Raw genomic sequence first — 57,671 nt, 5'->3', positions numbered from 1 at the left:
CTCTTACCGGCACTGTGGTGAGTGGCGAGCTGTCCGATCCGGAGTACTGGGTGCGGCATGTGCGTGAGGCGGTTCGTTTCGCGGATGCCGTCAAGGTGCTGGAGTCCGAGGGCGTCACCCGCTTCCTCGAGCTGGGCCCGGACGCCGTACTCACCGCGATGGCGCAGCAGTCCGCCGAGAACGCTGCCTTCGTGCCCGCGCTGCGCCGCGACCGGCCGGAGGCCGCCGCCGTGCTCACGGCCGCCGGACAGCTGCACGTGCGCGGCGTGGCCGTGGACTGGGCGGGCGTCTTCGCCGGGCGTGGCGCGGGCCGGGTCGACCTGCCGACGTACGTCTTCCAGCGCGGCCACTACTGGATCACCCCCGAGAACGGTGCCGGTGACGTCGCCTCCGCCGGTCTCGACGCCGCCGACCACCCGCTGCTCGGTGCTGCGGTGACGCTGGCCGACACGGACGGTGTGGTGCTGACCGGCCGGCTGTCGACCTCCGCGCAGCCGTGGCTGGCCGACCACGTGGTGGGCGGCACCGTCCTCTTCCCCGGCACCGGCTTCGTCGAACTCGCCGTACGCGCCGGAGACCAGGTCGGCTGCGACGTCCTGGAAGAGCTGACCCTGGAGGCGCCGCTTGCCCTGCCCGAGCGCGGTGCCGTACAGGTGCAGGTCGCCGTGGGGGCGGCCGACGGCTCCGGCACCCGTACGCTGACCGTGCACTCCCGTCCCTCCCAGGACGCCCCGTGGACCCGGCACGCCGCCGGTGTGCTGGCGCGCGGCGCGGACCAGGCACGCTTCGACCTGACCCAGTGGCCGCCGCCCGGCGCCGAATCCCTCGACGTGGCCGGACTGTACGCGGACCTCACCGGACTCGGCCTCCAGTACGGGCCGGTGTTCCAGGGGCTGAGGGCCGCCTGGCGCGACGGCGAGACGGTGTACGCGGAGGTCGCCCTCCCCGAGCAGGGGCACAAGGACGCGGGGCGGCTGGGCCTGCACCCCGGCATCCTCGACGCGGCCCTGCACGCCGTCAGCTTCACCGGCGTGACCGGTGGACAGGCCGCGCTTCCCTTTGCCTGGTCCGGGGTCACCCTGCACGCGGCGGGAGCCGCCGCCGTACGGGTACGGCTGACGCCGACCGGTTCGGGCGTCGCCCTCGCCCTGGCCGACGCCGGCGGGCGCCCGGTGGCCACGGTCGAGTCCCTGGTGCTGCGGCCCATGTCCGAGGAGCAGCTGGCCGCCGCCCGGACCGGTTTCCACGACTCCCTCTACCACGTCGAGTGGGCCCCCCTCCCGGCGGTCGCGTCCGAGACGCAGCCGCCCACCGCCGTCTTCACCAGCGCCTCCGGCACGGATGCCGGTGAGGTGCGGGCGGCGGTGCATCGGGTGCTCGCTGAGCTGCAGTCGGCTGAGGGTCGGTTGGTGTTCGTCACGCGGGGTGCGGTGGCGTTGCCGGGTGAGGACGTCTCGGATCTGGCGGGTGCGGCTGTCTGGGGTCTGGTGCGCTCGGCGCAGTCCGAGGATCCGGGCCGTTTCGTGCTGGTCGACACCGACGAGGACGGTCAGGACACCGCCGTGTCTGTGGCGCTCGCGTCGGGGGAGTCGCAGGTCGTCGTGCGTGGCACGGCCGCCTACGGTGCACGGCTGGCCCGTACGCCCGTGGCGGTGGACGAGGGGGCCCCGGTCTTCTCGGCTGAGGGCATGGTGCTGGTGACGGGTGCGACGGGCACTCTGGGTGGGTTGTTCGCCCGGCATCTGGTCACCGAGCACGGTGTACGTCGTCTGCTGTTGACCAGCCGTCGTGGTGAACAGGCGCCTGGAGCAGGTGAGTTGGCTGCGGAGCTGACCGCGCTGGGTGCCGAGGTGACGGTCGCGGCCTGCGACGTCGCCGACCGCGACGCGCTTGCCGCGCTCCTTGAGGACGTCGACCTGTCGGGCGTGGTGCACGTGGCCGGTGTCCTGGACGACGGCGTCATCGCCTCCCTCACTCCGGAGCGGGTGGACAAGGTGCTGCGCCCGAAGGTGGACGCGGCCCTCAACCTGCACGAGCTCACGGCCGGCAAGAACCTGACGGCTTTCGTGCTGTTCTCCTCCGCGGCCGGTGTCTTCGGCAATCCGGGGCAGGGCAACTACGCGGCGGCCAACGCCTTCCTCGACGGTCTCGCCGCCCACCGCAAGGCGAAGGGGCTGCCCGCGCAGTCCCTGGCCTGGGGCCTGTGGTCCGGGGGCATGGCCGACACCCTCGACGAGGCGGTGCGCGGCCGGATATCCCAGGGCGGCATCCACGCGCTCACCCCCGAGGAGGGGCTCGCGCTCTTCAACGCCGCCCGGCGCAGCACCGAACCCACCCTCGTCCCCGTCAAGTTCGACTTGGCCGCGCTGCGTTCCCAGGGCGAGGACGCGCCCGCCCTGCTGCGCGGGCTCGTCCCCGCCGGCACCCGGCGCCGCCGCAGCGCGGGCACGGCCAGGACCGAGACCAGCACACTGAAGTACAGGCTCGCCGCGCTGTCGGCGGAAGATCGCCGGCAGGCGGTGCTCGACCTGGTCCTCAACCGGGCGGCCGTCGTCCTCGGCTTCGCCGACGCCCGGGCGATCGAGCCCGAGCGCGCCTTCCGGGACCTCGGAGTCGACTCCCTCGCCGCCGTCGAACTCCGCAACGGCCTCAACGACGACACCGGCCTTCGGCTGCCCGCCACTCTTGTCTTCGACTACCCGAGCCCGGTCGACGTGGTTCGCCACATCCTGGAGGAACTGTCCGGGCAGGACGCGGACGCGCCCGCGACCGCACCCACCAAGGCCACCGTCCTCGACGGCGACCCGATCGTGATCGTGGGCATGAGTTGCCGTTATCCGGGTGGGGTGGAGACGCCGGAGGATCTGTGGCGGCTGGTGGCCGGCGGGGTGGATGCGGTGTCGGAGTTCCCGACGAACCGTGGCTGGAACATCGAGGAGCTGTACGACCCGAACTCGGAGCGGCCGAACACGAGTTATGTCAAGCACGGTGGTTTCCTGCACGACGCGGGCGATTTCGACCCGGCTTTCTTCGGTATCTCCCCGAACGAGGCGCTGGGTATGGACCCGCAGCAGCGGTTGCTGTTGGAGACGTCGTGGGAGGCGATCGAGCGGGCGGGTATTGACCCGGCCACGTTGAAGGGTTCGGCCACCGGCGTTTTCGCCGGGATGATGTACCACGACTATGCCGCGAACAGCGGCACCGGTTCCGTCGCGTCCGGCCGTGTCTCGTACGTCTTCGGTCTCGAAGGTCCCGCTGTCACGATCGATACGGCTTGTTCGTCGTCGCTGGTGGCGTTGCATCTGGCTGTGCAGGCGCTGCGGTCGGGTGAGTGTTCGCTGGCGTTGGCGGGTGGTGTCGCGGTGATGGCGACGCCGGAGGCGTTCGTGGAGTTCAGCCGGCAGCGGGGTCTGGCGCCTGACGGCCGGTGCAAGTCTTTCGCCGCGTCGACGGACGGTACGGCGTGGGGTGAGGGTGTGGGCATGCTGCTTGTCGAGCGCCTTTCCGACGCCCGTGCCAACGGCCACCCGGTCCTGGCGATTGTCAAGGGCTCTGCTGTGAATCAGGACGGTGCGAGTAATGGTCTGACGGCTCCCAACGGGCCTGCCCAGGTTCGGGTCATCCGTCAGGCTCTTGCCAATGCCCAGCTCGCGCCCGACCACGTGGATGCGGTTGAGGCGCATGGTACGGGTACGACGCTGGGTGATCCGATCGAGGCGCAGGCGCTGCTGGCGACGTACGGGAAGGACCGTCCGGAGGGCCGGCCGTTGTGGCTGGGTTCGATCAAGTCGAATATGGGTCATACCCAGGCGGCGGCGGGGGTTTCGGGCATCATCAAGATGGTCGAGGCGATCCGTCATGGTGTTCTGCCCCGGACTTTGCATGTGGATGAGCCGACGCCGCAGGTGGACTGGTCGGAGGGCGACATCCGCCTGCTGATGGAGTCCCAGCCCTGGCCGGAGACGGGTCGTCCCCGCCGGGCGGGTGTCTCCTCCTTCGGTATCAGCGGTACCAACGCCCACGTGATCATCGAAGGCTCCGGAGCCCGAGGCCGTGCAGCCTCAGGCCGGGTCCGACCTCCCCGCCGTACCCTGGCTGCTCTCCGCGAAGACGGGCGAGGCCCTCCGCGCCCAGGCGGAACGCCTGCGGACCTACGTCGACGGCGACCCTGCCCTGCTGCCGCAGGACGTCGCCTACTCCCTCGCCACCCGCCGTACGGCGATGGACTTCCGGGCTGCGGTGGTGGGTGCGGATCGGGAGGAGCTGCTGGCGGGTCTGGCGGCTGTGGCTGAGGGCCGGTCGGCTGCGGGTGTGGTGCAGGGGAGTGTGCGGGGCTCTGGTCGTACGGCGTTTCTGTTCTCGGGGCAGGGTGCGCAGCGGTTGGGGATGGGGCGTGAGCTGTATGAGGCGTTCCCGGTGTTCGCGGAGGCCTTCGATGCGGTTCTGGCTGAGCTGGATCTGCCGCTGCGGGGTGTGGTGTGGGGTGAGGACGCGGAGCGGTTGAGCCGTACTGAGTTCACTCAGCCTGCGCTGTTTGCGGTCGAGGTGGCGCTGTTTCGGCTGGTGGAGTCGTGGGGTATCAAGCCCGATTATCTGGCCGGGCATTCGATCGGTGAGTTCGCGGCCGCGCATGTGTCCGGGGTGCTCTCCCTGGCGGACGCGGCGAAGCTGGTGGTGGCGCGTGGCCGGTTGATGCAGGCATTGCCGGGGGGCGGTGCGATGGTGGCCGTGGAGGCGACCGAGGACGAGGTGCGTCCGTTGCTGGCCGAGGGTATCGGTATCGCGGCGGTCAACGGGCCCGGCTCGGTGGTTGTCTCGGGTCTCGAGTCGGAGGCTGTGCGGATCAAGGCGTATTTCGGGGCTGAGGGTCGTAAGGCGACCCGCCTGAAGGTCTCGCACGCTTTCCACTCGCCGTTGATGGAGCCGATGCTCGACGGATTCCGTGCGGTGGCGCGGGAGGTGTCGTATGGCGCCCCGTCTGTGCCGGTCGTCTCGACTCTTACCGGCACTGTGGTGAGTGGCGAGCTGTCCGATCCGGAGTACTGGGTGCGGCATGTGCGTGAGGCGGTTCGTTTCGCGGATGCCGTCAAGGTGCTGGAGTCCGAGGGCGTCACCCGCTTCCTCGAGCTGGGCCCGGACGCCGTACTCACCGCGATGGCGCAGCAGTCCGCCGAGAACGCTGCCTTCGTGCCCGCGCTGCGCCGCGACCGGCCGGAGGCCGCCGCCGTGCTCACGGCCGCCGGACAGCTGCACGTGCGCGGCGTGGCCGTGGACTGGGCGGGCGTCTTCGCCGGGCGTGGCGCGGGCCGGGTCGACCTGCCGACGTACGCCTTCCAGCGGCAGCGCTACTGGCTGGACGCGCTGGAGTACTGGGCCGACGCCTGGGCGGGCGCGGACACCGGCGGAGTCACGTCGGCCGGTCTGGACCGGGCGGCGCATCCGCTGCTCGGTGCCGTGCTGGCGTCGCCGGACGGTGACGGTGTGGTGCTGACGGGCCGGTTGTCGACGTCCTCCCAGCCGTGGCTGGCCGACCATGCCGTCGGCGGCACCGTCCTCTTCCCCGGCACCGGCCTGGTGGAGCTGGCGATCGCCGCCGGTGACGAGGTCGGCTGCGACCAGTTGGAGGAGCTGACGCTGGAGGCGCCGCTCGTACTGCCCGAGCGGGGCGGGGTCGCCGTACAGGTGGTGGTGGGCACCGCCGCCGACGACGGCACGCGTCCGGTGCATGTGTACGCCCGCTCCGACGACGAGGAGCAGGCCTGGACGCGCCACGCGACCGGTCTGCTGTCCGCCGGAGAGCAGGCGCCCTGCTTCGACCTGGCCCAGTGGCCGCCGCGTGGTGCCGAGGCGCTCGACCTGACCGGGATGTACGACACCCTCGCGGAGGCCGGCCTGGAGTACGGGCCGGTGTTCCAGGGTCTGACGGCGGCCTGGCGCTCCGGTGAGGACGTGTACGCCGAGGTCGCCCTGCCCGAGGAGACGAGTGTCGACGGGTTCGGGGTGCACCCGGCGCTGCTGGACGCGGCCCTGCACGCGACCGGGCTGCTGGCGGGCGGCACCGAGGCCACGCGTCTGCCCTTCGCGTGGACGGGTGTCTCCCTGCACGCCACCGGTGCCGCCAGGCTCCGGGTACGGCTCTCCCGCCGGGGCACCGAGGGCGTCGCCCTGGAGGTCGCCGACGAGCAGGGCCGTCCGGTCGCCACGGTCGGTTCGCTGGTCCTCCGGGAGGTGTCGGCCGACCAGCTGGCGGCGGCCCGGCCGGCGTTCCACGAGTTCTTGTTCCAGCTGGACTGGGTGCGGCTGCCCGAGGTGCGTTCGCCTGAGGCTGCGCCGGATGATGTGGTGGTGCTCCGCACTGAAGCGGGCACGGATGCGGACGCCGTGCGGACGGCGGTGCAGCGGGCGCTCGCCGAGCTGCGGTCGGCTGCCGGGCGGCTGGCGGTCGTAACGCGCCGTGCGGTGGCGCTCCCGGGTGAGGACGTCAACGACCTGGCGGGTGCGGCCGTTTGGGGACTGGTGCGCTCGGCCCAGTCGGTCGAGGACCCGGAGCGCTTCGTCCTCGTCGACGTCGACGAGGACGGCGACGCCGCAGTGTCCCTGGCGCTCGCGTCGGGGGAGTCGCAGGTCGTCGTCCGGGGCGGTGCCGTGTACGGCGCCCGGCTCGTGCGCACTCCGGTGGCGCAGGCCGACGAGGCGCAGCCCGCGTCGGTCTTCTCGGCTGAGGGCATGGTGCTGGTGACGGGTGCGACGGGCACTCTGGGTGGGTTGTTCGCCCGGCATCTGGTCACCGAGCACGGTGTACGTCGTCTGCTGTTGACCAGCCGTCGTGGTGAACAGGCGCCTGGAGCAGGTGAGTTGGCTGCGGAGCTGACCGCGCTGGGTGCCGAGGTGACGGTCGCGGCCTGCGACGTCGCCGACCGCGACGCGCTTGCCGCGCTCCTTGAGGACGTCGACCTGTCGGGCGTGGTGCACGTGGCCGGTGTTCTGGACGACGGCGTCATCGCCTCCCTCACTCCGGAGCGGGTGGACAAGGTGCTGCGCCCGAAGGTGGACGCGGCCCTCAACCTGCACGAGCTCACGGCCGGCAAGAACCTGACGGCTTTCGTGCTGTTCTCCTCCGCGGCCGGTGTCTTCGGCAATCCGGGGCAGGGCAGCTACGCGGCCGCCAACACCTTCCTGGACGCTCTGGCCACCCACCGGCAGGCGCAGGGGCTGCCCGCGCAGTCCCTGGCGTGGGGTCTGTGGGGCGGGGGCATGGCGGGTGAACTGAGCCAGGCCGACATCGACCGGATGAACAGCACCGGTGTGCACGCGCTCTCGCCGGAGCAGGGCCTGGGGCTGTTCGACACGGCGGGCGCGCTCCCCGCGCCCGCCGTGGTCCCCATCCGGCTGGACGTCAAGGCACTCGGTGCGGGCGACGGCGAACTGCCCGAACTCTTCCGCAGCCTGGTCCGCCGCCCGGCCCGCCGGGTCGTCAGCGGTACGACGGGCACCGCGACCGCCTCGGCCTTGGCCCAGCGGCTCGCCGGGATGTCCCCCGAGGCGCAGGAGGCCGAGATCCTCGGCCTCGTCCGGGACACGGCCGCGGCGACCCTCGGGCACGCGGGACCGGAGGCCATCGACCCGGACCGGGCCTTCAGCGAGCTGGGCTTCGACTCGCTCACCGCGGTCGAGTTCCGCAACGGCCTCGGCGAGGCAGTCGGCCGACGCCTGCCGGCCACCCTCGTCTTCGACTACCCCAGCCCGACCGTCCTCGCCCGGCACCTGGCCCAGGAGGTCACCGGCACCGGCGACGACATCACGGGCGCCGCCACCACCGTGGCCGTGACCGACGGCGACCCGATCGTGATCGTGGGCATGAGTTGCCGTTATCCGGGTGGGGTGGAGACGCCGGAGGATCTGTGGCGGCTGGTGGCCGGCGGGGTGGATGCGGTGTCGGAGTTCCCGACGAACCGTGGCTGGAACATCGAGGAGCTGTACGACCCGAACTCGGAGCGGCCGAACACGAGTTATGTCAAGCACGGTGGTTTCCTGCACGACGCGGGCGATTTCGACCCGGCTTTCTTCGGTATCTCCCCGAACGAGGCGCTGGGTATGGACCCGCAGCAGCGGTTGCTGTTGGAGACGTCGTGGGAGGCGATCGAGCGGGCGGGTATTGACCCGGCCACGTTGAAGGGTTCGGCCACCGGCGTTTTCGCCGGGATGATGTACCACGACTATGCCGCGAACAGCGGCACCGGTTCCGTCGCGTCCGGCCGTGTCTCGTACGTCTTCGGTCTCGAAGGTCCCGCTGTCACGATCGATACGGCTTGTTCGTCGTCGCTGGTGGCGTTGCATCTGGCTGTGCAGGCGCTGCGGTCGGGTGAGTGTTCGCTGGCGTTGGCGGGTGGTGTCGCGGTGATGGCGACGCCGGAGGCGTTCGTGGAGTTCAGCCGGCAGCGGGGTCTGGCGCCTGACGGCCGGTGCAAGTCTTTCGCCGCGTCGACGGACGGTACGGCGTGGGGTGAGGGTGTGGGCATGCTGCTTGTCGAGCGCCTTTCCGACGCCCGTGCCAACGGCCACCCGGTCCTGGCGATTGTCAAGGGCTCTGCTGTGAATCAGGACGGTGCGAGTAATGGTCTGACGGCTCCCAACGGGCCTGCCCAGGTTCGGGTCATCCGTCAGGCTCTTGCCAATGCCCAGCTCGCGCCCGACCACGTGGATGCGGTTGAGGCGCATGGTACGGGTACGACGCTGGGTGATCCGATCGAGGCGCAGGCGCTGCTGGCGACGTACGGGAAGGACCGTCCGGAGGGCCGGCCGTTGTGGCTGGGTTCGATCAAGTCGAATATGGGTCATACCCAGGCGGCGGCGGGGGTTTCGGGCATCATCAAGATGGTCGAGGCGATCCGTCATGGTGTTCTGCCCCGGACTTTGCATGTGGATGAGCCGACGCCGCAGGTGGACTGGTCGGAGGGCGACATCCGCCTGCTGATGGAGTCCCAGCCCTGGCCGGAGACGGGTCGTCCCCGCCGGGCGGGTGTCTCCTCCTTCGGTATCAGCGGTACCAACGCCCACGTGATCATCGAACAGGCTCCGGAGCCCGAGGCCGTGGAGGAGCCTGTGGGCAGGGCTCTGCCGGTCGTGCCGTGGGTGGTGTCCGCGAAGACGGGCGAGGCCTTGCGCGCTCAGGCCGAGCGTCTGCGCTTGCACCTGGAGTCCCACCCGGGTCTTGGCCCGCTCGACGTCGCTCGTTCCCTCGTCTGCGGCCGTACGGCGATGGACTTCCGGGCTGCGGTGGTGGGTGCGGATCGGGAGGAGCTGCTGGCGGGTCTGGCGGCTGTGGCTGAGGGCCGGTCGGCTGCGGGTGTGGTGCAGGGGAGTGTGCGGGGCTCTGGTCGTACGGCGTTTCTGTTCTCGGGGCAGGGTGCGCAGCGGTTGGGGATGGGGCGTGAGCTGTATGAGGCGTTCCCGGTGTTCGCGGAGGCCTTTGACGCGGTTCTGGCTGAGCTGGATCTGCCGCTGCGGGGTGTGGTGTGGGGTGAGGACGCGGAGCGGTTGAGCCGTACTGAGTTCACTCAGCCTGCGCTGTTTGCGGTCGAGGTGGCGCTGTTTCGGCTGGTGGAGTCGTGGGGTATCAAGCCCGATTATCTGGCCGGGCATTCGATCGGTGAGTTCGCGGCCGCGCATGTGTCCGGGGTGCTCTCCCTGGCGGACGCGGCGAAGCTGGTGGTGGCGCGTGGCCGGTTGATGCAGGCATTGCCGGGGGGCGGTGCGATGGTGGCCGTGGAGGCGACCGAGGACGAGGTGCGTCCGTTGCTGGCCGAGGGTATCGGTATCGCGGCGGTCAACGGGCCCGGCTCGGTGGTTGTCTCGGGTCTCGAGTCGGAGGCTGTGCGGATCAAGGCGTATTTCGGGGCTGAGGGTCGTAAGGCGACCCGCCTGAAGGTCTCGCACGCTTTCCACTCGCCGTTGATGGAGCCGATGCTCGACGGATTCCGTGCGGTGGCGCGGGAGGTGTCGTATGGCGCCCCGTCTGTGCCGATCGTCTCGACTCTTACCGGCACTGTGGTGAGTGGCGAGCTGTCCGATCCGGAGTACTGGGTGCGGCATGTGCGTGAGGCGGTTCGTTTCGCGGATGCCGTCAAGGTGCTGGAGTCCGAGGGCGTCACCCGCTTCCTCGAGCTGGGCCCGGACGCCGTACTCACCGCGATGGCGCAGCAGTCGGTGGAGTCGGAGTCGCCGGTGCTGGCGGCCGCGCTCCGCAAGGGCCGGGCCGAGGTGCCCACGCTCCTGGGCACCGTCGCCCGGCTGCACGTCTCCGGGACCACCCCCGACTGGGCGGCGGTCTACGCCGGCACCGGAGCCCGAGCCGTCGACGGACTGCCGACGTACGCCTTCCAGCGCAGCACGTACTGGCTGGACAGCATCGTCGAAACAGGTACCGCCCTGTCCGAGATGGGCATCGGCTCCTCCGGACACGTGCTGCTCGGCGCGGCAGTGACGCTGGCCGACAGTGACGGTGTGGTGCTGACGGGCCGGTTGTCGACGTCCTCCCAGCCGTGGCTGGCTGACCATGCCGTCGGCGGCACCGTCCTCTTCCCCGGCACCGGCCTGGTGGAGCTGGCGATCGCCGCCGGTGACGAGGTCGGCTGCGACCAGTTGGAGGAGCTGACGCTGGAGGCGCCGCTCGTACTGCCCGAGCGGGGCGGGATCCAGGTACAGGTGTCCGTCGGGGCACCCGGGGAGACCGGCGCCCGGCCGGTCGGCATCCACTCGCGTGCCGAAGGGGACGACGAGCCATGGGTGCGCCACGCCGCGGGCCTGCTCACCGCCGTGGGCCGACAGCCGTCGTTCGACTTGGCGCAGTGGCCGCCGGCTGGTGCGGAGTCGGTGGATGTGGAGGGTCTGTATGAGGGTTTGGCGGAGGCGGGTCTGGAGTACGGGCCGGTGTTTCAGGGGTTGACGGCTGCCTGGCGTTCGGGTGAGGAGATTTACGCCGAGATCGCGCTGCCCGAGGAGACGAGTGTCGACGGGTTCGGGGTGCACCCGGCGCTGCTGGATGCCTGTCTGCACGCGATCGGGCTCCGTGGGGGTGGTGATGACCGTTCCGCGCGGTTGCCGTTCGTGTGGACGGGTGTGTCCTTCTACGCTTCGGGTGCGACCCGGGTGCGGTTGAAGCTGGCCTTCTCGGGAGATGCGGTGGCGTTGAGCGTTGCCGACGCCACGGGCCGCCCGGTGGCGAGTGTGGAGGGGCTGGTTCTGCGGGAGATTTCCGCCGGTCAGTTGGCGGCCGCGGGGTCGGCGTTCTACGAGTCGCTGTTCCAGCTGGATTGGGTGCGGCTGCCGGAGGTGCGTTCGCCTGAGGCTGCGCCGGATGATGTGGTGGTGTTCCGCAGCGCCTCCGGCACGGATGCCGGTGAGGTGCGGGCGGCGGTGCATCGGGTGCTCGCTGAGCTGCAGTCGGCTGAGGGTCGGTTGGTGTTCGTCACGCGGGGTGCGGTGGCGTTGCCGGGTGAGGACGTCTCGGATCTGGCGGGTGCGGCTGTCTGGGGTCTGGTGCGCTCGGCGCAGTCCGAGGATCCGGGCCGTTTCGTGCTGGTCGACACCGACGAGGACGGTCAGGACACCGCCGTGTCTGTGGCGCTCGCGTCGGGGGAGTCGCAGGTCGTCGTGCGTGGCACGGCCGCCTACGGTGCACGGCTGGCCCGTACGCCCGTGGCGGTGGACGAGGGGGCCCCGGTCTTCTCGGCTGAGGGCATGGTGCTGGTGACGGGTGCGACGGGCACTCTGGGTGGGTTGTTCGCCCGGCATCTGGTCACCGAGCACGGTGTACGTCGTCTGCTGTTGACCAGCCGTCGTGGTGAACAGGCGCCTGGAGCAGGTGAGTTGGCTGCGGAGCTGACCGCGCTGGGTGCCGAGGTGACGGTCGCGGCTTGTGATGTGGCCGACCGTGAGGCGTTGGCTGGGCTCCTTGAGGGTGTTGATCTGTCCGCTGTGGTCCATGTGGCGGGTGTTCTGGACGACGGTGTCATCGGGTCGTTGACTCCGGAGCGGGTGGACAAGGTGTTGCGTCCGAAGGTGGACGCGGCCCTCAACCTGCATGAGCTGACCGCGGACATGAACCTGACGGCTTTCGTGCTGTTCTCCTCCGCGGCCGGTATCTTCGGCAATCCGGGGCAGGGCAACTACGCGGCGGCCAACGCCTTCCTCGACGGTCTCGCCGCCCACCGCAAGGCGAAGGGGCTGCCCGCGCAGTCCCTGGCCTGGGGCCTGTGGGGCGACGACGCCGAGGGCATGGCCGGCGAGCTGAGCCAGGCGGACCTGGAGCGCATGCAGCGCACCAGCGTGCACGCGATCTCGGCCCGGGAAGGCCTGGAGCTGTTCGACACGGCGGGGACGGTCCCCGCGCCGGCCCTGGTGCCCATACGGCTCGATCTGAAGGCCCTGCGTTCGGCGGGCGAGGACCTGCCCGCCCTGTTCAAGGGCCTGGTCCGCACCCCCGCCCGGCGTACCGCGGCGGCGGACGGCGGGCAGGCATCCGCGAACGCGCTCAAGCAGCAGCTCACCGGTCTCTCCGCGGAGGAGCAGGAAGCCCTGCTGCTGGACACCGTCCGCACGCACGCGGCGACGATCCTCGGTCACGCGGGCGCCGACGCCGTGGACCCGGACCGGGCCTTCAGCGAGCTGGGCTTCGACTCGCTCAGCGCGGTCGAGTTCCGCAACGTGCTCAACGGACTCAGCGGACTACGGCTGCCACCCGCGCTCGTCTTCGACTACCCCAACGCCAGGGCCCTGGCCGGCCACATACGAGTGGAGCTCGTCCCGGACCCGGGCGGCGACGGCAACGCTGGGGGGTCGGGCGAGGCCGAGGTCCGCGAGGTCCTGCAGACCATTCCGCTCAGCAGGTTGCGGGACGCGGGTCTGCTGGACGCCCTGCTCGAACTCGGCGGCCTCAGCGACGTCCGGACCGAACCGGACCAGTCCGACGAGGCCTGGGACGGATCGATCGACGACATGGACACCGAAAGCCTCATCAGCCTGGCGTACAGCGGGGAAGCGGGAGATGCGTAATGGCCGACTCTGACCAGGACAAGCTTGTCGACGCGCTCCGGTCGGCGCTGAAGGAGACCAAGCGGCTGCGGGCTCAGAACCAGAAGCTCACCGCCACACTCCGCGAACCCATCGCCATCGTGGGCATGAGTTGCCGTTATCCGGGTGGGGTGGAGACGCCGGAGGACCTGTGGCGGCTGGTGGAGGGTGGTGTGGACGCGGTGTCGGAGTTCCCGGCCGACCGCGGCTGGGACACCGACCAGCTCTTCGACCCCGAGGCACGGCGACCCGGCACGACCTACGTTCGTGAGGGCGGCTTCCTGCACGGCGCCGCCGACTTCGATCCGTCCCTGTTCGGCATCAGTCCGAACGAGGCGCTGATCATGGACCCGCAGCAGCGGTTGCTGCTGGAGACCTCGTGGGAGGCGATCGAGCGGGCCGGTATTGACCCGACGACGTTGAAGGGCTCGGCCACCGGTGTCTTCGCCGGGATGATGTACCACGACTACGCGGCCAACGCGAACACCGGGTCCATCGCCTCCGGCCGCATCTCCTACGCCCTCGGCCTCGAAGGCCCGTCCGTCACCATGGACACGGCCTGCTCCTCGTCGCTCGTCGCACTCAACTCAGCGGTGCACGCCCTGCGTACCGGCGAGTGCAGCCTGGCCCTGGTCGGCGGGGTCTGTGTGATGGCGACGCCGGAGACCTTCGTGGAGTTCAGCCGTCAACGCGGCCTGTCCCGCAGCGGCCGGTGCAAGTCTTTCGCCGCGGCGGCGGACGGTACGGCGTGGGGTGAGGGTGTGGGCATGCTGCTTGTCGAGCGCTTGTCCGATGCTCGCCGCAACGGGCATCCGGTCTTGGCGGTGGTTCGTGGTATCGCTGTGAATCAGGACGGTGCGAGTAATGGTCTGACGGCTCCCAACGGGCCTGCCCAGGTTCGGGTCATCCGTCAGGCTCTTGCCAATGCCCAGCTCGCGCCCGACCACGTGGATGCGGTTGAGGCGCATGGTACGGGTACGACGCTGGGTGATCCGATCGAGGCGCAGGCGCTGCTGGCGACGTACGGGAAGGACCGTCCGGAGGGCCGGCCGTTGTGGCTGGGTTCGATCAAGTCGAATATGGGTCATACCCAGGCGGCGGCGGGGGTTTCGGGCATCATCAAGATGGTCGAGGCGATCCGTCATGGTGTTCTGCCCCGGACTTTGCATGTGGATGAGCCGACGCCGCAGGTGGACTGGTCGGAGGGCGACATCCGCCTGCTGATGGAGTCCCAGCCCTGGCCGGAGACGGGTCGTCCCCGCCGGGCGGGTGTCTCCTCCTTCGGTATCAGCGGTACCAACGCCCACGTGATCATCGAACAGGCTCCGGAGCCCGAGGCCGTGCAGCCTCAGGCCGGGTCCGACCTCCCCGCCGTACCCTGGCTGCTCTCCGCGAAGACGGGCGAGGCCCTCCGCGCCCAGGCGGAACGCCTGCGGACCTACGTCGACGGCGACCCTGCCCTGCTGCCGCAGGACGTCGCCTACTCCCTCGCCACCCGCCGTACGGCGATGGACTTCCGGGCTGCGGTGGTGGGTGCGGATCGGGAGGAGCTGCTGGCGGGTCTGGCGGCTGTGGCTGAGGGCCGGTCGGCTGCGGGTGTGGTGCAGGGGAGTGTGCGGGGCTCTGGTCGTACGGCGTTTCTGTTCTCGGGGCAGGGTGCGCAGCGGTTGGGGATGGGGCGTGAGCTGTATGAGGCGTTCCCGGTGTTCGCGGAGGCCTTTGACGCGGTTCTGGCTGAGCTGGATCTGCCGCTGCGGGGTGTGGTGTGGGGTGAGGACGCGGAGCGGTTGAGCCGTACTGAGTTCACTCAGCCTGCGCTGTTTGCGGTCGAGGTGGCGCTGTTTCGGCTGGTGGAGTCGTGGGGTATCAAGCCCGATTATCTGGCCGGGCATTCGATCGGTGAGTTCGCGGCCGCGCATGTGTCCGGGGTGCTCTCCCTGGCGGACGCGGCGAAGCTGGTGGTGGCGCGTGGCCGGTTGATGCAGGCATTGCCGGGGGGCGGTGCGATGGTGGCCGTGGAGGCGACCGAGGACGAGGTGCGTCCGTTGCTGGCCGAGGGTATCGGTATCGCGGCGGTCAACGGGCCCGGCTCGGTGGTTGTCTCGGGTCTCGAGTCGGAGGCTGTGCGGATCAAGGCGTATTTCGGGGCTGAGGGTCGTAAGGCGACCCGCCTGAAGGTCTCGCACGCTTTCCACTCGCCGTTGATGGAGCCGATGCTCGACGAGTTCCGGTCGGTGGTCGAGGGGCTGGAGTTCGCGGAGCCGGAGTTGCCGTTTGTGTCGACTGTGACCGGTGCTCTGGTCACGTCGGAGCTGGCTGGTCCGGAGTACTGGGTGCGTCATGTTCGTGAGGCCGTCCGTTTCGCCGACGCGGTGCGGGTCCTGGCGGACGAGGGTGTCGGCACGTTCGTGGAGCTGGGGCCGGACGCGGTGCTGACCGCCATGGGCCAGCAGAATGCCGAGGGCGTCTTCGTCCCGGCCCTGCGCCGCGACCGTGGTGAGGTGCGTGAACTGGTGTCCGCGGTCGCCCGGCTCGCCGTACTGGGCGGGCCGGTCGACTGGACCGCGTTCTACGCGAGCACCGGCGCCCGCCGCGTCGACCTGCCCACCTACGCCTTCCAACGCCGGCGCTACTGGTTCCACACCCTGGACTACCTGGCCGAATCCTGGGTGGCCGCCGAGCTGGGAGGGCTGTCCGAAGCCGGCCTGGACCGCGCCGCGCATCCGCTGCTCGGTGCCGTGGTGGCCTCGCCGGACAGTGACGGTGTGGTGCTGACGGGCCGGCTCTCCACGTCGGCCCAGCCGTGGCTGGCCGACCACGCCGTCGGCGGCACCGTCCTCTTCCCCGGCACCGGCCTGGTGGAACTGGCGATCGCCGCCGGAGACCGGGTCGGCTGCGAAACCCTGGACGAACTGACCCTCCAGGCGCCGCTGGTACTGCCGGAGAACGGCGGTGTCGTGGTACACGTCGTCGTGGACGGGCCGGACGACTCCGAGGTGCGTCGGACGGTCCGCCTGTACACCCGCACGGATGACGCCGACGAAGTCCAGTGGACCCTGAACGCGATCGGTGTGCTGTCCGCCAGCGGGTCCGAGCCGTCCTTCGATTTGGTGCAGTGGCCGCCGGCTGGTGCGGAGCGGGTGGATGTCGGGGATCTGTATGAGGGTTTGGCGGAGGCGGGTCTGGAGTACGGGCCGGTGTTTCAGGGGTTGACGGCGGCCTGGCGTTCGGGTGAGGAGATTTACGCCGAGGTCGCGCTGCCCGAGGAGACGAGTGTCGACGGGTTCGGGGTGCACCCGGCGCTGCTGGACGCGGCCCTGCACGCGACCGGGCTGCTGGCGGGCGGCACCGAGGCCACGCGTCTGCCCTTCGCGTGGACGGGTGTCTCCCTGCACGCCACCGGTGCCGCCAGGCTCCGGGTACGGCTCTCCCGCCGGGGCACCGAGGGCGTCGCCCTGGAGGTCGCCGACGAGCAGGGCCGTCCGGTCGCCACGGTCGGTTCGCTGGTCCTCCGGGAGGTGTCGGCCGACCAGCTGGCGGCGGCCCGGCCGGCGTTCCACGAGTTCTTGTTCCAGCTGGACTGGGTGCGGCTGCCCGAGGTGCGTTCGCCTGAGGCTGCGCCGGATGATGTGGTGGTGCTCCGCACTGAAGCGGGCACGGATGCGGACGCCGTGCGGACGGCGGTGCAGCGGGCGCTCGCCGAGCTGCGGTCGGCTGCCGGGCGGCTGGCGGTCGTAACGCGCCGTGCGGTGGCGCTCCCGGGTGAGGACGTCAACGACCTGGCGGGTGCGGCCGTTTGGGGACTGGTGCGCTCGGCCCAGTCGGAGGACCCGGAGCGCTTCGTCCTCGTCGACGTCGACGAGGACGGCGACGCCGCAGTGTCCCTGGCGCTCGCGTCGGGGGAGTCGCAGGTCGTCGTCCGGGGCGGTGCCGTGTACGGCGCCCGGCTCGTGCGCACTCCGGTGGCGCAGGCCGACGAGGCGCAGCCCGCGTCGGTCTTCTCGGCTGAGGGCATGGTGCTGGTGACGGGTGCGACGGGCACTCTGGGTGGGTTGTTCGCCCGGCATCTGGTCACCGAGCACGGTGTACGTCGTCTGCTGTTGACCAGCCGTCGTGGTGAACAGGCGCCTGGAGCAGGTGAGTTGGCTGCGGAGCTGACCGCGCTGGGTGCCGAGGTGACGGTCGCGGCCTGCGACGTCGCCGACCGCGACGCACTTGCCGCGCTCCTTGAGGGTGTTGATCTGTCCGCTGTGGTCCATGTGGCGGGTGTTCTGGATGACGGTGTCATCGGGTCGTTGACTCCGGAGCGGGTGGACAAGGTGTTGCGTCCGAAGGTGGACGCGGCCCTGAACCTGCATGAGCTGACCGCGGACATGAACCTCACCGCCTTCGTGCTCTTCTCTTCGGCGGCCGGGACCCTGGGTAATCCGGGGCAGGGCAACTACGCGGCGGCGAACGCGTTCCTGGATGCTCTTGCCGTGCACCGTAAGGCGGTTGGTCTGCCTGCGCAGTCCCTGGCGTGGGGTCTGTGGGGTGGGGGTATGGCGGGTGAGCTGAGCCAGGCCGACATCGACCGGCTGAGCGGCAGCGGGGTGCACGCGCTCGGCCCGCAGGAGGGACTGGCGCTGTTCGACACCGCTTGCGGCCTGCCCGCCCCCGCCCTCGTCCCCATGCGCCTCGACCCGGCCGCGCTGCGCTCCGCGGGCGATGAGCTGCCCGTCCTGTTCAAGGGCCTGGTCCGCACCACCAGCCGGCGCCGCAGTGCCCGTGCACAGGCGGACCCGTCGGCGCTGCGCGGGCGGCTCGCGGCCCTGGAGCCGGCCGGGCGGGAGGAGGCTCTGCTGGCACTGGTGCTGGAACACGCAGCCCGGGTCCTGGGGCACGCCTCTGTGGATGCCATCGCCTCCGAGCGGGACTTCCTGGAAGCGGGTGTGGACTCGCTCAGCGCCATGGAGCTGCGCGGAGCGCTCAACGGCGCACTCGGCCTCGACCTGCCGTCGATGGCGGTGTTCGACAGCAAGACCCCGGCCGGTCTGGCCCGCGCACTCGGCCGGCTGCTGGACCGGTACGAGGACTCGTCCCCGGCGTCGGGCGGCCCGGTGGCCCGGGACGACGAGGATTCCGTGACCGGATTGTTCCGCCGGACGGTTCTCGCCGGAGAGACCACGAAGGCGTTCGGGCTGCTGCGTGCGGTTGCCGACCTGCGGCCCACGTTCCAGGGTTCCGAGGACCTGATCGCCCCGCTGCGCCCGGTACGGCTGGCGGACGGTCCCGCCCGGCCACGGCTGATCTGCCTCGGTACGCCCATGGCCACGGGAGGTACCCACCAGCACGCCCGGTTCGCCGCGCACTTCCGTGATGTGCGGTACCTGGCGAGCCTGCCGTCGCCGGGCTTCGAGCCCGGCGAGAATCTGCCCGCCTCGGTGGACGCGCTGACCTCCGTGCTGGCCGACGCCGTGCTGGACGCGGCGGAGGGCGAGCCGTTCGTCCTGCTCGGCTACTCTTCCGGCGGACTCCTGGCCTACGCGACCGCGGCCCGTCTGGAGCGACTGGGCAGGCCTGCGGCCGGTGTTGTGCTTGTCGACACCTATGTGGTGACGCAGGAGTCGGGCGGCGGTATGCAGGCGCAGGTGTTCGAGCAGATGTCCCTCGCGCTGGTCGACCGCGACTCGCAGTACGGGTTGTTCGACGCGGCGGGTCTGTCCGCGATGCGTGCCTACTTCGACCTGCTGCCGCAGTTCTCCCTCGATGCCGTCGAGACGCCCGTGCTGTTCGTCGGCGCCGACCGCAGCTTCCTGCCCGCCGGCGCCGGGGACACCGACGACTCCTGGCGGGCCCGGCCCTGGCACCCGCGGCACACCTACCGTTCGGTGCCCGCCAACCACTTCACCATCGTGGAGGAGGACGCGGAACAGACGGCGAAGACGGTGGAGGAGTGGCTCTCAGGGCTGCTTTAGGGACGGTGCGGGCCCGGCGGCCCGCCCCGAGGTCCCGGGAGGGAACCTCGGAAACTTCCTGGGCAGCATGGACGGCTGCCAGGCCGACACAGAAAGCGGAGAAGGTGAGGAACATGACGCCGGCCCCGAGGGCCAAGGGAACGGTTCCGTTCGGCGAGTACAAGACCTGGTACCGCGTCACCGGGGACCTCGGCTCGGGCCTGGCCCCGATCGTCGTGGTGCACGGCGGCCCGGGGTCCACGCACGACTACCTGCTGCCGCTCGCGCGGCTCGCCGAGCAGGGCCATCCCGTGGTCCACTACGACCAGATCGGCAACGGCGGCTCCACCCATCTTCCTCGGCGTGGCGTGGACTTCTGGACCGTTGACCTGTTTCTAGGCGAACTCGACAACCTGCTCACCTCCCTCGGTATCGCCGACAACTATGTGCTGTTCGGCCAGTCCTGGGGCGGGCTGCTGGTGGCCAAGCACGCAGCCGCCCGCCCCGCGGGCCTGCGCGGCCTCGTCATCGCCAACGCGCCCGCCTCCTACCCGCTGTGGCTGGAGGAAATGGCCGTGCTCCGAGCCCAGCTCCCGCCCGGCGTCAACGAGACCCTGCTGCGTCACGAGGCCGCCGGGACCACGGACAGCGAGGAGTACTACCAGGCGATGACGCCCTTCTACGAGAAGCACGTCTGCCGCCTGAAGCCGTGGCCGCGCGAGTACCAGGCCTCCTTCTACGAGGTCTACAACGACCCGACGGTGTACTACACCATGAACGGTCCCAGCGAGTTCCACGTCATCGGCACCCTGAAGGACTGGGGTGTCGAGGACTGCCTGCCGGAGATCGCCGTACCGACGCTTGTGCTGTCCGGCCGCCACGACGAGGCGACCCCCAAGACGGTACGGCCGTACCAGGAGCTGATCCCCGACGTGCGCTGGGTGGTTTTCGAGGACTCCAGCCACCTGCCGCACCTGGAGGAGCCGGAGGCGTTCCTGGAGGTGATGACGGAGTACCTCAAGAACCTGTGACGGCGCCCGGGCCGGCCGCGGGCTTCCACCGCGTGCTCGCGATCAGCAGATCCTCCCCCCACGCACGGAGCAGATCCCGTCCGGCGGCGGCGGTCGCCCCCCTCGGATCCCCCAGCACCCCGTTGGCCGTGACCGCCCGCAATCCGCCGCGCCGCAGTTCCGGCAGCACGGCCGGCAGCGGTCGGGTGTCGCCCGGCTCGGCCCGGTCCAGGCCTACTGTGGCGGGCCGCAGGGCCAGCATCGCCGACGTCTCGTTGCGGCCGGCGTGGCTGTCGGCGGGGTCGCCGGTCGGCTCCCAGAAGTAGGCCCGGCGTCCCTCGTGGCGCAGCCGGGCCACCGCCCGTCGCACCGGCCGGGCGTTGCCGCCGTGGGCCGAGACGAACGCGACGGCCGCGAACGCGTCGGCGGAGCGGACCAGTTCGACGAGCAGCAGTTCGGTGGCCTCCTGCCCGATCGACAGAGTGCCGGGGAAACCCGCGTGCTCGCCGCTGGAGCCGTAGTGCACCGGCGGTGCCAGCACCACCCACTCCCGGGACGCCGCCAGGTGCTCGGCCAGCGCCAGCGCGATGTCCGTGTCCACGGTGAACGGCAGATGCGGCCCGTGCTGCTCGGTCGACCCCACCGGAACGGCCAGCACGCAGTGCCCGGCCATGGCCGCCACCTCCGGCCAGGGCAGCTCGGCCAGTCGGCGCGGTCCGTTCATACGCGGCGCACACCGTCCCGACCGGGCCACTCCCGGACGTCCGGGAGCAGCGGCGCCAGGGTGCGGTGACGCAGCGCGCCCCACCAGACGCCGGCGCCGTAGGCAAGGTCGTCGGTGATACGAGCTGGCAGCCACTGGCCCAGCGGCAGCGCGGGGCGCTGCGCACGCCAGTCGGTCAGATGGCGGGCCCAGGCGGCGGCCAGCAGCAGCCGCCCGTGCCGGGAGGCGGCCAGGGCCGGAACCGCCACCGGCCACCATGCGCGGGTGACCGCGTCGGCGAACATCCGGCCCGCTCCCCAATGACCGCGCAGCGCCAGCGCCACCGCCTTCTCGGCCGGTACCCCTACGGGGTGCAGCTTGCGCGGAAGCAGCGATGCGGTGATCAGAGCCGTGGCCGAGGCGGCGGCTGGGCGGCCGGCGCCGACCGCGGCCCAGCACGCCAGCGTCCACGGCGACACACGCACCGGGGCCGCCGCCGCCGGATGGCGCAGCGCCAGCGGCGCGGCCGACGTTCCGTAGTCGAAGCGCTGCCGGGCCCACGCGGACCAGCTGGACCGAGGCTCGTGCACCACCTCGCCGGCCGGCTCGTAGCGCACCAGATGCCCGCGGGCGGCCAGCCGCCACACCAGGTCGACGTCCTCGCCGTAGCGCAGCGTCTCGTCGAATCCGCCGAGCGCGCGCAGCGCCGAGACCCGTACGACCAGGGCGGCGGTGGGGACATAGCTCACCCGGCTGCCGGGTCGGACAACGGCCGGCAGCGGGCCCAGGTCGAGCGGGGAGCGGTCCTGCTCGTAGCGTTCCAGGGCGCTGGCGCCCGGACGGCTGCGCACGCGCGGCGCCACCGCGGCCACCCGTGGGTCCGCGAAGTGCGGCAGCAACGCTCGGAGCCAGCCGGGTTCGGGTACGACATCGGCGTCCAGGAACGCCACCAGCCGCGTATCGGCCAGCCGCCAGCCGCTGTTGCGCGCGGCGGCCGGGCCGCGCGAGGCCGCATGCCGCACTGTGGCACTGGGCAACGGCACCGCGCTGCCGTCGTCCACCACCACCGTCCCGGCGAGTTCCGCCGGCCTCGGCAGGGTCCGTGTCACCTCGGGGCGGTCGCGGACCGGTATCACCGCGGTGACGTCGGCCTCCGTGAACGGGCCCGCCGCGTACCGGGGATGCACCAGTCCGGCGGTGATCAGCCGGTCCGCCAGGCGTCGCTCCGCGGGCGTGCCGGGTACCGGCTTCCCGCCGAGCCATCCCTCCACCAGGCGGGCGCCGGCCGCGGTCAGCCGCAGCACCCGGTAGGGCGAGCCGCCCAGCAGCGTGCTGCCGTCGGCGAGGCGGCCGAGGGACGGGTCCGGCTCCAGGCGCAGCGGTGCCGCCGACAACGCCGCAGCGGTCGGGGAAGGTTCGGGGTTCGGTGTGCTCATGGCATGAAACCTCCGTCCGCCTGGACGACCGTGCCGGTGAGTGCGGACGCCTCTGCGCCGCACAGCCAGCAGACCGCCGCCGCGACCTCCTCCGGCTCCAGCAGCCGTTCCAGCAGCTGGTGCCCGGCGAACTCGTCGGTGTCCGCAAGCCCGTACAGGTTGGCGCTGGCCTGCAGCATGGGGGTGCGGGTGGAGCCGGGGGAGACGGCGGTGGCCGTCACGCCGGTGCCGCGCAGGTCGGTGGCCAGACCTCGGATCAGACCCACCACCGCGTGCTTGGCCGCGTTGTACCCGGCCAGGTGCCACAGCCCGTAGTGGGCGGCGGCCGAGGCGAGGGCGACGAACCTGCCCGAGCGCGGCTCGGGCGCGGCCAGCAGTCGGGGTACGGCGGCCCGGGCCAGGTTGGCTACTCCGCGCACCCCGATGTCGAACAGGGCGTCCCACTCGGCGTCGGTGGTCTCCCACAGCGGCCGTCCGCCGGCCATCACCGCAGCCGCTGCCACCGCGGCGTGCAGCCGCCCGGTCCGTTCGCACGCCAGTTCCACCGCCGCATCGAGTGCCGTCTGGTCGCGCACGTCGGCGACCACGGGCAGCACCGAGTCCGGCCACCGGCCCGCGAGCGCGTTCAGCTCCTGCTCGGTGCCCAGCCGGTAGCCGACGCCGGGCAGGTCCCGGCACACGTCCACGGCCACCACCAGCCAGCCGTCCGCGGCCAGCCGACCCGCAACGGCCGCGCCGATGCCGCGTGCCGCGCCGGTGACGACGGCCGTGCGCCGCGCACCGGCCTCATCCGTGCTCTCCATAACCGCTGCCCTCCCGTCCGCTACCTCTGTCCCGCCACGTCCACGCCGTGCTCCCGCAGATGGGCGAGCAGCAGTTCCGCCGCCTCCTCGGCGGAAGGCGGGGTCACCACCCGGGGCGGGGTGCGCGGCGGCGTCAGGGCGCCGGTGAGCGCAAGCAGCCGTTCCCGGGTGCTGCCGTCGGGGGCGGACAGGACCTTCGGGCGCGGCCGGTAAGGGCGCGTCCGGCCTGCCCGCACTCCGGCGCCCTCCCGCGCACCCGCTCGGACCACGGCGACCTCCGCCCGCCGAGCGGCGAGCACCGCGGCGAGTGCCGCCCTGCGCGGTCGTACGCTGCCGGGCTCCACCGAGCACACCGCGGGCAGCGGCACGCGGAGTTCCTCCGCGCGCCCGCCGTCCAGCCGCCGTACCGCCCGCAGTCGTACCCCACCGGTGGTTTCGGTGTCGACCGCCAGTTCGGTGAGCCCCAATGCCTGCGATGCCCCCAGTGACGCGGCCAGGAGAGCCGGCGTGGCGCCGGTGCCACGGTCCTGTGAGCGGTCCCCGCACACCACCACCTGCGGCAGCGGGCCCTGGGCCGTGAGGCCGGCCAGCAGGCTGTGCGCGGTCGCCGCCTCGTCGCCGTCCGGGCCGTCGATGCGCAGCGCCCCGTCGACGCCGGCGGCCAGGGCTTCGCGGAGCATCTCCTCGGCGCCCGCGGGCCCCACGGTCACCGCCAGGCAACGCCCGCCAAGCTGCTCGGCGAGCCGTAGCGCGTGTTCCAGCGCGCACCGGTCGGCAGGGGAGGCCCCGGCCGCGTAGGGCGCACTCGGGGCCGCACCCGTCAGCGGGTGCGCGGACGCGCGCGGATCCGTCCAGCGCAGAGCAGCGGCCACGAGCACGGCGCTCACCCCTGCCGGAAGGCGACCCCGTGGCCGCCCTCGGGATAGGTCCAGCTGAGCGCGCCGGGCGCGTCGCACACCTGGTAGCAGGTGCCGCATTCGAAGCACTGCTCGTAGTTGAACAGGATCCCGCCGTCGTCCGTGGGCACGAACAGCGCGGCGGGGCAGGCGTGCACACAGGAGCGGAGTTCGCAGGACAGGCACACGCTGGTGTCCACCACGATGTGAGCGCGCTCCGCGACACGGAAGTCCACCGTGGCCATGCGGTCCTCGAAGGACACACCGGCGCGATGGGCGTGAGGGCTGCTCTGGGTCATCCGAAGGACCTCGTTCCGGTGAATGCGTCGGACAGCAGATGGCGCAGCCGCACACCGCGCCTGCGGGCCGCGCCCGACAGCAGCCGGCGCAGACCCGGCTTGGGACGTGGGTTGTCGACGGTGAAGAAACCTTGGGCCACGTCGCACAGCAGCCCCGGGTACGACTGCTGGACCCGCTCGGAGAAGACCAGTCCCGGCACCCGGCGCAGCCTGCGGTGGTCTGCCAGCACGAACGACTCCTCCAGCATGCGCCGGTAACCGGTCAGTCCCGCCCGGGACGTATCGCCCGCGGCGATGGCGACAGCGGCGCTCCGGCCGGCGTACATGCCTGCGCCCAGCGCGTAGTTGACGCCCTCCAGCCAGATACCGGCGGCCAGGCACATCGCGGCTGCGTCCCCGGCCACGAGCATGCCGTCGGTGACGAGCTCGGGCATGCTGTCGTAGCCGCCCTCGGGGATCAGGTGAGCGGAGTACTCCTTCAGTTCGGCGCCGCGCAGCAGCGGGGCGATCGCCGGATGCTCCTTCAGGCCGGCCAGCACCGCCTCGGGCCGTTCGCCGGACGCCGCGAGCCCGACCACGGACAGCACCACGCCGACGCTGACCGATTCCAGATTCGTGTAGAGGAAACCACCGCCGGGGATGTCACCGGTGCAGCCGAGGACCTCGATGTCCTGACCGTGCCGACCGGTCAGTCCGAACCGCTCCTCGATGACCTTGCGCGGCAGGGCGAGGGTCTCCTTCACCCCCAGTGAGGTGTGCTCGGCCTGCTTGCCCGGCACTTGCGCGAACAGCCCCGCCTCCTTGGCGAGGAACGAGTTCACGCCGTCGCAGGCGATGACGATCCGGGCGGTCAGGTCGCCGCCGGGCCGGTCGGTGCGCACCCCCGTGACCCGCCCGGCCGCGTCGCGCAGGAGTCCGGTCACCGTGGTGGACGGTACGAGCACGGCACCGGCCGCCTCGGCCAGCGAGGCGAGCCAGCCGTCCAGCTCGGCGCGGAAGGCGGTGGCGCCGTTGTACGGGGGACGGCCCCAGTCCTCGGTGCGGAAATCGACGGTGAGCGCCTGGCTGTCGGTGAGCAGCATGGTGGAGCGCCGGGTCACCCAGCGCTGCACCGGCATGTGTTCCCACCAGCCGGGCACCAGCTCGTCGAGGATCCGGCCGTAGACCACGCCTCCGTACACGTTCTTGGCTCCCGGATAGGGCCCGCGCTCCAGCAGCGCCACCGACAGCCCGGCCCGCGCCGCCTCCAGCGCGGCGGCCGACCCGGCGGGGCCGGCACCGACCACGACGACGTCGAAGGCGGGCACCGGGTTCGTCTCAGGCGGCATCGGCCACCTCCCGCAGCTTGCGGACCAACACGCCGAGCACGGCCGCCGCGTCGGCCACGATGCCCAGGTCGGCCATGGCTGTCATCGGGCAGTACGGATCGGTGTTCACGCTCACCACATGGCGCGGCGCGCCGAGCCCACCGGTGTGGTGGGGGGCGCCGGAGACGCCGAAGGCGACGTACAGGTCGGGGTCGACGGTGACGCCGGTGGTGCCGATCTGCCGGGCGTACTCCAGCCAGCCCGCGTCGGTGACCACCCGGGTGCCGCCCACCGCCATGCCCAGCGCCGTCCCGGCCTCGGCGAGCAGCGCCACGGCCTCCGGGCCGCCCAGCCCGCCGCCCGCGCCGAGCACCCGGTGGGCGGTGGCGAGATCACCGGCGCCGGCGGAGGTGTCGAGGTCGGCCACGTGCTCCGCGTCCGGGACAGCGGCGGCCGGGCCGGGGAGAGTGAGTGCCCTCGTCTCCGGGGGCCCGGGCACCGGGGCCGCCCCGCGCATGCCCGGCTCCAGGGTGGCGACGAAGGGACCGTCCACGGTCAGTTCGACCAGCGCGCTCCCGCCCAGGCGCAGCACGTCCGCGCCGTGCGGCAGCACCTCCAGGGCGCCGGCGAGCAACGGCCGCCCCAGCTCGCCGGCGAGGCGCGGCGCCAGGTCCCGCCCATCGGGGGAGGCGGGCAGCACGACGGTGTGCACGGGTGTGAGCAACGGAGCGAGCGCCACGGACAGGGCGGCCGGGGAGGTCCCGCTGTCGGCCGTCCACACCCGGCGGGCCGCGACGAGTTCGCGGGCCCCCGCACCGGCCCGCGAACCGACCACCAGCGCATGCCCGTTCGCCTCGGCCACGGCCTCGTCGGCGCCCAGCGGCAATACTCCGTCCCGTACGACGAGCACGGCGATCCGATCGGGCAGGGAGGCGTTCACAGCGCTGTTCCCACCCGGTGGCCCTCGACGACCGCGGCGTGCGCGCGGCGCGGGGTCAGGCAGTCACCGGCCCGGTGAACCGGGAACGGGGCGTCCTTCAGCGCGTGCCACAGGCTGTCCTCCGGCGTCTGGTGCACGGCGCACACCACCCAGTCGTAGCGTTCGCGCGCCGTGGTGTTCGTGGTGTGCGTGAGAATGTCCAGTTCCACTTCCTCGTCCCCCTCCCCGCTCGGCCGGGCCCCCACCACCACCTGGTCGGTGGCGTGCATGATGCCTTTGGCATGGGCGCGCACGCCGTACGTCTCCAGGTCGAGCGTGATGCCCAAGTCCTGCCCGATCACCATCGCGGGCGTGCTGATCCGCACCCGGCAACCCCGGCCGGCCAGCAGTTCGGCCACGGAGGTGGCCTGATGGAAACCGAGTTCGTCGACGACCAGCACCCGCTGCCCGGCCGCCGGCGACGCGCGGCCCTCCAGGATGTCCCGCACGTCCACGACGCGTGCCACGTCACCGGCCCAGTACGGCCGTTGGGGTCGCGCTCCGGTGGCGAGCACGACGGCCTCCGGGGCCTCGGCGCGCAGCGAGTGGGCCGTGGCCTCGACCCCCGTGCGGATGTCCACGCCGTGGCGCAGGCACTCGGCGAGCAGATTGCGCACGACGTCCAGGAACTCGGCGCGGTTCGGGGCGGTCGCGGCTGTGGCGACCTGGCCCCCGGTGGCTGCCGACCGTTCGTACAGCGTCACCCGGTGCCCGCGCCGCGCAGCGGTCGCCGCCGCCTGCAGCCCGGCAGGTCCGCCGCCGACGACCAGCACGCGGCGCGGCCTGGGGCCCGGTGCGGGCAGCGACACCGCCTCGCGGCCCGCGCGAGGGTTCTCGATGCAGCCCAGCCAGCGGTTCAGACCCATGCGGCCGACGCACTCCTGGTTGCAGGACAGACACGTGCGGATGTGCGGGGTGCGCCCGGTGCGTGCCTTGACGACGAAGTCCGGGTCGGCGATCTGGCCGCGCACCACGCCGACGAGATCGCAGTGCCCCTCGGCGAGGGCCCGTTCGGCCTGCACCGGATCCTTGATCCGGCCCACGCCGATCACCGGCAGCCTCACCGCCGAGCGGAAGGCGTTGGAGACGAACAGGGCGTAGCCGGGCGGCACCGACATCGACGCCTCGATCATGTACAGGGTCGAGGTGGCCACGCCGATCGAGGTGTTGATGTAGTCGACCTTGCCGGTGGCCTCCACCATCCGGGCCGTGGCGACGGCCTCCTCGATCGTGGTGCCGCCGTCCAGCAGCTCGTCGCCGCACAGCCGCACTCCCAGCACCCGGTCCGGCCCGATCGCCTCGCGCACCGCATCGACGATCTCCCGAAGGATCCGCACCCGGTGCTCCAGCGGGCCGCCGTAGGCGTCGGTGCGCAGGTTGGTGGCCGGCGAGAGGAAGCCGCGCACGATCGAGGAGTGCGAGCACTGCAGCTCCACCCCGTCGAAGCCGCCCTCCGCGCAGTGCCCCGCGACCGTGCCGTACCCGGCGACGATCTCGGCGATCTCCGCGGTGGTGACCTCCTTGGGCACCTCCCGGAACAGCGGGTCGGGCACCGGCGAGGGCGCCCACACCGGCAGCCGCGAGTACATCGAGGACGCCTGGCCGCCGTTGTGGTTGAGCTGGGCGAGAATCGGGGTGCCGTGCGCGTGCACGGCCTCGGTGATGCGCCGGTACCCGGCCACCGCCTCCGGCCGGAAGCCGTGGATGAGCTTCTCGTACGGCCAGTCGGTGGCGTGGGTGGAGTGCTCCTCGGTGATGATCAGCCCGGCCCCGCCGGCCGCCCGCGCCGCGTAGTACGCCGCATGCTGCTCGCTTGGCAGGCCGTCTTCGGCGTAGTTCGTCAGATGCGCGGAGAACACGATCCGGTTGGCGAGGGTCAGCGGGCCCAGCCGCAGCGGAGAGAAGAGCAGCTTCAGACCGGTCACCGGCTTGTACCTCCTTCGCCGCACAGCGCCAGGGCGGCGCGCCGGCCCTCCAGCAGGGCCTCGTGCACCGTGCGTGGTGCCACCCGGTCACCGGCCGCGATGGCGTCGGCCGGGGCGGTGAGCGAGGTGTCGGGCAGCCGGTGGCCGCAATGCACGACAGCCGCGAAGGCCACCTTGTGCCGCTCGCCGGTGACGGTGTCCTCCACCAGCGCGGCATCGGCCAGCACCGCCCGCAGCGCGGCGCGGCGCACCAGGGTCACCCCGGCGCGCGCCAGCCGCGCGTGCGCGTCGGCGAGGTCGCCGGTCAGGGCGAGCTGCGTGCCGGCCACCTGGTCCGGGGTGAGCAGCGAGGTCTCCCGGCCCTCGGCGGCGAGCCGCTCGGCGAGGCCGACGCCGGTTGCGTCTCCCACGGGATCGTGGACGAGCACGGGCCCGTCGGGCAGCGCCGCACGGCTCGCGAGCAGGTCGGCCGCCTCCAGGACGTTGCCGCCGTCGATGTCGTAGCGGCGCGGTCCGGGACGCGAACCGGTGGCCAGCACCACCCGGCGTCCAGCCAGATCCCGCGCCGTGACGGCGGTGTGCGTGCGCACGACGACACCGAGCCGCCGTACCTCCGACTCCAGCCAGTCCAGCAGCGGTGCCCAGCGTTCGCCCGCCGCCCGCAGCATCCCACCGAGCCGTTCGGCGCGCTCCACCAGCTCCACCCGGTGCCCGTGGGCGGCCAGTACCCGCGCGGCCTCCAGACCCGCGGGCCCGCCCCCGACCACAAGGGCCGCCAGATCGCCGGATGCCCGGGTAGCCGCACCGCCGGCCCCGCCGGGCTTGTCCGTCCGCGGCTTCGAGGCCGCCACGGACACCGTCCTCCCTTCGAGAGGGGCGTCCGGCACGTCCTCGGTCTCATGGCCGCTGCGGGGCTCCACGGCGCACGAGACCACCGGATTGCGGTTGTCCCGTACGCGGCACTTCTGGTTGCACAGCACACACGGTCGCACGCGCTCGGGATGCTCCGAGCGCACCAGCGCGACCAGCTCCGGGTCGGCGATCTGGGCGCGGGTCATCTCCACCAGATCGGCGACCCCGTCGTCCAGGGCCCGCTGGGCCGACCGGGAGTCGGTGACCGAGCCCTGCAACACGACGGGCACCGCCCCGGCGACCGCCGTGCGCACGGCGGCGCACAGCTCGGCATTGAAACCGGGCGGGGCGTGGAAGTCGGGACGGGTGGCGGCGGTGGACATCGCCGAACCGCGCACCACCACCAGGTAGTCGAGGAGCGGGGCCAGCTCACGGGCGAAGCCCTCAGCGTGCTCGGGTGTGATGCCGGCCCACGGCGCCAGCTCGTCGCAGGACAGCCTGAGCCCCACCGGCCGCCCCTCACCCACCGCCTCGCGCACGTCCCCGAGCACCTGACGGAGCAGCAGCAGCCGGTCGCTGCCATAGGCGTCCGCGCGCTGGTTGGTCAGCCCGGACAGGAACTGGCGCAGCAGGCTGTACTGGCCGGCCTCGACCTCCACCCCGTGCAGCCCCGAGTCCACCGCGAGCCGCGCCGCCGAGGCGAAGCCCGCGCGCAGCTCGGCCAGTTCGCTCTCCTCCATCTCCATGGGCAGCTCCCGGCTCACCACATCGGGGACCCGGGACGGCGCCCACAGCGCCGACTGGTGGTACGCAGAGGAGCCCTGCGAGCCGGCGTGGCCGAGGGAGGCCACCACCAGCGTCCCGTACGGCGCGCACGCGGCTGCGGTCGCAGCCCAGCCCGGGCCGCAGTCCGCAGCCAGCGGGGCCCGCTCGTAGGGCCAGTCGGACGGGTGCACGCTCGCCGTCTCGGTGACGATCAGACCGGCGCCGCCGGCCGCACGCCGGGCGTAGTAGGCGACGTGCCGTTCCGAGATCGCCCGGCGTCGGGCCAGGTTGGTCTCGTGCGGCCCGAACACCACCCGGCTGGGAGCGGTGCGGGGCCCCACAGCGACGGGCTCGGTCAGACGCATGGTCACGCGGCCCCCGGGCTCCCGGGCGCGAAGCCGGCCAGCGGACTGGTGTCACAGGCCCGGTCGGGCACCCCGGCACCGACGGGACGGCGTCCGATGGTGACCGGGACCGGGCCCGAACGCGGCCGGGTGCGGTGTGAGTGGTCGCCGCTCGGGTGCGGCGCCGTGCCCGAGCCGACCATGGCCAGCGCCCGTTCCCCGTTGCCCTTCACACACTCCGGGTCCGGGCCGTCCAGGGGCAGTCCAGTGAAGAACTTCGCGGCCATGCAGCCGCCGCGGCAGGCGTCGTACGCCGAGCAGGCCGTGCACGCGCCACCGGTCTGGGGGGCGCGCAGCTCGGCGAACAGCTCGGATTCCCGCCACACGGCGGTGAAGCCGCCCGGGGAGCGGACGTTGCCGGCGAGAAAGGTGTCGTGGATCGCGAACGGGCAGGCGTACACGTCACCGACGGGGTCGATGAGACACACCACCCGGCCCGCCCCGCACAGGTTCAGGCCCGCCAGCGGCTGCGGGCCGAGGGCGTTGAGGTGGAAGAAGGAGTCGCCCGTCAGCACGTTCTCCCCGTGCTTCAGCAGCCACTCGTACAGCGTTCGCTGCTGCCCGGAGGTCGGGTGCAGTTCGCCCCACACGTCGGCGCCGCGCCCGGAGGGCCGCAGCCGGGTGATGCGCAGCTGGGCGCCGTACCGGTCGGCGATGGCCTTGAAATCGTCGAGCTGGCCGACATTGTGCCGGGTCACCACCACGCTCAGCTTGAAGTCCCGCATGCCGGCGTCCGCGAGGTTCCGGATCGCGGCCATCGCCGTGTCGTACGACCCCGGGCCGCGCACCGCGTCGTTGACGTCGGCACTTGCCCCGTCCAGGGAGATCTGCACGTCGACGTAATCGCTCGCGGCCAGCCACCGGGCCCGTTCGGGCGTGATGCGCACCCCGTTGGTGGAGAACTTCACCCCGACGTGGTGAGCCGTGGCGTACTCGACCAGCTCCCAGAAGTCCGCGCGCACGGTCGGTTCGCCACCGCCGATGTTGACGTAGAAGACCTGCATGCGTTCCAGCTCGTCGATCACGGCCTTGCACTCGCTCGTGCTCAGCTCCCGAGGGTCCCGTCGGCCCGAGGACGACAGGCAGTGCACGCATGCCAGGTTGCAGGCGTAGGTCAGCTCCCAGGTGAGGCAGATGGGAGCGTCCAGGCCGCTTGCGAAATGGTCGACGAGCTTCACGCGGCTTCCTCCAGAAGGTCGGCAGGCCCCTCGGGGCGGGGCTCGATCAGGCCGCCCGCGGCAAGGGAGGCGAGCGCGCGGAGATGAGCGGCGCGCTCGGGAGCGGCCACCCCGGCCGCGTCGAGCGCCGCGTGCACGTCCGGGTGGCCGGCCAGCGATCTGACGATCGTCACCAGTTCGGGAGACTTCAGGAAGCACAGCCGGCGGGTCCCGAAGTGGTAGGCCAGCGCTCCGAAAGGCTCGGGGCGCAGCGCCACGCTGGGTGAGCACCGATAGGGGCGCTCGGGGGTGAACACGGGGCGGCCTCCGGTCAGTAGACGCCGCACATGCCGTCGATCGACACCTCTTCGACGAGTAGTTCCTCGGCGTACTCGACCTCCGCCGAGCTGCCGGGCGCTTCCTCGGCCCCGGTGTTGTCTTCGACATCCATGGCGAGCCCTTCCAATTCCTGCATCCCGTATTCTCCTGGAAGGGTATGTTGGCCGAGGTCCCCGAAGGCGAACACCCCTATAAAATAGGGGTTGGCGGCTGCGTGTATTCACGGAACTAAGGGTCAGGTAGGGGTTAAGAGCCCGGAGTCCGGACATCACACTGACTCCCATGGAGAATGAGAACCGGACGAAGAGCTCCCTTGTATTTCCAGGGATGGGGCCCTCGCAATTCGCCGAAGTCGGCAAGTTCATGCTTGTCAACCCCTTCGCCCGGGAACTCATCGCCGAAGCCGACGAAACCCTCGGCTATTCACTCTTCGACCGCTTCCAGGAAGCGCAGGGCGACTACTCGGTGTACGCCCAGGTCGCCTTCTTCGTGAACTGCCTGGCCCTGGCCCGATGGGCCGAGGCCGAGCTCGGCGCCGAACCAGCCTTCGTCACGGGACCGAGCTTCGGCGGCAAGGCCGCCGCCGTGCACTCAGGCGCCCTCTCGTTCGCCGACGGAGTCCGGCTTACCGAGCGCTTCGCCCACGTCCTCGACACGTTCTTCGCCGAGGACTACCGGGAGGAGGTCGCCACCCAGTCCTTCGCCCGCACCTCCGCCGCAGCCCTGGATGAGATTCTCGCCGAGCTGCACGAGCAGAACGAGTGGTACGACGTCACGTGCGTGGTGGATGAGGACTTCCGCATGCTGACGCTGCGTACGTCTCGCCTGGAGTGGCTCCAGCGGCGGCTGCGTGCGACCGGCGGGCTCCCGCTGTACGTCATGCGGCCACCCATGCACTCCGCAGCGTTCGCCGCGCTGCGCGCCCGCGCCGCCGTCGAGGTGATGGACGGCCTTCGGTTCGTCGACCCGACGCTCGCGGTCGTCTCCGACCAGGACGGTACCCTGCTGACCGCCAGCCGGCAGATCCGCGACCTGCTGCTTGACTGCTGCGTCCGCGCGGTCGACTGGCCGGCCGCCCTGGCTTCCCTGCGTGACCGTGGTGTCGGCACCCTTTATGTCGCCGGTCAGGATGCCCTGTTCGGCCGGGTCGGCGCCGCCAGCAAGAACTTCAGGGTCATCGCGGCCAACCCCCGCCTCGCCCTGCGCCCTCGCCGCCGCCCGGCCCACCTGGCGGCGTGACGATTCGCGCCCGCAGTCGAACCCGGGCCCGCCGGACCGCCCGCGTCAGCAGGATGACCCGCCGTACGGCCATCCCCGCACCGTGAAGGCCACGGGACCAGAGCTCTGCGTCCTGGAAAACCCCTCTGATCAGCGTCGTCCCCCTGGCACCTCACGTGCTGAAACCCCCGGCCGCGTCCCTTCCTGGAGCAACCTTGAGCGAGCAGCAACCCTACGGCCTCCACGAGCGCTTCCTGCGCGGACTGGCCATCGCCGCCGACCGCCCGGCCCTGCGCATAGCCTCCGTGACGACCAGCTACCGGGAACTGCACCAGCAGGCCCTCATCTGGGCGGGGTCCCTCGGCGACGCGAGGACCGTCGGTGTCCTCGCGGACAAAACCGTGACCGCGTACGCGGGCATCCTCGGTGCCCTGTACGCGGGCGCCACCGTCGTCCCGCTGCACCCCGACTTCCCGGTCGCGCGCACCCGGCACATGCTCGAACTGTCCGGCGCCACCGCTGTGATCGCCGATGCACACGGGGAGTCGGTCCTGGCTGATCTGGGCTACGAGACGGCCGTCCCCGCCGTCGTAGTCCCAGATCCGGCGTGTGCCCTGGCTGAACCGCACCGCGGCACTGCTCGCACCGACAATGCCTACATGCTGTTCACCTCCGGCTCCACCGGCCGCCCGAAGGGCGTCCCCATCAGCCACGGCAGCACACGCCATTACTTCGAACTCCTCGACCAGCAATACCGCTTCACGTCGGACGACATCTTCTCGCAGACCTTCGACCTGAATTTCGATTGCGCGATGTTCGATTTGTTCTGCGCCTGGGGCAACGGCGCCACCGTCGACGTCACCCCGCAGACCGCCTACCTCGACCTGCCCGCCTACCTCAGGGAGCACGGCGTCACCGTGTGGTTCGCCACGCCCAGCTCCATCCCCCTCGTCCGCCGCATGGGCGGCCTGACTCCGGGCGCGCTGTCAGGCCTGCGGTGGAGCTTCTTCGCCGGGGAGGCGCTGCGCGCGCGCGACGCCGCCGACTGGCAGGCCGCGGCACCCGCCTCCACCCTGGAGAACATCTACGGTCCGACCGAGCTGACGGTCACCATCACCGGCCACCGCTGGGACCCCGCGACCTCCCCCGGACGCTGCGTGAACGGGCTCGTCCCCATTGGGCGCGTGCATGACGGACACGACCACACCCTCGTCGGCGCCGATGACCGAGAGAGTCCTGTCGAAGGGGAACTGCTCATCACCGGACCGCAGATGACGACCGGCTACCTCGATCCGTCCGACGATGCGGGCCGTTTCGTAGAGCGTGATGGCCGTCGCTGGTACCGCACCGGCGACCGGGTGCGTCGGCTGGCCGACGGCGAGCTGGTCTACTTGGGGCGCCTCGACTCTCAGGTGCAGGTGCAGGGCTGGCGCGTGGAACTCGCCGAGATCGAACACGGACTGCGCACCTGCCCGGGCGTGGAGGAGGCCGTCGCCGTCGGCGCCGGCACCCCGGCAGGCACCGTACTCGTTGTCTACTACACCGGCGAATCTCGACCCGCCGCCCAGCTCGCCCGCGCTCTACGGGATGTGCTGCCCAAGGGCATGCTGCCCCGCCGCTTCGAGCACTTGGCGGAGCTCCCGTTGAACTCCAACCGCAAGGTGGACCGCCAAGGGCTCACCCAGCGGGCCTCGGACCTCCTCGCCCGCTCCGCCGTCTGAAGATGTCCGCGCACAACTCTCTCGGCCGGCAGGCTTTTCAGCCCTCCATGCCCTGGTCCTGGTCTGCGGGCGTATCTTAAACGTCCGTTTGGAACGAACGTATAGGTTGTTCTCATCATGGGACATCGTGAGGATTTGCTCGAAGGTGCCAAGCGCTGCCTGCTGGAGAAGGGCTTCGCTCGGACGAGTGCGCGCGACATCGTCAAGGAGTCGGGTGCGAACCTGGCCTCGATCGGTTACCACTACGGCTCGAAGGACGAGTTGCTGGCACAGGCCTACATCGCGCTGATCGAGGGCATGGCCGGAGCCTTCGAGGGAGACGGCGGTGGTGAACCAAAGGGTGCGGCGGGCTCGTTGGAGCGCTTCAGGGCCGTGTGGTCGAACGTCGTCGGCACCCTGCGAGAGCCCGGTTCGGTGTGGCGGCTGAGCATGGAGATCGTGGTCATGGGCGACCAGCTGCCCGAGCTGCGCGACCATCTGTCGCGGGCTCAGCGGGAGGCTTCACGCGGATTCGTGTCGTTGCTCATGGGCGCCCACGAGGAGGACGTCACGGATGCCGTCGCGGACACCCTGGGCAGCCTGTACGCCACGTTGCTGCTCGGCCTCATCGCCCAGTGGACCTTCGACCCGAAGACCGCACCCGACGCCGACGCCCTTGCCGAAGGCCTGCACCAGGTGGTGGAGGGCGTGCGCCGCGCGGAGTGAGCCTGGTTCGCTTTCTGCTGCGGGCCGTCTCTGCGGCATCACGAGGGACGTGTGATCGGCTGGGCAGATGAGCGGCATAGGTTTTTCGGTGGGCGGTCGCCGCTGTGGGTCGGGGTGGACTCGTCACGCTGCCTGGCCTCCGCCCCCCTCCCCGTCGGCTGGGCCGTCCGCCGCCAGAACACGCTCAGCCTGCCGGCGAGGGTGTTCGCGGACGCGATCGGCCAGTGCCGGGTCACTGCGCTTGCTTCGGGCTGAGCGACACCTCCACTCAGACAGTCTGCCGATTTCCCGCTGTGCGACGCCCCAGAGTGCGGCCGGCACCTGTACGACGACGAGACCGCGACCGTGCTCGTTCAGCAGGCCCTCGTCCGGGAATCGCAGGATGCGGTCGCTCCGGGCGTCACTCACCTCGATACGCAAGGTACCTCCCGGTCCGAGAGCAGAACCAGCCGCAGTTCGAAGTCCCGTCCGGGGGCGCGACCGTAGGTGACGGCGTTGGCGGCGAGTTCGACCACGATCGGCTGAGCGGTATGGCTGAGGTCGCCGTCGTGCGGGTATCCCCAGGTCGCGAGCGCACTACCGGCGAGCCGACGTGCCGGCCGGGTACCGCGGGGCGTTGCGCTGAGCTGCTGGATGAGTTCGGTTCGGGGTGTTTGCCCGGTGTTGTCGGCGGCGGCTGGTTCGTGGCTCTGCCAAGACTTCCGTGAACCCGATCATGCTTCTGTGCGCCGGTGACGCTCCGTCACGGCTGGCGTGAGACTCGCCGAGTGTGGGGAGTTGCTGCAGACGGTGTTGCCGCAACTGGGCGGGTTGCTGGTGGAGCAAGTGAGCCCCGAGGGCGGGCTGTTACGGATTGTGGCCAGAACCCGTGAGTCGGTGCATCCGCCGCCTGTTCTGCGATGCGCCGGAGTGCCCTCGGGTGACCTTCGCCGAGCAGGTAGACGGGCTGACCGTGCGCTACGGGCGACGAACACCGCAGCTGGGAAACCTGCTGGGCGCGATCGCCGTGGCCTTGGCCGGCCGGGTGGGAGAGCGGCTCGCCGCCCGGATGCCGGCGCCGGTCAGCCGGACCACCCTGCTGGCGCTGGTGATGGCACTGCCCGATCCGCTGGCCGCTACGCCCCGGGTCTCGGCGTCGACGAGTTCGCCCTGCGCAAGGGACTACGGCACCGTCCTGGTCGACTGCGAGACCCGCGCCCCCGTCGACCTGCTGCCCGAGGGGAGGCGGCCACCTTCGCCGCCTGGCTTGCCGCCCATCCCGGCGTGGAGATCATTTGCCGCGACCGGGGCGGCGCCGATGCCGACGGTGGCCGCGCTGGCGCCCCTGACGCCGTCCAGATCGCCGATTTGTGGCACGTCTGGCACAACCTCGCCGAAGCAGTGAAACGCCTGGTCAGCAAGCCACACCGTGGATCTGGACTGCTTGGCGACGCTGGCGGTCGCCCGGTTGCACCGTGGCGGCGTGCCACTGGGAATCGGGGCCGCGACCCACGCCGCCCGCCACCTGCCCGAATGGGGCACGGACGCGTTCGTCGCGACAGTTGATCCGAAGGCGTACGAGGGGCGCGGGGTACCTGTCCTCGATCTCAACCGCTGACGTGTCGTTCGGGCGTGACCAGCGTGCTGACATCAGCGTCAGTGTCTCGTGGGACGTCCTGTCGATTTGCTCCAGCATCGATGAACTGGAGGGTTTCCCCAGCTCTGTTTCAGCGCTGGGGCAGGCGGTCCGGAGACATGGTGTTCGTGAGTGCAATGGCTGGCCTGCCTGTGTTGACACGTCAACACGGGTGCCGGATCGAGCAGGATCGAGGGGGATCCAGCAGGATGCAAACGGGGGTGTCTGTCCAGGTTCTCTGGCGTTTTCGCAGGTCAGGAAAGTAACGATTTCGGGTTCGACTCCTCTAGGCTCCACTCCGGAAATGCCCTCTGAACTGCGGAAACGCGGTTTTAGGGGGCATTTTTGTCCGCGTCGGTGAGCACATCAGTGACCACCGGGAGCGGCAGAGGCCCATGATTCCGGTGATTCCGCGGGTCCCGCGATGCGGCTCGGCATCGTGTCCGGGCGCAGGCGGCACGGGAAGTCATTCCTCCTGCAGGCTCTGTCCGAGCAGCTCGGCGGCCTGTACGTCATGGCGGTCCGGGAGGAGAGGGGCGGCTGCCTGCGATCCAGCGGTTCAGTGATGCGGTCGCTGCTCATGCCGGCTCGCGGGCGGGGAGCCTGCGCCTGACCGACTGGCGCGATGGGCTGACCAACGCCCTTGATGTGACCGCCCGTTCACCACACCCGCTGCTGGTGATCGACGAGCTGTCGTACCTGCTCCAGCACTCGCCCGAGATCCCAGGCCTGCTCCAGCAGCTCTACGACGAGTGCCGGCGTGGCGCACGGCCCGGTGCCGGGCCGGGGCCGCGGTTGATCCTGTGCGGTTCCGCGATGAGCGTCATGCACGAGCTGCTGTCGGGGACGAAGCCGCTGCGGGGCCGGGCCGTGGCCGATCTGCGCCTGGGGCCGTTCGACCACTGGGACAGCCGAGCCTTCTGGCAGATCACCGACCCACTGACCGCGCTGAAAGTGCACGCGGTCCTCGCGGGCGCCCCCGGGCTACCGGCCGGTGGCCGCTCGCCCGCATCCGGACGACGGCTTGTGGTCCTGCGCCGGTGGGCAGCGCATCCGTGTTGTCGCGTGAGTCATGAAATACCGATGAAATCCAGGTGATGGGGGCTCACGGGGTGTTGTGGGGGCCTTGCGGGGGGTGGGTGGGGAGCTCCACACTCCGGCACATGGCGATTCGCACGGGGGCGATGCCGGATGTCGGGTACCGGGTCGAGAAGTCGTTGGGGCAGGGCGCCGGTGGTTCCGGGCGGCCGCGACCCGGTGCGGATCCTGGTGACCCTCTTTGACCGTTCCGTCGGCTTTCTGGGTGTAGTCGTCGGCGCGCGAGGGGGGTGGGGCGGGGTGTCCTCCAGGTTACGGATGCTCGCTCGGGTGGTCATGCTGGCCGCCGTCGTCACGGCCTACGTCGCGCTGCAGTTGGCGGTGTCCGCCGGTCTGGATCTGCGGGCCCGCGACCGGTTCCGGGACGCCCCGGCGCGGGCCGTCGCTTTCGTCGCCGCTGTGGATCGCTGTGGCGCCGGGGACACGGCTGCGGGGGCCGGGGTCCGGGAGGGGGAGGCGTGGTTCAGGGGCAACGCGCCGGCGGGGGAGAGCCGGTCCGCGGTCGTTGCCGCTGCCCGTGAAGTCCGGGACGGCAGGGGGGCGGTCGCCCGTCGGCGCGTCGCCGGGCTCGCGGGGCGGGTGGAGCGGGATCAGGAGCGGCTCGACCGGACGCTCGGCTCGTCGGGGAGGGTGGCGCTGTTGTGGGCGGTGGCCGCCGGGGTGCTGGTCGGGCCGGCCTGGTGGCTGCGGCGTCGCCGCCGGTCGGGAGCCGCCCGGATGGCCGAGCTGGTCAGCCGGTTCGCCCCGCGTCAGCCGTGGTGGCGCAGGCCGGTGTTCCTGGTGGCCAGTGGTGTCGGGTACGGGCTGTTCGCGACGGGTTCCATGGCCGTCAGCATGGCGGAGCGGAACGGCTACAAGTACCCACTCGCGGTGCAGATCCTCCTCCTGCCCTGCGGGCTGGCCGCGCTGGGGGCGGGTCTGCTGATCCTGCGCCGCTCCCGTCCGCGCTCGGCGCGCAGCGCGGCCCAGGCGCTGCGGGCCGACGGCCGCACACCCGTGCTCTATCTGCGCAGCTTCACCGACGACGAGACCACGGCCCAGGTCGACGACGGGATGCCGGTCAACCTTCATTCGCGGGAGGAACAACTCGCGGCGGCGTTGGGCGCCGTCGGCCCCGTGATCGCGGTGGGCATGCCCGAGGAGCCGTTGCCGCGGCTGGGGGCGGCGCGGTTCTACCTGCCGCGTGACGACTGGCAGCCCGTGGTGCTGCGGCTGATGGAGCTGTCCCGGCTCATCGTGTTGCGCCTGGGTCTGGGCGACGGGCTGTGGTGGGAGGTCGAGCAGGCCTGCGCCACCCAGCCCGCCCACAAGCTCGTCCTGATGGTGCCGGGCGGACTGCCGGGCGTGGCCGAACGGCTGGACGAGCATCTGCCGAAGCCGGCCCGGCTGGACAAGCCGGGCAAGCAAGACGAGCTAGGCGAGCAAGGCGAGCTGGGCAAGGCGGTCGCGGGCGGCTCTTCGATCTCTGCGGCTTCTGCGGCCTCTGCAACCCCCGCGACTGCCGCGGCCTCCGCGGCCTCTGTGACCCCCGAGGCCTCTGCAACCCCCGCGCCTCCCGCGCCTCCCGCGCCTCCCGCGCCTCCCGCGCCTCCCGCGCCTCCCGCGCCCTCCGCGGCGCCCCCTGCGCCCCCCGCGGCTTCTGCGGCGCCCCCCGCACCCCCCACACCCCCCACAATCTCTGCCGTCATCACCTTCGGCCCCGACTGGACTCCCCAGGTGTACCCGGTGGGCGCCGTGACGCGACGCGGCGTGCTCGCGCGGCTCGTGGGCTTTGGCAGGCGGACGGGGCTGGTGGCGACGGGTGTGCTCACGCCCGGGTACCAAGAGGTCCGCGCCATGAAGGCCGCTCTGGCGGCGGTGGGACTTCGTAGACGGACGATGGCCCTGCGCGGCAACTTCGCTCTGGGGGCCTCGTTGTGGAAAGGCATGTTGCTGGTCACGGTCCTGGGCCTGCTGGGCTGGCTCGTGTTCCGCACCCTGCACCTGCTCGTTCTCTGGTAGCGCCAAGGAGGAATCATGCAAGGTCCACAGCAGGGCACGTCGACGGGTGTGAGCCAGGTCGGCACGGAGACGTACCGGCCGTTGACCGGTGCGGCCACCACCGCGACCGTACTCATCTCACTGTCGCTCGTGCGCGAGATACTGGTCTCGGTGGGCAACTGGCGCGACTACGTCGTCGTCCACGACTACCTGGCCGGGAAGGCCACACTCGCGGACCTCCAGGCCGCCGACTCCGATGCCCTCACGTCGGTGCTGGGGTTCTGGCCCGCGTTCCTGGTGTGGGCCGTGGCCGGCGTCGCGTTTCTCGTCTGGCTGTGGCGGGCGCGGATCAACGCCGAGCTGATCAGCGGTGCCGCCGCGCACCGCCGGTCCCGGGGCTGGACGATCGGCGCCTGGCTGACCCCCATAGCCAACCTGTGGTTTCCCTACCAGATCGTGTCGGACATCTGGCAGGCCAGTGCGCCCCGGCAGCCGGCCCCGGGCACCCTGGTGAAGGCTTGGTGGGTGCTGTTCGTGGCCTCGGTGTACCTCGTGAAGCCGATCCAGTGGCGCATGGCCGCGCAGGAGGGCAGCGAGCAGGACCTGCTGGCCAACGCGAACATGTCCACCCTGCTGACGGCGCTCTACCTGGGAGCCGGTGTCCTGCTCATCCTCGTCATCAGGCGCATCACCGAGTGGCAGACCAACAGGCCTGTGCAGAACGCGGGGTGAGGGCCGCTACTTCTTCAGCGCCGAGGAACAGCGCTCCAGGAATTCACGGAACGTGGCGCGTTCCTCGGTCTCGAAGGCAGCCGTCAGCGATTCCTCCACGACCGACACCGCGTCGTCCGCCTTGTTGAGCAGCGTGCGGCCCGTGCGGTCCCACTCCATCGCGACGCGATCGTCGCCGTCGTACCGTCCGGCCCCACCGACTCGCCCGCACACCCCCCGCTCCTCGGCTCCCCCCGCTGAATGCCTCCCGACCCGCACACACGCGATCCCAGGAGGCATCCGGGCGGGGTCTCCCACGCCGACGGGGTCCCACGCCGGCAGCCCACGGCAACCGGCCGCGTCCGGCAACACCCGCGCGGACCCGGCTACTGATCGTCCTGGTCCGCGGCATCCTCCTCGGCCTGCTTCGCCTGGACCTCGGGATCCAGCACCGAGGGCCCGGTGCCGTCCACCGAGCTCAGCCGGCCACCCGACTCGGGCACCTCCGTCGCGGCCGGCGGCTCGACCAGCCAATCCGGGTTCGCCTGCTTGTCCCACCACTTCCAGGCCGCGAAGGCAGCCCCACCGGCCACCGTCAGCAGCGTCATCACCTTCACACCACGGCCGACCCTGGCCCGACGCCTGTTCCTGCGCGCCAGCCGCTGAATCTCCTCCGCAGAGACCTCACCCCGCAGCGCGGCCAGCGCGGCAGCACCCCGCGCGGCGGCCTCGTCACGGACCGGGCCGGCCGCCGCGCGAGCCTGCTCGATCCTCGGACGCGAATACTCGGCGGCCTGCCGGGCGGCCTTACGCGCACGAACGGCGGCCTCGTGCGCCGCCCCATCCATCTTCGGCGGCACATGCGCACGCGCCTGCTCCAGCCGCGGAGCCAGCCGCACGTCGTACTGCACACGGGCCTGTTCAGCTGCCTGCGACATCACCGGCGCCAGCCGTACGCGTGCCTCCTGCGCATAGAGCGCGGCACGCTCCCTGGCCGTGTCGGCGTAAGGCGCCACCACTTCCGCGGCGTGCAGCACGCTGTCCTTCGCCGAGCCGGTCGCGGCGCGCACGCTGTCGATGCGGGTCACGGGAACCTCCTCCTCGGTGGCGTACCGTAATTCGACTTTCCACCCTTTTACGGATCATGCCTGCCAACGTTCCGCGCGGCATGCGAGGGCGGGCATATGGGTGCCGATCACTCTCATCGGCTTGATTCAGGTCCAATCCCGGGCAACCCGGTTCTGCCGTCGACACTGCCACGAAACCCCGCCACGCGCTGCCTTCCGGGCGGAACTCGTGGAGGCCAGGCGACGTACCCGGCCGGCCGTGCGAGGATCGGGGAGTCACAAGAAGACAACGGAAGGCAGATCGTGGCTGAGCAGCTTTACGCCACCCTGAAGACCAACCACGGCGACATCGTGGTCCAGCTTTTCCCGAACCACGCGCCGGAAACGGTCCGCAACTTCGTCGAGCTGGCCCAGGGCACGCGCGAGTGGAGGAACCCCAGCACGGGTGAGAAGACCAACGCGCCGCTCTACGACGGCACGATCTTCCACCGTGTCATCAGCGGCTTCATGATCCAGGGCGGCGACCCGCTGGGCAACGGCACCGGCGGCCCCGGCTACCAGTTCAAGGACGAGTTCCACCCGGACCTCGGCTTCAACAAGCCGTACCTGCTGGCCATGGCCAACGCCGGCCCGGGCACCAACGGCTCGCAGTTCTTCATCACCGTCTCCCCGACGACCTGGCTGACCCGCAAGCACACCATCTTCGGCGAGGTCACCGACCCGGCCAGCCAGAAGGTCGTCGACGCCATCGCCGGCACGAAGACCAATCCCCGCAACGACCGTCCGGTCCAGGACGTCGTCATCGAGTCGGTCGTCATCGAGACGCGCCAGAGCTGAGCCCATCCCGCAGGGAACCAAACGCCCCGCTCGTCCGTACCAAGGATGAGCGGGGCGGGGCATTGCCAGGGCAGGCCCACGACGAGCAAGGGAAACAGAGACAGATGGACGAGGCCGCAGCCGCCGCACAGGACGCCCAGCGCGCCCCCGTGTGCTACCGGCACCCGGACCGCGAGACCGGTGTGCGCTGCACCCGCTGCGAGCGCCCCATCTGCCCCGAATGCATGGTCAGCGCCTCCGTCGGCTTCCAGTGCCCCGAATGCGTACGCGGCGGCAGCGGCACCGGACACGCACCGGCCGCCGCCCGGCCGCGCACCCTCGCCGGCGGCACGATCACGGCCGACCCCCGACTCGTCACCAAGATCCTCATCGGCCTCAACGCCGCCGTCTTCCTGGCCCAGCTCTCCCTCGGCGACACCTTCACCAACCGCTTCGAACTGATCGGCCGCGCCCAGTTCTCCCTGTTCGGCCCCGTCGAAGGCATCGCCGAAGGGCAGTACTACCGCCTGCTCACCGCGATGTTCCTGCACTCGCCGACGAGCTACACCCACATCCTCTTCAACATGCTCAGCCTGTGGTGGATCGGCGGCCCCCTGGAGGCAGCCCTCGGCCGCGCCCGCTATCTCGCCCTGTACTTCACCGCGGGCCTGGCCGGCAGCGCGCTCACCTATCTCCTCGCCGAGCCCAACGCACCCTCGCTCGGCGCCTCCGGAGCGATCTTCGGCCTCTTCGGCGCCACCGGCGTCCTGATGCGCCGCCTCAACTACGACCTGCGCCCGCTCATCGGCCTGCTGGTGATCAACCTGATCATCACCTTCTACCCGGGCTTCAACATCGCCTGGCAGGCCCACATCGGCGGCCTCGTCGCCGGTGTCGCCGTCGGCTATGCGATGGTCCACGCCCCGCGCGAGCGGCGGACGCTGGTCCAGTACGGCATCTGTGCGGCCGTCCTCGCCGTCGTGGTGGTGCTCACGCTGGTCAGGACCACTCAGCTCACCTGATCCGAAGCTGATACCGAACCGTTGTCCACAGCCTGTGCCGGATCTTGTGCATGCCGTGCAGGCACAGCTGTGCCCCCTGTCGCTCGGATGTGTTTCCGCTGGTCAGACAGGGGGCGAACAGGTGTATGAGGGCCGGTAGGTCAGTCACACCGGCGTCAACCCTCGATGGGTTATCCACAGATCGTCTTTCTTTTCCCAAGCCTGTGGATAACTCGGTGGATAACTCTGGGTAGAGCTACTTCCACTGGGTGGAGACACCGAAGCCGGCGGCGATGAAGCCGAAGCCGACGACGATGTTCCAGTTGTCCAGGGCGTCAATGGGCAGCGACCCGTCCGTCACATAGAAGACGACGATCCAGGCCAGGCCGATGACGAACATGGCCAGCATGACGGGCGCGACCCAGGCGCGGCTGTTCAGCTTGATCGCCTGCGCCTGCTTCGCCGCCGGCGGCGTGTAGTCGGCCTTCTTGCGGATACGTGACTTCGGCACGAGGGTCTCTCCTGTCGATGCGCTGCGTGGCCGCGCAGGTAACTGGTCGGGCTCGGGGCAGCGTACAAGGGGCCAACATGACGACTCTGTGTGCTCCCCCGGGCGTCCGTTAGCGTAGTGCTTCCGCGGCGCTGAAGGAGATAAGGGTCCGTTGAGCAATTCTGCCGACTCCCCCGGGACCGGGGCAACGGGCTCCGGCCCTGGCCGCATACTGCGTTTCCGCCCGGTGCGGATGCTCACGGCGGCCGTCTTCGCTCTCGCGGGGCTCATCTTCTTCACCAGCTTCAACACGGCCAAGGGCACGGACATCCGGCAGGACGGCTCCCTGCTGAAGCTGTCCGACCTGATCCAGCAGCGCAGCCGCAAGAACAAGGAGCTGGACGACTCCAACGCGGCCCTGCGCGGGAGTGTCGAGTCCCACGCCGAGAGCGACGACGGCAGCAGCAAGGCGCAGGACCGCAAGCTCAGCGGATTGGAGCAGGGCGCCGGCACCAGGCCGCTGAACGGCCACGGCCTGACCGTCACCCTGAATGACGCCCCGCCCAACGCCACCGCCAGGCTTCCCGGCTATCCCGAGCCGCAGCCCGACTACCTGGTCATCCACCAGCAGGATCTGCAGGCCGTGGTGAACGCGCTGTGGCAGGGCGGTGCCCAGGGCATCAAGGTGATGGATCAGCGGCTGATCTCCACGAGCGCGGTGCGGTGTGTCGGCAACACGCTGATTCTTCAGGGGCGGGTCTACTCGCCGCCGTACAAGATCACGGCGATCGGGGATCCGGACAAGCTGCAGCAGGCGCTGGCGGCGAGCAAGGCGATCCAGACGTACATGGTGTACGTCAATGTCTATGGTCTCGGCTGGAAAGTGACCGACGACGGGACGGTGACTCTTCCCGGCTACTCGGGCACAGTGGATCTGCACTACGCGAAGCCCGTGCAGTAGCGCGGTAGCCATCCGTCAGCCGTCCTCCCCGGAGGCGCCGGTGCGCGTGATCGTCCGGACCGTCAGCGAGCTGTGCATCACCGTCGGCACCTTGATCGTGCTCTTTGTCGCCTATGCGCTGTTCTGGACGGGCGTGCGGGCCGACGGTGCCATGAGCGACCAGATCGACCAGCTGCACCGGCAGTGGTCGAAGGGAAGCATGCGGCCGGCGGCCTCTGCGGGCGGCTCTTCGGGCGAGCAGCAGGCCGCCGTGACGAGACCGGCGCCGTACCACTACGGCAAGGCCTTCGCGATCATGTACGTTCCGCGGCTTGGTTTCACGTGGAACAAGCCGGTCCTGGAGGGCACCGGCCGGGACGTGCTGGCGAAGGGTCTCGCCCACTATGCGGGCACCGCGCAGCTCGGCCAGGAAGGGAACTTCGCGGTGGCCGGTCATCGGCGCACCTATGGCGATCCGTTCAAGGACTTCCCGGAGCTGCGTCCCGGGGACGCCGTCGTGCTCACGGACGGGACGACCTGGTTCACGTATCGGATCGACAAAGGGCCTTACAAAACCGTGCCGACGGACGTTGAGGTGATCGAACCTGTGCCACGTAAGTCCGGGTATACGCGTCCGGGCCGGTATCTGACGCTGACCACGTGCGATCCGGAATGGGGGCACAGTCACCGCCTGATCGTCTGGGCGCACCTGGACTCCACACAGTCTGTGGACGCAGGAGAACCGAGGGCTCTGCGCCGTTAGTCTGGTGGCGTACGGCGTGAGTCTGGTGCCGTGGGGAGACTGGAAGGAACGGCATGTACGGCTGGATCTGGCGGCATCTGCCCGGCAACGTGTGGATGAGGACGCTCATCTCGCTCGCACTGATCATGGCCGTGATCTACATCCTGTTCCAGTACGTCTTCCCGTGGGCCGAACCGCTGCTGCCCTTCAACGATGTGACGGTGGACAACCAGTGAGTGCGCGGATTCTCGTCGTCGACAACTACGACAGCTTCGTCTTCAACCTCGTCCAGTACCTGTATCAGCTGGGCGCCGAGTGCGAGGTGTTGCGCAACGACGAGGTGTCGACGGCGCACGCCCAGGACGGCTTCGACGGTGTGCTGCTCTCCCCTGGGCCGGGGACGCCGGAGCAGGCGGGCGTGTGCGTGGACATGGTCCGGCACTGCGCCGCGACCGGGGTGCCGGTCTTCGGTGTCTGCCTGGGTATGCAGTCGATGCAGGTGGCGTACGGCGGTGTGGTGGACCGGGCGCCCGAGCTGCTGCACGGCAAGACGTCGTTGGTGGAGCACGAGGGCAGGGGCGTCTTCGCGGGTCTGCCCTCGCCGTTCACGGCGACCCGCTATCACTCGCTGGCCGCCGAGCCGGCGACGGTCCCGGCCGAGCTGGAGGTGACCGCCCGCACCCACGACGGGATCATCATGGGGCTGCGGCACCGTGAGCTGCCGGTCGAGGGTGTGCAGTTCCATCCCGAGTCGGTGCTGACCGAGCACGGTCACCGGATGCTGGCCAACTGGCTGGTGGAGTGCGGCGATCAGGGTGCCGTGGCGAGGTCGGCGGGGCTTGCCCCGGTGGTGGGCAGGGCCACGGCGTGACCGCGCTGCGCCCGGAGCGCGAGACCGATGCCTCGTACGGGGATCAGTCGTACGAGGCTTCCGGTGCGCTTGGGGACTGGGACGCGGCGGGAGCGGGCGACCCGTACGGCGACTCGTACCGGCCTCCCTTGGACGACGAGACGATGGCGCTGCGGGTGCCCGATGCGGCGCCGGGCTCCGAGAGCGAGCCCATACGCGCCCCTGTGGCCTCTTCCGCCTCCTTGGCCACCGGACCGGCCGTCGGCGGCCGTGCCGCCCGCAGAAAGGCCGCCAAGCGGCGTGGTGGGCGTCATGGTGGCGGCGGCCGGGAGGCGGCAGCCGCCGAGACGCCGTCGGCGGCTGCGGACGCGGAGTCCGGTCGGCCGCTGTCCCGGGTGGAGGCGCGGCGGCAGGCGCGGCTGCGCAAGCCGAGTCCGGCCGTCATCGCGAGCCGGGTGATCGGCGAGGCGTTCATCACCACCGGTGTGCTGATGCTGCTGTTCGTCACGTATCAGCTGTGGTGGACGAACGTCCGTGCCCAGGCCCAGGCGGGCAGCGAGGCGCATCAGCTGCAGGACGACTGGGCGAGCGGCAAGCGCAACCCGGGTGTGTTCGCGCCGGGGCAGGGCTTCGCCATCCTGCACATCCCCAAGCTGGATGTGGTCGCGCCGATCGCGGAGGGCGTGAGCACCGAGAAGGTGCTCAACAAGGGGATGGTCGGTCACTACGGCGAGGCTCCGCTGAAGACGGCGATGCCCGACGCGAAGACCGGGAACTTCGGGCTGGCCGCGCACCGCAACACGCATGGTGAACCGTTCCGGTACATCAACAAGCTCAAGCCCGGTGACGCGGTCGTGGTCGAGACGCAGGACAAGTACTTCGTGTACAAGGTGACCAGCACGTTGCCGATGACATCGCCGTCCAACACGAGTGTGCTGGATCCGGTTCCGCCGGGTTCGGGATTCACCCAACCAGGCCGCTACATCACCCTCACCACGTGTACGCCTGAGTTCACCAGCAAGTACCGGTTGGTGGTCTGGGGCAAGATGGTCGAGGAACGCCCGCGCAGCAAGGGCAAGCCGGACGCGCTCATCGAGTAGGGCTCGACGCGCTCATCTAGTAGGGCTCAGCGAGTAAGGGCAGAGGAAACTGTGGCAGCGACCGCCGACGACACCGCAGCACACACGGATGCGTCCGACCCGGGTCCCGCCCCGCGCGGCCGGCGCCCCGGCCGGATCGCGAGGGTAGTCAGCGTCTTCGGTGAACTCCTCATCACGGCGGGCCTGTTGCTCGCCCTCTTCGTCGTCTACTCCCTCTGGTGGACGAACGTGATAGCGGACCGCAAGGCGGACAAACGGTCCGACAGGGTCCGTGACCACTGGGCCCATACGACGGACACCGGTCCGGGTGCGCTGGACACCAAGGACGGCATCGGCTTCCTGCATGTGCCGTCGATGAAGAACGGCGTGGTCCTGGTCGAGAAGGGCACGGGCACGGACGTCCTCAACGACGGCGTGGCCGGCTACTACCTGGACCCGGTCAAGGCCACGCTCCCCACCACCGGCAAGACGGGCAACTTCGCCCTGGCCGCGCACCGGGACGGCCACGGCGCCAAGTTCCACAACATCGACAAGGTGCGGAAGGGCGACCCGATCGTCTTCGAGACACGGGACGACTGGTACGTCTACAAGGTCTTCTCGATCCTCCCGGAGACCTCGAAGTACAACGTCAACGTCCTCACGGCCGTCCCGAAGGAATCCGGCAGGAACAAGCCGGGCCACTACATCACCCTGACGACCTGCACCCCGGTGTACACCTCCGAGTACCGGTACATCGTGTGGGGCGAACTGGTCCGCGTACAGAAGGTCGACAGCAAGCGGACGCCGCCGGCGGAGCTGAGGGGCTGACCGAGGTTCTCCTGACGGGCGATGGCCGTCGTCACATGCAGGAGTGGGCCCCTGCCAGGACTGCCTGGCAGGGGCCCACTCGTCTTGTTCCGCGCGGGGCGTCAGCCGTTGTTGCCGCCGAGGAAGCCGCCGCCGTTGTTGTTGCCGCCTCCGATGTCCAGGGTGTTCAGGACGATCTGGGTGCTGCTCGGGTCGGCCTGGGTTCCCGCCGCCGGGGTCTGCGTGATGACCCGTGCCTTGCCGTCGTTCGAGCCGCTGATCTGGATGTTCGTGTAGCCGCTCTGCTGCAGGATCTGCACGGCCTGCTTCAGGGGCTGGCCCACGACGTTCGGCACCTGACCCTGCGGCTGGCCGCCGCCCTGGAACTTGCCGACGTTGATCGCTACCGGCGTGTTCTTGGCGACCTGCTGGCCCGCCGCCGGGTTGGTCGACAGGACCTTGCCGTCCTGGGTCTGGTCGGCGGTGGGGGTCTGGGTGCAGTCGCCCGGAGCCAGGCCCAGGTTCTGCAGCTCGGACTTCGCGTCGTCGCAGGACTTGCCGACGAGGTCGCCGGGGATGGTGACCTTCTCCTCCGCCTTGGCGACGGTGAGGGTGATCGTGGAGCCCTTCTGGACCTCCTGGCCCAGCTTCAGGCTCTGCTCCAGGACCGTGCCCGGCTGCTCCGAGGAGACCTCGTCCTTCCGTTCGACGTTGAACTTGTACTGGTCGGCCTCCAGCTGCGACTTGGCGTCGTCGAAGGTCTTGCCGAGGACGCTGGGCACCGCGACCTTCGGCGCCCCCGTCGACACCACCAGGTTGATCGTGTCGCCCTTCTTCACGTCCGTCCCGGCCTTGGGGTCCTGGGAGCAGACCTTGCCCTTGGGCTCGTTGTCACAGGGCTTCCGGGTCGGGGGCGCCAGTTTCAGGTCCGAGTTGGTGGCCATCTTCTGGGCGTCGGCGTAGGTCTGATCGACGAAGTTGGGGGCACCGAACGGCTTGTCCGCGCTGTTGCCCCCGCTCGCCACCCACTTGCCGATCAGGATCGCGCCGATCAGGACGAGGATGCCCGCGACCACCAGCAGGACCGTGGAGGTGTGGGACTTCTTCGGCTGCCGGCCGCGGCGGCCCGGGCCCTCGTCGTAGCCGTAGCCGCCGTCGTCCGGGTTCATCGGCGGGAGCATCGTGGTCGCTCCGCCGCCGGCGTCCGGGCGCAGGGCCGTGGTCGGCTGGTCGTCGGGGTAGCCGCCGTAGCCCACGGCGCCCATCGCGGCCGTTGCCGCGACCGGCTGGCCGTCGAGGCAGGCCTCGATGTCGGCGCGCATCTCGTCGGCCGACTGATAGCGGTAGTTCGGGTCCTTGACCAGCGCCTTCAGGACGATCGCGTCCATCTCGGGGGTGATCTCGGGGTCGAAGACCGACGGGGCCTGCGGCTCCTCGCGGACGTGCTGGTAGGCCACGGCCACGGGGGAGTCGCCGACGAAGGGCGGACGGACCGTGAGCAGCTCGTAGAGGAGGCAGCCCGTCGAGTACAGGTCCGAGCGGGCGTCGACCTGCTCGCCCTTGGCCTGCTCCGGCGAGAGGTACTGGGCCGTGCCGATGACCGCCGCGGTCTGGGTCATGGTCATGCCGGAGTCGCCCATGGCGCGGGCGATGCCGAAGTCCATCACCTTGACCTGGCCGTTGCGGGTCAGCATGACGTTGGCCGGCTTGATGTCGCGGTGGACGATGCCGTTGCGGTGGGCGTACTCCAAGCCCTGGAGGATGCCGACCGTCATCTCCATGGCCCGCTCGGGCAGCAGCTTGCGGCCGCTGTGAAGAAGCTCACGGAGCGTGGAGCCGTCGACGTACTCCATCACGATGTACGGGATGGAGACCCCGTCGATGTAGTCCTCGCCCGTGTCGTAGACCGCCACGATCGCGGGATGGTTGAGCGAGGCGGCCGACTGGGCCTCCCGGCGGAACCGGGCCTGGAAGGACGGATCACGCGCGAGGTCCGCGCGCAGCGTCTTCACCGCCACGGTGCGACCGAGCCGGGTGTCATGCGCGAGGTAGACCTCCGCCATGCCACCACGACCGAGCACCTGGCCCAGTTCGTACCGGCCGCCGAGGCGACGCGGCTCTTCCATAGCTACCTACCAGCCCTCTCCGTCGGTCCCGGCCGCGCACCGTCGTGCGCCGCCGGAGGCTGCCGTCCGGGCCTACCGTACCCGGCTCGCTTTGTGTGACCTGGCCAAGCCCGCAACCCGATACAGGACCGGTATCGCAACGTGCAACGATGTGAAGAAGACGTGACGGGGGTCACTTCTTCGATTGGATGACCGCCTGCATGACGTTCTTGGCGATCGGTGCCGCCAGGCCGCCGCCGGAGATGTCGTCGCGGTTGGCGCTTCCGTCCTCGATGACCACGGCCACGGCGACCGGCGAGCTGCCGTCGGACAGCTTGGCGTAGGAGAGGAACCACGCGTACGGGTTGGCGCTGTTCGCCACACCGTGCTGCGCGGTACCGGTCTTGCCGCCGACGGTGACACCGTCGATCTTGGCGTTCGTGCCGGTGCCCTTCTCGACCACGGTCTGCATCATGGACTGCAGGACCTGCGCGTTCTCCGAGGACAGCGGCCGGCTCAGCTCCTGCGGCTGGGTCTGCTCGACGGTGTCGAGGTTGGACGACTGGAGCTTGTCCACCATGTACGGCTTCATCAGCTTGCCGTCATTGGCGACCGCCGAGGCGATCATGGCCATCTGCAGCGGGGTCGCGGCGGTGTTGTACTGGCCGATGGAGGACAGCGCGGTCTGCGACTGGTTCATACCGTTGGAGAACTCCGACGCGGTGGACCGGACCGGGATGAACTGCTCGGAGTCGAAGCCGAACTTCTTCGCCTCGGACAGCATCTTGTCGTTGCCGAGGTCGGAGCCGATCTTGCCGAAGACCGTGTTGCAGGAGTACTGCAGCGCGGTGCGCAAAGTGGCGTTCTCGCAGGGGATGTCGCCCTCGTTCTTCAGCTGGGTCGTGGTGCCCGGCATGGTCCAGGGCAGCGGCGAGTTCGTCTTCTCGTCGGCCGACTTGTACAGCCCGTTCTCCAGCGCGGCGGCCGCGGTGACCACCTTGAAGGTGGAGCCCGGCGGGTAGGTCTCGCGCAGCGCCCGGTTCAGCATCGGATCGGCGGGGTCGTTGCTCTTCTGGAGCTTGGTCCAGTTCTTGCTGTCCGTACCGGTGGAGTTCCCCGCGAAGGACGACGGGTCGTACGACGGGTAGGAGGCCAGCGCCAGGATCTTGCCGGTGGAGGGTTCCAGGGCGACGACCGCGCCCTTGCCGCCCTGCTTGGCCAGCCCGTCGAACGCCGCCTTCTGCGCGGCCGAGTTCAGCGTGGTGACGACGTTGCCGCCCTGCTTCGACTTGCCCGTGATCATGTCGAGGGTGTTGCGGAAGAAGAGCCGGTCGTCGGTGCCGGTGAGGATGCCGTCGTCGATCTCCTCCAGCTGGGAGGCGCCGAAGGCCTGCGAGGAGTAACCGGTGACCGGGGCCCACATGGCCCCGTCCTTGTAGGTGCGCTTGTACTTGAAGTCACCGTTCTTGGACACGGTGGAGCCGGTTATCGGGTTGCCGTCGACGATGATGTCGCCGCGCGGGTGCGCATAGCGCTGGATGGAGACCCGGCGGTTGTCCTTCTGGGTCGCCAGTTGGTCGGCCTTGACGTACTGGAGGTAGTTGTCGCGGATCAGCAGGGCCAGGATGAGGAGGCCACAGAAGATCGCGATCCGGCGCAGGGGTTTGTTCATGACGGGCGGACCACCTGGGTCATCTCGGCGTCGGGGTTGCTCGCGGGGGCGGGCGCCGGGCGGCGGGCGGTGTCGCTGATGCGGATCAGGATGCCGATCAGCGCCCAGTTGGCCAGCACGGAGGAACCGCCGTACGCGACGAACGGCAAGGTCATACCGGTCAGCGGGATGAGGCCCATCACACCGCCGGCCACGACGAAGACCTGGAGGGCGAAGGCGCCGGACAGGCCGACGGCGAGCAGCTTGCCGAACGGGTCGCGGGCGGCGAGGGCGGTGCGCACGCCGCGCTCCACGATCAGGCCGTAGATCAGCAGGAGCGCCATGATCCCGGCCAGGCCCAGCTCCTCGCCGAAGGTGGCGAGGATGAAGTCGGAGTTGGCGGCGAACCGGATCAGGTCCGAGTGGCCCTGGCCCCAGCCGGTGCCCAGGGTGCCGCCGGAGCCGAAGGCCCACAGCGCCTGCTGCAGCTGCTCGGAGTGGCCGGCGATGCCCTGGCGGCTGAGGGTGAACTCCTTCATGGGGTCGAGCCAGGACTCGACCCGGCTCTTCACGTGGGGTTCGATGCTCGCCACGCCGACCGCGCCGACCGCGGACATCAGCAGACCGAAGACGATCCAGCTGGTCCGCTCGGTGGCGACGTACAGCATGACGACGAACATGCCGAAGAAGAGCAGCGACGTGCCGAGGTCGGTCTCGAAGACGAGGATGAGGATCGACATCGCCCAGACGACCAGGATCGGACCGAGGTCGCGGCCGCGGGGCAGGTACAGGCCCATGAAGCGGCGGCTGGCGAGGGCCAGGGCGTCGCGCTTCACCATCAGGTACCCGGCGAAGAAGACGGCGAGGACGATCTTCGCGAACTCACCGGGCTGCAGGGAGCCGAGGCCGGGGATGTTGATCCAGATCTTGGCGCCGTAGATGTCGGCTCCGAGGCCGGGCACCAGCGGCAGGAGCAGCAGCACCAGGGCGCCGGCCATGGAGATGTAGGTGTAGCGCTGCAGGGCCCGGTGATCCTTCAGGAAGATCAGCACGGCGGCGAACATGGCGATGCCCAGCGCGCTGTACAGCAGCTGGCGGGGTGCGGCCGCGGAGAAGTGGGGCAGCGACTGCAGCAGCTTGGACTGGTCCAGCCGCCAGATGACGACGAGCCCGAGTCCGTTGAGCAGCGTGGCCAGCGGCAGCAGCAGCGGGTCGGCGTACGGCGCGAACTTGCGCACGGCGAGATGGGCGACGCCGGCCATCAGACCGAGGCCGAGGCCGTACTCCAGCAGTCCGGCGGGCACCTGGTTCTCGATGGCCAGGCCCACGTTGGCGTAGGCGAACACCGGGATGGCCACGGCGAACACCAGCAGGGCCAGCTCGGTGTTGCGGCGGCTCGGTGCGCCGATCGCGCCGATCGTGGACGTGTGATGCGTCGGCGGGTTAGTCGTACTGCTCATCGTGTGACAGGGCCTCTCGCGGCTTCGCTACTGCTTGCCGCACTGATCGACGACCTTCTGCTCATCCTCGGAGAGGCTCGGGCCGGGGTTCGGAGTGGCGGTCGGGGTCGGGGGCTTCGAGGACGTTGTCGGGGGCTTCTTCGACGACGTGCCCGACGTACCTGTCGAGGGGTTCGGCGTCGGTGATGCCTTGGACGTGAAGGCGGTACGGCTGGTTCCCGTGGTGCCTCCGGCCTCGCCCTGGCCCGTCTTCGCGTTCCGCTGGGACTCGGCGGACTGGCGCTCCGCCTGCTTCCGGCATGCGGAGGCCTGTACGGACAGTGCCTCGATCTTCTCCTGGGCCTGCTGCAGCCCGCCCGCGGCGATCGTGGCCTTCACCTGCTTCTGCTGGTACGGCGGCAGGTACTTGAGTTCGATCTCGGGGTGGTCCTTCTCCACCTTCGACAGCGACACCCAGGCCAGGTCCTGGCTGATCCCGCGGTACAGCGCCACGTGCTCGTTCCTGGCGCCGACGTAGTACTGCGTCTGCGTCCACTGGTAGCCGCCGTAGAGGCCGCCGCCGATGACGGCGAGCGCGAGGACGCCGTAGAGGGATCTCTTCAGCCACTTGCCGCGGCCGCCCGGCTTGGTGAAGTCGCCGTCGGCGTAGTCGCCGAAGCTGCCCGACGGGACGTATCCGGTGCTGTCGCCGGAGCCGGGCGGGCCGAACTCGCCGCCGCCGTGCCCGTGGCCCTGGCGGCCCAGGTGGGAGGCGCGGCCGGCCGGGGTCTGCATGATGCCGTTGTCGTGCAGGTGGTGCTGGTTCTCGGCGACGGCGCCGACCACGATCGGCTGGTCGGACAGCTGGCCGGCCATGGTGTCGCCGGTGTCCAGGTCGAGCACGTCCGCGACGATGACGGTGATGTTGTCGGGGCCGCCGCCGCGCAGCGCGAGCTGGATCAGCTCCTGCACGGTCTCCTGCGGGCCCTGGTAGCTGGCGAGGGTCTCCTCGATGGTCTGGTGGGAGACGACCGCGGAGAGCCCGTCGGAGCAGATGAGATAACGGTCACCCGCCCGCACCTCGCGGATGGACAGGTCGGGCTCGACGTGGTCGCCGCTGCCGAGCGCGCGCATGAGGAGCGAGCGCTGCGGGTGGGTCGTGGCCTCTTCCTCGGTGATCCGGCCCTCGTCGACGAGCCGCTGCACCCAGGTGTGGTCCTGGGTGATCTGCGTGAGCACTCCGTCACGCAGCAGATAGGCGCGGGAGTCGCCGACGTGCACGAGACCGAGCCGCTGCCCGGTCCACAGCAGGGCGGTGAGGGTCGTGCCCATGCCCTCCAGCTGCGGGTCCTCCTCGACCATGGCACGCAGCTGGTCGTTGGCCCGCTGCACGGCGTGGCCGAGGGAGGTGAGGATGTCGGAGCCGGGCACGTCGTCGTCGAGCGTGACCAGGGTGGAGATCACCTCGGAGGAGGCGACCTCGCCGGCCGCCTGGCCGCCCATGCCGTCGGCGATCGCGAGCAGCCGGGGACCGGCGTAACCGGAGTCCTCGTTGCCCTCGCGGATCATGCCTTTGTGCGATCCGGCGGCAAAGCGCAGGGAGAGACTCATGCCCACCTCGCCAGTCGGCTCCGGGTACAGCCGGTCGTGTCGAGCCACACTGCCCACCCTCCGGTCGGGAGCGCGCCGGCGGCCGGGGGGCGGCCTGCCGCTGCGTGCTCGCTCCGCTCGCGCTCACTCATGATGTAGCACTACTTCCGCAGCTCGATGACGGTCTTGCCGATGCGGATCGGCGCGCCCAGCGAGATCGGTGTGGGGGTCGTCAGCCGGGACCGGTCCAGATACGTGCCGTTGGTGGAGCCGAGGTCCTCGACGATCCACTGGCCGTCGCGGTCCGGGTAGATCCTGGCATGCCGACTGGAGGCGTAGTCGTCGTCCAGCACGATCGTGGAGTCGTGTGCCCGGCCCAGGGTGATCGTCTGGCCCTGCAGCGCGACCGTGGTGCCGGTCAGTGTGCCTTCGGTCACGACCAGCTTGGTGGGAGCGTTGCGCCCGCGCCGGCCGCCGCTCTGCTGGCCCCGCTGCTGGCCTCGCTGCGGCGGGGGCGCGGCGGCCTGCTGCCGGGCCGCCTGCTGCTGGCGGCCGGCCTCCCTACGGGATCCGCGCTGGGTGACGCGCGTACCGAACAGGTCGCTCCGGATGACCTGCACGGCCACGATCACGAACAGCCACAGTACGGCCAGGAAACCCAGCCGCATGACCGTGAGGGTCAGCTCTGACATGCCCCCGCTTCACCCTTCGGCTTGCCTATAGATAACGGTGGTGCTGCCCACGACGATCCGCGAGCCGTCGCGGAGCGTAGCGCGGGTGGTGTGCTGCCCGTCCACCACGATGCCGTTGGTGGAGCCGAGATCCTGGATCGTCGAGGGCGTTCCGGTCCGGATCTCGCAATGCCGGCGGGAGACGCCGGGATCGTCGATCCGCACGTCGGCGTCGGTGCTGCGGCCCAGCACCAGCGTCGCGCGGGAGATCTGGTGGCGGGTGCCGTTGATCTCGATCCAGTAGCGGGCCTGCCCGCCGCTCGTGGGCGCGGCCGGGGGCCGCTGGCCGGCGGGCTGAGGGTATCCGTAGCCGCCGGGGCGGGCGCCGGGCGGCGGCGCGGACGGCATCGGCGGCGCTCCGGCGGGCGCGGCGGCCGGCTGGCCGTAGCCGCCACCCTGGGCGCTCTGCGCGGGGCGGCCGGGGGCCGGGGCCGCGGGGGCCTGCTGGTTGCTGGAGGAGGCCAGGGTGCGCGAGCGCACCCGGTACAGCCCGGTGTCCAGGTCGTCGGCCTTCTCCAGGTTGACCTTGATCGGGCCCATGAACGTGTAGCGCTGCTGCTTGGCGTAGTCGCGCACCATGCCGGCCAGCTCGTCGCCGAGCTGCCCGGAGTAGGGGCTGAGCCGCTCGTAGTCGGGCGCGCTCAGCTCCACGATGAAGTCGTTGGGTACGACGGTCCGGTCGCGGTTCCAGATCGTCGCGTTGTTGTCGCACTCACGCTGGAGTGCGCCGGCGATCTCCACGGGCTGGACCTCGGACTTGAAGACCTTGGCGAAGGTGCCGTTCACCAGACCTTCGAGACGCTGCTCGAACTTCTTCAGGACTCCCATGGGGCACCTCCTCCGTCCCTGTCGTCTGCCTTGCCCTGCTGTGTGGCCGCTGCCTTGCCTGTACTGCCTGTTCCGCTGGTGCTGCTTACTGATCGTATCTACGCGTCCGGCAATCGGCCGGTTCCCCCAGCGGCTCCCCTTCGAACTACCGGCACGCACTCACGCTGCCATGGATCGTAGAGGCGGGCGAAGACCAGTGTCCCGCACCCGGCTGTGGACCCGGTCCGCCTCCTGGGCAGATGCCCGGGACCGGTACGAGGTTGATACGTGAACCGGGTCGCCCTGATACGCGCGGCGGGAAACGGCGCGAACGCGCAGGCGGCGGGCGCCGGGGCGCGGGTGACCGGCGCGCTCGGCACCGGGTGCGGGTGCGGGCCGTGGGCAGCGGAAAGGGATGTGAACCCACCCCGTACGACGTGCTAATGTTCTGGGTGTCGGAAGGGGCCAGCCCGAAAGGGAAGAAGCCGGAAGACACACCCAATGCGCGGGTGGCGGAATAGGCAGACGCGCTGGATTCAGGTTCCAGTGCCCGCAAGGGCGTGGGGGTTCAACTCCCCCCTCGCGCACCGACGAGCGGTCGGCATCGTGATCACGATGCCGACCGT

General features: G+C 70.7%; 39 protein-coding genes, 1 tRNA gene and 2 pseudogenes (1 of these 42 only partly in view). 21 read left to right on the top strand and 21 right to left on the bottom strand.

The features are described from left to right. The 4 genes from AB5L52_RS21710 to AB5L52_RS21695 form a co-directional block, all read left to right on the top strand. Positions 1-4,292 carry the 3' portion of an SDR family NAD(P)-dependent oxidoreductase gene (locus AB5L52_RS21710; protein ID WP_369365712.1) on the top strand. It extends 2,341 nt beyond the left edge of the window, so only the last 4,292 of its 6,633 coding nucleotides appear in the window; its start codon lies beyond the left edge, outside the window; it ends in the stop codon at positions 4,290-4,292. After that, a complete protein-coding gene (locus tag AB5L52_RS21705) occupies positions 4,222-13,053 on the top strand; it encodes an SDR family NAD(P)-dependent oxidoreductase (protein WP_369368947.1) in 8,832 nt (2,943 codons plus the stop codon). Before AB5L52_RS21710 ends, AB5L52_RS21705 begins: the two co-directional genes overlap by 71 nt. Beyond that, the gene (locus AB5L52_RS21700) at positions 13,053-19,028 is read left to right on the top strand and encodes an SDR family NAD(P)-dependent oxidoreductase (protein WP_369365710.1); all 5,976 of its coding nucleotides are present in this window, start codon (positions 13,053-13,055) and stop codon (positions 19,026-19,028) included. The genes AB5L52_RS21705 and AB5L52_RS21700 overlap by 1 nt, the downstream gene beginning before the upstream one ends. Before the next feature lie 113 nt (positions 19,029-19,141). Further along, entirely contained in the window at positions 19,142-20,038 is an 897-nt protein-coding gene (locus AB5L52_RS21695) for a proline iminopeptidase-family hydrolase (RefSeq protein WP_369365709.1), read from the top strand. Here the strand turns inward: AB5L52_RS21695 and mftE are convergent. Genes mftE through mftA form a run of 12 tightly spaced genes read right to left on the bottom strand, consistent with a single transcriptional unit; the run spans position 20,025 to position 32,018 of the window. Next, positions 20,025-20,741, bottom strand: a complete 717-nt coding sequence (gene mftE, locus AB5L52_RS21690; protein ID WP_351578269.1) for a mycofactocin biosynthesis peptidyl-dipeptidase MftE — start codon at positions 20,739-20,741, stop codon at positions 20,025-20,027. The two genes, AB5L52_RS21695 and mftE, sit on opposite strands and share 14 nt — an antisense overlap. Continuing rightward, complete coding sequence (mftF, locus tag AB5L52_RS21685; RefSeq protein ID WP_351578266.1) at positions 20,738-22,156, bottom strand: mycofactocin biosynthesis glycosyltransferase MftF; 1,419 nt, start codon at positions 22,154-22,156, stop codon at positions 20,738-20,740. The genes mftE and mftF overlap by 4 nt, the downstream gene beginning before the upstream one ends. Next, positions 22,153-22,959, bottom strand: a complete 807-nt coding sequence (locus AB5L52_RS21680; protein ID WP_369365707.1) for a mycofactocin-coupled SDR family oxidoreductase — start codon at positions 22,957-22,959, stop codon at positions 22,153-22,155. Before AB5L52_RS21680 ends, mftF begins: the two co-directional genes overlap by 4 nt. Positions 22,960-22,979: 20 nt before the next feature. After that, positions 22,980-23,837, bottom strand: a complete 858-nt coding sequence (locus AB5L52_RS21675; protein ID WP_351578260.1) for a mycofactocin-associated electron transfer flavoprotein beta subunit — start codon at positions 23,835-23,837, stop codon at positions 22,980-22,982. A gap of 5 nt (positions 23,838-23,842) precedes the next feature. Beyond that, a complete protein-coding gene (locus tag AB5L52_RS21670; RefSeq protein WP_351578257.1) occupies positions 23,843-24,154 on the bottom strand; it encodes a 4Fe-4S dicluster domain-containing protein in 312 nt (103 codons plus the stop codon). Next, positions 24,151-25,482 carry an FAD-dependent oxidoreductase gene (locus AB5L52_RS21665; RefSeq protein ID WP_351578254.1) on the bottom strand — a complete coding sequence of 444 codons (1,332 nt, stop codon included), beginning with the start codon at positions 25,480-25,482 and terminating at the stop codon, positions 24,151-24,153. The genes AB5L52_RS21670 and AB5L52_RS21665 overlap by 4 nt, the downstream gene beginning before the upstream one ends. Further along, positions 25,472-26,401 carry a mycofactocin-associated electron transfer flavoprotein alpha subunit gene (locus tag AB5L52_RS21660; RefSeq protein ID WP_351578251.1) on the bottom strand — a complete coding sequence of 310 codons (930 nt, stop codon included), beginning with the start codon at positions 26,399-26,401 and terminating at the stop codon, positions 25,472-25,474. Before AB5L52_RS21660 ends, AB5L52_RS21665 begins: the two co-directional genes overlap by 11 nt. Next, positions 26,398-28,365 carry a mycofactocin system FadH/OYE family oxidoreductase 2 gene (locus AB5L52_RS21655; RefSeq protein ID WP_351578248.1) on the bottom strand — a complete coding sequence of 656 codons (1,968 nt, stop codon included), beginning with the start codon at positions 28,363-28,365 and terminating at the stop codon, positions 26,398-26,400. Before AB5L52_RS21655 ends, AB5L52_RS21660 begins: the two co-directional genes overlap by 4 nt. After that, on the bottom strand, positions 28,362-30,347 hold the full coding sequence (locus AB5L52_RS21650; RefSeq protein ID WP_351578281.1) for a mycofactocin system FadH/OYE family oxidoreductase 1: 1,986 nt from the start codon (positions 30,345-30,347) through the stop codon (positions 28,362-28,364). The genes AB5L52_RS21655 and AB5L52_RS21650 overlap by 4 nt, the downstream gene beginning before the upstream one ends. Positions 30,348-30,349: 2 nt before the next feature. After that, on the bottom strand, positions 30,350-31,564 hold the full coding sequence (gene mftC, locus AB5L52_RS21645) for a mycofactocin radical SAM maturase (RefSeq protein ID WP_351578245.1): 1,215 nt from the start codon (positions 31,562-31,564) through the stop codon (positions 30,350-30,352). Continuing rightward, a complete protein-coding gene (gene mftB / locus AB5L52_RS21640) occupies positions 31,561-31,860 on the bottom strand; it encodes a mycofactocin biosynthesis chaperone MftB (RefSeq protein WP_351578242.1) in 300 nt (99 codons plus the stop codon). The genes mftC and mftB overlap by 4 nt, the downstream gene beginning before the upstream one ends. A 14-nt stretch (positions 31,861-31,874) precedes the next feature. After that, positions 31,875-32,018 (bottom strand): mycofactocin precursor MftA, encoded by a 144-nt coding sequence (mftA, locus tag AB5L52_RS21635; protein ID WP_351578239.1) that lies wholly within the window; start codon positions 32,016-32,018, stop codon positions 31,875-31,877. Positions 32,019-32,209: 191 nt separating this feature from the next. Between mftA and AB5L52_RS21630 the strand changes: the two genes are divergently transcribed. From AB5L52_RS21630 to AB5L52_RS21595, 8 genes and pseudogenes are all read left to right on the top strand, one after another. After that, entirely contained in the window at positions 32,210-33,121 is a 912-nt protein-coding gene (locus AB5L52_RS21630; RefSeq protein WP_351578236.1) for an ACP S-malonyltransferase, read from the top strand. A gap of 194 nt (positions 33,122-33,315) precedes the next feature. Then, complete coding sequence (locus AB5L52_RS21625; protein WP_351578233.1) at positions 33,316-34,821, top strand: AMP-binding protein; 1,506 nt, start codon at positions 33,316-33,318, stop codon at positions 34,819-34,821. A 117-nt stretch (positions 34,822-34,938) separates the two neighbouring features. Next, positions 34,939-35,526: a TetR/AcrR family transcriptional regulator gene (locus AB5L52_RS21620; RefSeq protein ID WP_351578230.1), complete on the top strand. Its 588-nt coding sequence runs from the start codon at positions 34,939-34,941 to the stop codon at positions 35,524-35,526. Between the two features lie 919 nt (positions 35,527-36,445). Further along, positions 36,446-36,910: a hypothetical protein gene (locus AB5L52_RS21615; protein ID WP_351578227.1), complete on the top strand. Its 465-nt coding sequence runs from the start codon at positions 36,446-36,448 to the stop codon at positions 36,908-36,910. A 78-nt stretch (positions 36,911-36,988) separates the two neighbouring features. Further along, positions 36,989-37,123 (top strand): hypothetical protein, encoded by a 135-nt coding sequence (locus AB5L52_RS21610; RefSeq protein WP_351578224.1) that lies wholly within the window; start codon positions 36,989-36,991, stop codon positions 37,121-37,123. Between the two features lie 436 nt (positions 37,124-37,559). Next, positions 37,560-38,165 (top strand): annotated as a pseudogene (locus AB5L52_RS21605) (ATP-binding protein); the annotation flags it as partial. Between the two features lie 314 nt (positions 38,166-38,479). After that, a complete protein-coding gene (locus AB5L52_RS21600; RefSeq protein ID WP_369365703.1) occupies positions 38,480-40,240 on the top strand; it encodes a transferase in 1,761 nt (586 codons plus the stop codon). A 15-nt stretch (positions 40,241-40,255) separates the two neighbouring features. After that, positions 40,256-40,951: a DUF4328 domain-containing protein gene (locus AB5L52_RS21595; protein WP_369365701.1), complete on the top strand. Its 696-nt coding sequence runs from the start codon at positions 40,256-40,258 to the stop codon at positions 40,949-40,951. Between the two features lie 6 nt (positions 40,952-40,957). On the opposite strand, the gene AB5L52_RS21590 is transcribed toward AB5L52_RS21595, so the two are convergent. Both AB5L52_RS21590 and AB5L52_RS21585 read right to left on the bottom strand, forming a co-directional pair. Continuing rightward, entirely contained in the window at positions 40,958-41,164 is a 207-nt protein-coding gene (locus AB5L52_RS21590; RefSeq protein WP_369365699.1) for a hypothetical protein, read from the bottom strand. A gap of 152 nt (positions 41,165-41,316) precedes the next feature. Further along, the gene (locus AB5L52_RS21585; protein ID WP_351017068.1) at positions 41,317-42,018 is read right to left on the bottom strand and encodes a DUF5324 family protein; all 702 of its coding nucleotides are present in this window, start codon (positions 42,016-42,018) and stop codon (positions 41,317-41,319) included. A gap of 282 nt (positions 42,019-42,300) precedes the next feature. On the opposite strand from AB5L52_RS21585, the gene AB5L52_RS21580 reads away from it, so the two are divergent. Then, the gene (locus tag AB5L52_RS21580) at positions 42,301-42,834 is read left to right on the top strand and encodes a peptidylprolyl isomerase (RefSeq protein WP_351017070.1); all 534 of its coding nucleotides are present in this window, start codon (positions 42,301-42,303) and stop codon (positions 42,832-42,834) included. A gap of 104 nt (positions 42,835-42,938) precedes the next feature. Further along, positions 42,939-43,835, top strand: a complete 897-nt coding sequence (locus AB5L52_RS21575) for a rhomboid family intramembrane serine protease (RefSeq protein WP_369365697.1) — start codon at positions 42,939-42,941, stop codon at positions 43,833-43,835. 235 nt (positions 43,836-44,070) lie between these two features. On the opposite strand, the gene crgA is transcribed toward AB5L52_RS21575, so the two are convergent. Then, the gene (crgA, locus tag AB5L52_RS21570; RefSeq protein ID WP_351017075.1) at positions 44,071-44,325 is read right to left on the bottom strand and encodes a cell division protein CrgA; all 255 of its coding nucleotides are present in this window, start codon (positions 44,323-44,325) and stop codon (positions 44,071-44,073) included. Positions 44,326-44,476: 151 nt separating this feature from the next. On the opposite strand from crgA, the gene AB5L52_RS21565 reads away from it, so the two are divergent. The 6 genes and pseudogenes from AB5L52_RS21565 to AB5L52_RS21540 all read left to right on the top strand — a co-directional run bounded on the left by AB5L52_RS21565 (position 44,477) and on the right by AB5L52_RS21540 (position 48,743). Next, on the top strand, positions 44,477-45,265 hold the full coding sequence (locus tag AB5L52_RS21565; RefSeq protein WP_369365695.1) for a DUF881 domain-containing protein: 789 nt from the start codon (positions 44,477-44,479) through the stop codon (positions 45,263-45,265). A 40-nt stretch (positions 45,266-45,305) separates the two neighbouring features. After that, entirely contained in the window at positions 45,306-46,007 is a 702-nt protein-coding gene (locus AB5L52_RS21560) for a class E sortase (protein WP_351017081.1), read from the top strand. Between the two features lie 4 nt (positions 46,008-46,011). Further along, positions 46,012-46,222: pseudogene (locus AB5L52_RS21555) on the top strand (hypothetical protein). Then, positions 46,219-46,857, top strand: a complete 639-nt coding sequence (locus AB5L52_RS21550) for an aminodeoxychorismate/anthranilate synthase component II (RefSeq protein WP_351017084.1) — start codon at positions 46,219-46,221, stop codon at positions 46,855-46,857. Before AB5L52_RS21555 ends, AB5L52_RS21550 begins: the two are co-directional and overlap by 4 nt. Then, a complete protein-coding gene (locus AB5L52_RS21545; protein WP_351017087.1) occupies positions 46,854-47,936 on the top strand; it encodes a class E sortase in 1,083 nt (360 codons plus the stop codon). Before AB5L52_RS21550 ends, AB5L52_RS21545 begins: the two co-directional genes overlap by 4 nt. Before the next feature lie 51 nt (positions 47,937-47,987). After that, positions 47,988-48,743, top strand: coding sequence for a class E sortase (locus AB5L52_RS21540; protein ID WP_351017089.1), 756 nt, complete (start codon positions 47,988-47,990; stop codon positions 48,741-48,743). A 101-nt stretch (positions 48,744-48,844) separates the two neighbouring features. Here AB5L52_RS21540 and pknB read toward each other — a convergent pair whose 3' ends face one another. The 6 genes from pknB to AB5L52_RS21510 form a co-directional block, all read right to left on the bottom strand. Further along, complete coding sequence (gene pknB / locus AB5L52_RS21535) at positions 48,845-50,848, bottom strand: Stk1 family PASTA domain-containing Ser/Thr kinase (RefSeq protein WP_351017092.1); 2,004 nt, start codon at positions 50,846-50,848, stop codon at positions 48,845-48,847. A gap of 172 nt (positions 50,849-51,020) precedes the next feature. Then, positions 51,021-52,499, bottom strand: coding sequence for a penicillin-binding protein 2 (locus AB5L52_RS21530; protein WP_351578197.1), 1,479 nt, complete (start codon positions 52,497-52,499; stop codon positions 51,021-51,023). Further along, the gene (locus AB5L52_RS21525; protein ID WP_351017098.1) at positions 52,496-53,938 is read right to left on the bottom strand and encodes an FtsW/RodA/SpoVE family cell cycle protein; all 1,443 of its coding nucleotides are present in this window, start codon (positions 53,936-53,938) and stop codon (positions 52,496-52,498) included. Before AB5L52_RS21525 ends, AB5L52_RS21530 begins: the two co-directional genes overlap by 4 nt. A 27-nt stretch (positions 53,939-53,965) precedes the next feature. Continuing rightward, a complete protein-coding gene (locus AB5L52_RS21520) occupies positions 53,966-55,528 on the bottom strand; it encodes a Stp1/IreP family PP2C-type Ser/Thr phosphatase (protein ID WP_351017419.1) in 1,563 nt (520 codons plus the stop codon). 140 nt (positions 55,529-55,668) lie between these two features. After that, positions 55,669-56,199 (bottom strand): FHA domain-containing protein, encoded by a 531-nt coding sequence (locus AB5L52_RS21515; protein WP_351017100.1) that lies wholly within the window; start codon positions 56,197-56,199, stop codon positions 55,669-55,671. Positions 56,200-56,208: 9 nt separating this feature from the next. Further along, entirely contained in the window at positions 56,209-57,066 is an 858-nt protein-coding gene (locus AB5L52_RS21510) for a DUF3662 and FHA domain-containing protein (RefSeq protein WP_351017103.1), read from the bottom strand. 482 nt (positions 57,067-57,548) lie between these two features. Here AB5L52_RS21510 and AB5L52_RS21505 point away from each other — a divergent pair. Beyond that, positions 57,549-57,632 (top strand) — tRNA-Leu (locus tag AB5L52_RS21505). Positions 57,633-57,671 lie beyond the last annotated feature (39 nt).

It is taken from the genome of Streptomyces sp. CG4 (assembly GCF_041080655.1).
GTDB lineage: Bacteria > Actinomycetota > Actinomycetes > Streptomycetales > Streptomycetaceae > Streptomyces.
This window is presented reverse-complemented; position numbering and strand designations above follow the sequence as displayed.

What these genes read in the sequence shown, in the direction of transcription:
- AB5L52_RS21705 (WP_369368947.1), top strand. Translation starts at nt 4,222, where the DNA reads ATGGACTTCCGGGCTGCGGTGGTGGGTGCGGATCGGGAGGAGCTGCTG.
- AB5L52_RS21700 (WP_369365710.1), top strand. Translation starts at nt 13,053, where the DNA reads ATGGCCGACTCTGACCAGGACAAGCTTGTCGACGCGCTCCGGTCGGCG.
- AB5L52_RS21695 (WP_369365709.1), top strand. Translation starts at nt 19,142, where the DNA reads ATGACGCCGGCCCCGAGGGCCAAGGGAACGGTTCCGTTCGGCGAGTAC.
- mftE (WP_351578269.1), bottom strand. Translation starts at nt 20,741, where the DNA reads ATGAACGGACCGCGCCGACTGGCCGAGCTGCCCTGGCCGGAGGTGGCG.
- mftF (WP_351578266.1), bottom strand. Translation starts at nt 22,156, where the DNA reads ATGAGCACACCGAACCCCGAACCTTCCCCGACCGCTGCGGCGTTGTCG.
- AB5L52_RS21680 (WP_369365707.1), bottom strand. Translation starts at nt 22,959, where the DNA reads ATGGAGAGCACGGATGAGGCCGGTGCGCGGCGCACGGCCGTCGTCACC.
- AB5L52_RS21670 (WP_351578257.1), bottom strand. Translation starts at nt 24,154, where the DNA reads ATGACCCAGAGCAGCCCTCACGCCCATCGCGCCGGTGTGTCCTTCGAG.
- AB5L52_RS21665 (WP_351578254.1), bottom strand. Translation starts at nt 25,482, where the DNA reads ATGCCGCCTGAGACGAACCCGGTGCCCGCCTTCGACGTCGTCGTGGTC.
- AB5L52_RS21650 (WP_351578281.1), bottom strand. Translation starts at nt 30,347, where the DNA reads ATGCGTCTGACCGAGCCCGTCGCTGTGGGGCCCCGCACCGCTCCCAGC.
- mftA (WP_351578239.1), bottom strand. Translation starts at nt 32,018, where the DNA reads ATGCAGGAATTGGAAGGGCTCGCCATGGATGTCGAAGACAACACCGGG.
- AB5L52_RS21630 (WP_351578236.1), top strand. Translation starts at nt 32,210, where the DNA reads ATGGGGCCCTCGCAATTCGCCGAAGTCGGCAAGTTCATGCTTGTCAAC.
- AB5L52_RS21620 (WP_351578230.1), top strand. Translation starts at nt 34,939, where the DNA reads ATGGGACATCGTGAGGATTTGCTCGAAGGTGCCAAGCGCTGCCTGCTG.
- AB5L52_RS21595 (WP_369365701.1), top strand. Translation starts at nt 40,256, where the DNA reads ATGCAAGGTCCACAGCAGGGCACGTCGACGGGTGTGAGCCAGGTCGGC.
- AB5L52_RS21575 (WP_369365697.1), top strand. Translation starts at nt 42,939, where the DNA reads ATGGACGAGGCCGCAGCCGCCGCACAGGACGCCCAGCGCGCCCCCGTG.
- pknB (WP_351017092.1), bottom strand. Translation starts at nt 50,848, where the DNA reads ATGGAAGAGCCGCGTCGCCTCGGCGGCCGGTACGAACTGGGCCAGGTG.
- AB5L52_RS21530 (WP_351578197.1), bottom strand. Translation starts at nt 52,499, where the DNA reads ATGAACAAACCCCTGCGCCGGATCGCGATCTTCTGTGGCCTCCTCATC.
- AB5L52_RS21525 (WP_351017098.1), bottom strand. Translation starts at nt 53,938, where the DNA reads ATGAGCAGTACGACTAACCCGCCGACGCATCACACGTCCACGATCGGC.
- AB5L52_RS21520 (WP_351017419.1), bottom strand. Translation starts at nt 55,528, where the DNA reads ATGAGTCTCTCCCTGCGCTTTGCCGCCGGATCGCACAAAGGCATGATC.
- AB5L52_RS21515 (WP_351017100.1), bottom strand. Translation starts at nt 56,199, where the DNA reads ATGTCAGAGCTGACCCTCACGGTCATGCGGCTGGGTTTCCTGGCCGTA.
- AB5L52_RS21510 (WP_351017103.1), bottom strand. Translation starts at nt 57,066, where the DNA reads ATGGGAGTCCTGAAGAAGTTCGAGCAGCGTCTCGAAGGTCTGGTGAAC.